This is a genomic window from Novosphingobium huizhouense, assembly GCF_020179475.1.
Lineage (GTDB): Bacteria > Pseudomonadota > Alphaproteobacteria > Sphingomonadales > Sphingomonadaceae > Novosphingobium > Novosphingobium huizhouense.
On the sequence record NZ_JAILXZ010000006.1, the window covers coordinates 1 to 55,267 of the forward strand.

Sequence of the window (55,267 nt, forward strand, 5' to 3'; positions counted from 1 at the left end):
CCCGGACCGGGCGCCGTCGCCCACATGTCCCTTCATCTAAACCAACAATGTCAAAGAACCACTCAACCCCGTCCCATCCCCAGGCCAAAGGACCCGAAAGAGACAAAATCAGGCGGACAACCATCCCCCCCCGCTTTCTTGCGATCGGGGGAACCAGGTGTCCGTCCTATGTGGCGACCAGCTGAACCATCCCTTCGAAGCGTTTCGAAGCAGCGTCCCTGCCGGTGACGCCGCATATATGGAGGGCTTTTGAGTCGGTCAACACAGTTTTTGCAGAAAAATGTCAGTGCCCCCCAAACCCCGGTTTTCGCGGGGGTTTTCCATCGAGGGGACGCCCGGAGGGGCCATGCAGGCCCCTTCCCGCTCCCGCCCTGCCCCCTGCGCCGCCGCGCATTCCTCGGGATTGCCTGTGCCCAACACGCTTTTTTTACGGTAAATGCCTAGCCACGCGGCTGACGGGCAGCCCTTAGGACGAGCGCACGCACCGAATGCCGATACCCACGCCCAAGGTCAGCGTCGCGCTCAGCGTCTATAATGGCGAGCGATTCCTCGACCAGGCGATCGAGAGCGTCCTCGGCCAGACCTTCGGCGACTTCGAGTTCCTGATCCTCGACGACGGTTCGCGCGACGCGACGCGGGCGATCGTCGAATCCTATGCCGCGCGCGATTCGCGCATCCGCGCGATCTTCCAGGACAATCGCGGGCTCGTCGCCAGCCTGAACCGGCTGCTGGGCGAATCGCGCGCGCCGCTGGTCGCGCGGATGGACGCCGACGACGTCTGCCTGCCCGAGCGCTTCGCGCGCCAGACCGCCTTCCTCGACGCCCATCCCGAGGTCGGCGTGCTGGGGACGTGGACCGAGGACATCGACGAATCGGGCGCGCCGCATCGCATCCTTGCGCGCGACCACCCCTGCACGCACGAGGCGTTCCTCGAAGCGGTCGAGCTCGGCCTCCCGCTGATCTGCCATCCCGCGGTGATGTACCGGCGCGACGTGGTGCTTTCGGTGGGCGGCTATCACCGCGCCTTCCGCCATTGCGAGGACCTCGACCTGTGGCTCCGGCTCGCCGCGGTCACCCGCATCGCCAACCTGCCCGAGCGGCTGCTGCGCTATCGCCACTACGAGGAGCAGGTGTCGAGCCGCCACGCGACGGTCCAGCAGGTCGGCGCCGCCGTGGCGCGCATCGCCCACGCAGAGCGTCAGGCGGGCCGGCCCGATCCGACCGCCGGGCTCGACGCACTGCCGCCGCTCGATTCGCTCGATGCGCTGTTCGCGAAGGAGGGAATCGCCAAGGCGGTGCGCGCGCGGGTCGCGCCCGGCCTGATCTATTCGCGCAGCGGCCTCAAGGACGAGGGCTTCGACATCGTGCGGCAATACATCCGCGAAGGCGGCTCGCACCGCGGGATGTGGCGCACCGTGGCGCGGCTGATCCTGTTCGGCGAGCCGGCGCGCGCCGCCGCGCTGGCAAAGACCCTGGCGCTGGGATGACGTCTTGAGCGAGCCTGCCGAGACGCCGCCCGCGCGCGAACCCGCCGCGATGAGCGTGCGCGGGGCCGCGGTCTGGGCGATGGCCGGGCAATACCTTTCGTTCGCGGTCCAGTTCGTCACCTCGGTGCTGATCTCGCGGCTGTTCCTTGGCCCGGGCGAAGTCGGCCTGTTCTCGATCGGCATGGCGGCGGCGCTCGTCGTCGCGGTGCTCCAGGACTTCGGCCTGTCGCGCTACATCTCGGGCCTGCCCGCGCTCGACCGCGACGAGATCGCGCGCTGCAGTTCGGTGGCGCTGCTGTTCGCGCTGGTCATCGCCGCGGCGCTCGCCGGAGCGAGCGTGCCGCTGGCGCGGCTCTACCAGATGCCCGCGCTCGGCCCCCTGCTCCGCGTCATTGCGCTGAGCTATCTGTTCGTGCCGCTTTCGGTCGTGCCGATGGCGCTGATGGCGCGCGCGATGCAGTTCCGCGGGCACTTCGTCGTCAACGTCTCGGGCGCGCTCGCGCAAGGAGCGGTGGCGCTGGGGCTGGCGGCGGGCGGATCGTCGTCGATGGCGCTCGCCTGGGCGACGGTGGCGGCGGCCGCGGTCCGCGGGCTGGTCGCGCAGGGCCTGCGGCCGAGCCTGCCGCGCCGGCTGCGGCTGGACGGCATCGCCCGCGTGCTCGGCTTCGGCGCGCGCTCGAGCCTGCTGTACCTTTCAGGCGCGCTCGGCACGAGGACCCCCGACCTGATCGTGGGCAAGGCGCTGGGCGCCTTCGCGGTCGGGCTGTTCAGCCGCGCGGCCAGCCTTTCCGACCAGTTCCGCATGCTCATTTCCGGGGCGATCGGCAGCGTGTTCTATCCCGCCTTCGCGCGGATTCGCGACCGGGGCGAGCCGCTCGGTCCTGCCTACCTTCGCGTCTGCGCGGGCTATTCGGGCGTGGTCTGGCCGGGAATGGCCGGGCTCGCGCTCGCCGCCGAGCCGCTGGTCCGCGCCCTCTACGGCCCCGCCTGGGCCGCGACCGCGATGCCGCTGACGACGATCGCGCTGACCGAGATCCTGCTCGTCGCCCTGCCGCTGCACATCGACCTGCCGATCCTTGCCGGAAAGCTCAATCCGCTGCTCGCCCGCAACACGGTGGACACGGCGATGTCGATCGCGCTGCTGGCGATCGGCTGCCGGTGGGGGGTCGAGGGCGCGGCGGCCTCGCGCCTTGTCTATGGCGCCGGATGGTATGCGCTCTACTTCGGCTTCATGCGGCGCATCATCGGGTTCGATACCCGGGCCCTGCTCGCGATCTACCTGCGCAGCGCCGCGACCACGCTTGCCGCGCTCGCGCCGCTGATCCTGGCCTATGTCCTGTGGGCGCCGCCCTCCGCGATGCCGTTCGCCGGGCTCGCCGCCTGCGCGCTCGGCGGCGGCGCGACCTGGCTTGCCGCGCTGGCGCTGGTCCGCCACCCCGTGCTCGACGAGATCGTCGGTATCGCGGCGCAGGTCCCGTTGCTCGCCCGCCTGGTGCCGGCGCGCCGCTGACCGGCCGCGATCGGTCCGCCGCAAAGCCATGGCGCCGCGCGCGCGCGCGGCGTATGATCGCCGGCGGAGAAGATGCCATGAGGCCCAGACTGCCCGGAGCGGCGGGGCTGTTGCTGGTGCTGGCGACGATCGCGCCGGCCCGTTCGCAGGCGCAGCCACCGCCGGAGAAGATGCCGGCCGATTCGCCGCCGGCCGAGATCCTGCCGCCCGAGACGATTTCGCTCGGCCGCGACGGCAGCCACCGAATGACCGTACCGGTGCGGATCGGTCCCGCCGGGCCGTACGACTTCCTGGTCGACACCGGGGCCGAGCGCACCGTCCTTGCCCGCGACATCGCGATCCGCCTGGGCCTGGGCGCAAGCGGCACGGCGCGCATGATCGGGGTGGCCGGCGAGCAGGACGTCGACCTGGTCCACGTCGAGGAGATCGGCCTCGGCTCGCGCAGCTTCTACGGCCTGTCCGCGCCCCTGCTCGAAGGCGCGAACATCGGCGCGGACGGCATCGTCGGGCTGGACAGCCTGCAGGGCCAGCGCGTGCTGCTCGACTTCGACCGCAACCGCATGGCGATCGGCGACGCCGGCGACCTGGGCGGTAGCCGCGGCTTCGAGATCGTCGTGACGGCGCGGCGCAAGTCGGGGCAGCTGATCATGACCGACGCCGTGCTCGACGGCGTGCGCACGGCCGTGGTGATCGACACCGGTTCGGACGCCTCGATCGGCAACCGCGCGCTGCAGCAGGCGCTGAGCCGCCGGCACAAGCTTGACCAAGCGCAGCTCTTTTCGGTTACCGGGCAGAGCATCATGGCCGATATCGGCCTTGCGCGACGGCTCGAGCTCGGCAGGCTGGTGATGACCAACACCACGATCATGTTCGCCGATGCGCCGCCGTTCGACCGGCTGGGACTGGCGCGCAAGCCTGCGCTCCTGCTCGGGATGAACCAGTTGCGCCTGTTCCATCGCGTCGCGATCGACTTTGCCGCGCGGCGCATCCTGTTCGACATGCCCGAGGGGACCTTGCTGCCGGGGCTCGGACAAGCGCCGCGAAGCTGACCGCGGTGGCGCGGGGGCTGGCGCCCGCCGGGAAAGCGCCTATCTGGGAAGGCGATGCCTCCTGATGCTCCCCCGGATCCTTCGGCGACCCATGCCGGCTGGCGCACGCTGCAGCGCTTCCTGCCCTACCTCTGGCCCCGCGAAAATCCGGCGCTGCGCTGGCGGATCGTCGTCGCCTGCGCGCTGATCCTGGTCTCGACCGGCACCCAGCTCGCGCTGCCCTACGCGCTCAAGTGGGCGATCGACGCGATGAACGCGACCGGCCCGCGCGCGCTGCAGTTCGTGATGCTGACGGTGCTTGCCTACAGCTTCGGACGCTTTTCCGGCACGGTGTTCGACAACTTGCGCAACATCGTGTTCGAGCGCGTCGGGCAGGATGCGACGCGGCACCTGGCCGAGAACGTGTTCGCCCGGCTGCACCGCCTGTCGCTGCGCTTCCACCTCGCACGCCGCACCGGCGAAGTGACCAAGGTGATCGAGCGCGGCACCAAGAGCATCGACACGATGCTCTACTTCATGCTGTTCAACATCGCGCCGACGGTGCTTCAGCTCGTCGTCGTCGCGGTGATCTTCCAGCTCAACTTCGGCTGGGGCCTCGTCGCCGCCACCACGCTGGCGGTCGTCGCCTATATCTGGGTCACCCGCGCAATCACCGAATGGCGCACGCACTTGCGCGAGAAGATGAACAAGCTCGACGGCCAGGCGCTGTCGCGGGCAGTCGACTCGCTGCTCAACTACGAGACGGTCAAGTACTTCGGCGCCGAGGCGCGCGAGGAAGCGCGCTACGCCGCCGCCACCCGCGCCTATGCCGATGCCGCGGTGAAGAGCGAGAACAGCCTCGGCCTGCTCAACATCGCGCAGGCGCTGGTCGTCAACCTGCTGATGGCGGGCGCGCTCGCCTATACCGTCTGGGGTTGGTCGAAGGGCCAGTACACCGCCGGCCAGCTGGTCTTCGTGCAGACGTACCTGACCCAGCTGTTCCGCCCGCTCGACATGCTCGGCATGGTCTATCGCACGATCCGCCAGGGCCTGATCGACATGGCCGAGATGTTCCGCCTGATCGACACCGAGGTCGAGGTCGCCGATGCGCCGGGCGCACCGGCGCTGGCGGTGCGCCAGCCCTCGGTGACCTTCGACAACGTGGTGTTCGGCTACGACAGCGACCGGACGATCCTGCACGGCCTTTCGTTCGAAGTGCCGGCGGGCAGCCGCGTCGCGATCGTCGGCCCTTCGGGCGCGGGCAAGAGCACGATCGCAAGGCTGCTGTTCCGCTTCTACGATCCGCAAGGCGGGCGCATCCTGATCGACGGACAGGACATCGCGCAGGTGACCCAGGCGAGCGTGCGCGCCGCCATCGGCATCGTGCCGCAGGATTCGGTGCTGTTCAACGACACGATCGGCTACAACATCGCCTATGGCCGCGACGGCGCGGGCGCGGACGATGTCGCCGAAGCGGTGCGCGGCGCCTCGCTTGCCGAATTCATCGCCCGGCTGCCGCAGGGGCTCGACACCGAAGTCGGCGAGCGCGGGCTCAAGCTGTCGGGTGGCGAGAAGCAGCGCGTGGCGATCGCCCGCACGCTGGTGAAGAACCCGCCGATCCTGCTGTTCGACGAGGCAACCAGCGCGCTCGACACGCGCACCGAGCAGGACATCCTGGCGACGATGCGCACGGTCGCCAGCCGTCGCACGACGATCTCGATCGCGCACCGGCTGTCGACGATCGCGGATTCGGACACGATCCTCGTGCTCGACCAGGGGCGCCTTGCCGAACAGGGCAGCCATGCCGAACTGCTGCGCCGGGGCGGCCTCTATGCCGAGATGTGGGCGCGCCAGGCGGCCGAGAGCGAGGACATCAGCGAGGCGGCGGAATAGCGCGGTGCGGCTACTTCACTACCTCGGCTTCGTGCCAGACCACCGCCTGCGCGACTTTCACGCAGTCCATCCCCGCGTCGTAGGTGATCGAGGGCGAGCCGTAGAGCCGCCAGCCTTGCGCCAGCGCCTCGGACACGCGTTCGCAGAAGGCGCGGTCGTCGCGGCCGGTGAGCAGGCGGTAGATCGGCCGGTCCTCCGGGGTCTCGTAGCTCATTGCACCATGTTCCTGTTTGCGATCCCGCACGCTTAGGCGATAATGCCGGCGACCGCCACGGGGGACACGTCGATGCGGGCACTTGCCGGACTTGCCACGCTCGCACTGGCTTTGAGCGCCAGCACCGCCGTGCAGGCCGAGGGGCGGCTCGATGCAGCCGCGCGCGCGCTTGCCGCCCGGGGCTTCACCGGCGAAGTGCTGTCGGGGACGGGCGAACGCCGGGTCATCGGCGTCAAGGTTCCGGAGCGCTGGGTGCTGGGCTCGGTGACCAAGCAGATCGTTGCGGTCGCCGCCGCCAGGCTGGTCGAGGAGGGCAAGGCGAGCTGGGGCGACACGCTCGCCGCGCGCCTTCCCGCCTTTGCCGGCCACCCTTCGGCTTCGGTCACGCTCGCGGAGCTGTTCCGGCACACCTCGGGCCTTGCCTCGCCGCAGGATGGCGTGGCCGACGATGCCGTTCCGCCCTACCTGGCGCGCGGGCGCACGGGCGACGTGCTCGCCCCGTGCCTCGCCGCGCCGACCGGCGAGCGCGGGCGCTTCCGCTACAACAACTGCGACACGATCGTCGCCGGCGCCATGCTCGAAGCCGCGAGCGGCGAGACGCTCTCCGCGCTGCTGGCGCGCACGGTGTTCCGCCCCGCGGGGATGAGGCACACCCGCTTCGCCCGCCCCGAAGAGATCGTCGCGTTCTCCGCCTCCGGCAACCGGATCGAGGTCGCCGGCTACGGCGCTTCGGGGGGACTGCTCGGGACGGCCGACGACATCGTGCGCTTCGACAAGGCGCTGATGGCCGGCAAGCTGGTGGGCGAGGCGCAACGCAAGCTGCTGTGGCAGGGCGAACCCTCGCTCGGCTATGTCGCGCTCGGCGTATGGAGCTTCCCGGCAAGGCTCAAGGGCTGCAACGGCGACGTCGCGCTGGTCGAACGGCGCGGCGATGTCGATGGCACGCAGGCGCGCAACATCATCGCGCCCGCGCTCGGCCGCGCGCTGGTGATGCTGACGCCGAACCCCGAGTTCGACTTCGGCGAGATCTGGCAGGGCAAGGGCGCAAGCTACGATCTCGCCTCGGCCGCTTTCTGCGGGTAGGCCTCAGAGGATGTACTTCGACAGGTCCGCGTTGGCGGCCAGGCCCTCGAGCCGCGCCGCGACATAGGCCTCGTCGACGGTCACCGTCTCGCCCTTGCGGTCCTCGGCGTCGAAGCTGACTTCCTCGAGTAGCTTTTCCATCACCGTCTGCAGCCGCCGCGCGCCGATGTTCTCGACGCTTTCGTTCACCTGCGCCGCGGTACGTGCAACCGCGCGGATCGCTTCCGGGGTGAAGTCGAGCGTCACCTCCTCGGTCGCGATCAGCGCGCGGTACTGCTCGACGAGGTTGGCCCGCGTCTCGGACAGGATGCGCACGAAGTCGTCCTCGGACAGCGCCTGGAGCTCGACGCGGATCGGCAGGCGGCCCTGCAGTTCGGGGAGCATGTCGCTCGGCTTGGCGACGTGGAACGCGCCGCTCGCGATGAACAGCACGTGGTCGGTCTTCATCGGCCCGTACTTGGTCGCGACCGTGGTGCCCTCGATCAGCGGCAGCAGGTCGCGCTGCACGCCTTCGCGGCTGACCGAGCCGCCGCGCACGTCCGAAACCGCGATCTTGTCGATCTCGTCGATGAACACGATGCCGTTGGTCTCGGCGTTCTGCAGCGCGACGCGGGCGACATCGTCCTGGTCCATGCGCTTTTCGGCCTCTTCGTCGACCAGCTTGTCCCAGGCATCGGCAACGCGCATCTTGCGCCGCTTCATCTGCTGCCGGCCGAACGCCTTGCCCATCATGTCGGACAGGTTGATCATGCCGATGTTGCCGCCCATGCCGGGGATCTCCATCGGCATCGACGGCGCATCCTCGACCTCGATCTCGACCTCGACATCGTTCATCGAGCCGTCGGCCAGCCGCGCCTTGAAGCTCTCGCGCGTCGCCTCGCTGGCGCCGTCGCCGACGAGCGCCTTGAGCAGGCGGTCCATCGCCGCCTTGCTCGCCGCCTCGCGCACCGCCTCGCGGCGGCGCTCCTTCTCGAGCCGGATCGCTTCCTCGACGAGGTCGCGCGCGATCTGCTCGACATCGCGGCCGACATAGCCGACCTCGGTGAACTTGGTCGCCTCGACCTTGACGAACGGCGCGTCGGCAAGCCGCGCCAGGCGGCGGCTGATCTCGGTCTTGCCGCAGCCCGTGGGCCCGATCATCAGGATGTTCTTCGGCGAAACCTCGTCGCGCAGGTCGGCGGACAGCCGCTGGCGGCGCCAGCGGTTGCGCAGCGCGACGGCGACCGCCTTCTTCGCGTCGGTCTGGCCGACGATATGCTCGTCGAGCGCGCGGACGATCGCCTTGGGGGTAAGCATGTCGGTCATCGGGATCAGACTTCCTCGACCGTCACGCGGTCGTTGGTGAACACGCAGACTTCGGCGGCGACCTGCATGGCGCGCCGCGCGATCTTTTCCGCATCGTCCTCGTAGTCGGTCAGCGCACGCGCGGCGGCGAGCGCATAGTTGCCGCCCGAGCCGATCGCGGCGATGCCCGCTTCGGGTTCGAGCACGTCGCCGTTGCCGGTGAGCACCAGCATGGTCTCGGCATCGGCGACGATCATCAGCGCCTCGAGGTTGCGCAGGTACTTGTCGGTGCGCCAGTCCTTGGCGAGTTCGACCGCCGCGCGCATCAGCTGGCCGCGGTGCTGCTCGAGCTTGCGCTCGAGCCGCTCGAACAGGGTGAAGGCGTCGGCGGTGGCGCCGGCAAACCCGGCCACGACCTTGCCGTCGCCGATCCGCCGCACCTTGCGGGCGTTGGGCTTCATCACCGTGTTGCCCATCGAGACCTGGCCGTCGCCGGCGATCACCGTGCGGCCGTTCTTCTTCACCCCGATGATGGTGGTGCCGTGCCACTGGATCAGGCCGTGGCTAGCCCTGCTTTCGTCCATGCGCCGCGATATGTGGCGCATGGAGCCGAATTCAAGCCGCGATCAGCTGCCGTTGGGGCCCGAGCCGTTGGGACCGCTGCCGCCGCCGTTGGCGCCGCCGGGCAGAGCGCCGACCGCGCCGATGTTGCCGAACAGGTCTTCGAAGAACCCGCGGTCGCGGCCGAGCGTCGGGGTCTTGTCGCCGTTGGGGTCGATCTGCACGACCTTCTCCATGCCGCCGCGCTGGACGCTGGCGACATTGCCCGCCGGGTCGAAGTCGATCCGGATGATCTTCTCGTCGCGGGTGCGCGGACGCGTGAACGGCGCCTGCTTGGTGTCGACCGAGACGTAGTACCAGCTCTGCTTGCCGAACTGGCTCTTGAACGTCGGCTGGCCGAGCGCGCGTTCGACCGACAGCCGGTTGTCGATTCCCGGCTGGACGGATTCGGTCAGGGCGGGATCGATCAGGTAGCCGCGATGGTCCTTGATGCTCGCACAGCCGGAGGCCAGCACCGCCAGGCCCACGATCGCCACGGTGCGCAACTTGACCTCGGTATTCCGCATTCCTTGCTCCGATCCGTCGATCCGGGCCTGCCCCGGACACTTGCAGCGCCCGGGTGCACACCCGGACAATTGCCTTGCGCCCCGGCGTCCCTATATCGCGGCAAGCCTTAGGGTCCAAACCGCATTACCGCAATGGCAGGCTTTCGCCGCCGGTCGCGTTGCCTGCGCCTGGGGCCGCACGCTTGAATTGGCCCTGAACGGCCGCCCGCCAAAAGAAAGGTCCCCTGTCGATGTCGCTGCTCGCCCGCCTGTTCGGCCAGACGCAGGATGACCGCGCCGTGGCAAGGCCGCTGTGGCACAAGGTCGTCGAGATCGCGCGCGAGAAGGAATGGTATCGCGACTGCGGCATTGCCGACACCGTGGGCGGACGCTTCGACGCGATCACCCTGATCCTGAGCGTCGTGCTGCTGCGGATGGAGCGCGACCCGGAGCTGATCGAGCCCTCGGTGCGCCTGACCGAGCTGTTCGTCGAGGACATGGACGGGCAACTGCGCGAAAGCGGCGTGGGCGACCTGATGGTCGGCAAGCACGTCGGCAAGCTGATGAGCACGCTCGGCGGCCGGCTCGGGGCCTATCGCGACGGGCTGGCCGCCGGCGAGGCCGCGCTCGGGGAGGCGATCGCCCGCAACGTCACGCTGGTCGACGGCGCGGACCCGCTGCGCGTCGCCCGGCGCGTCCGGGCCTTTGCCGCCGGACTGTCGCTGATTCCCGCCCATCGCGTGCTCGCCGCGGAGATCGGCAAGTGAGCGCGCCTGCCAGCGAGTTCAGCCGGGTGATCGACCTGCGCCAGATCAGCGACGCGCCGATCGTGCTCGAACCGACCGGGGACGAACGCCGCCGCCTTGCCGGGCGGTTCGCGATCAGCGCGGTCGACCGGCTTCGCGCCGAAGTCACGCTCGTCCGCGACGGCGAGAAGGTGCTCGCGTCCGGCCGCCTCGTTGCCGACATCGTCCAGCCTTGCGCGATCTCCGGCGAGGACTTCGCCGTCCATGTCGACGAGCCGATCGCGTTGCGCTTCGTGCCGCCGGGCCGCCACGCTCCCGACGAGGAGCTCGAGATCACCGCCGACGAATGCGACGAGATCGAGTTCGAGGGCCTGACCATCGACCTCGGCGAAGCGGTCGCGCAGAGCCTTGCTCTGGCGATCGATCCCTTTGCCGAGGGACCCGAAGCCGAGCGTGCGCGTATCGAGCACAATCTGGCGGGCGATCCCTCGAGCGGGCCGTTCGCCGCCCTCGCCGCGCTCAGGAAGAAGGATTGACGCCATGGACGCCCCGGTAGCCGCTCCCGCCCGCGCCGGGGCGCGCGACCTTACCCAAGGTCCGATCCTGCAGACGCTGATCGCGTTCTCCGCGCCGACGCTGCTGTCGAACGTGCTGCAATCGCTGAACGGGTCGGTCAACGCGATCTGGGTGGGACGCCTGCTCGGCGGCGACGCCCTTGCCGCCACGGCCAATGCCAACGTCGTGATGTTCCTCGTCTTTGCCGGCGTGTTCGGGTTCGGCATGGCCGCGACGATCAAGGTCGGGCAGGCGTTCGGCGCGGGCAATGTCGATTCCGCGCGGCGCACGTTCGGCAGCGCGGTGGGGCTGTGCGTCGGCCTTTCGGCTATCGTCGCCGGCGCGGGGTGGATCTTCGCGCCGGCGCTGCTGCGCGCCATGGCCACCCCGCCCGAAGTGTTCCAGTATGCGCTCGACTACCTGCGGGTGATCTTCGTCTCGATGCCGGCCTCGATGATCACGCTGATGATCGGCATGGGCCTGCGCGGCGCGGGCGATGCGCAGACGTCGTTGCGCTTCATGATCCTCTCGGTCGTGCTCGACGTCGGCCTCAACCCGCTGCTCATCGGCGGCATCGGCCCGTTTCCCCGTCTCGGCATCGCCGGCTCGGCGGCGGCGACGACCGTTTCGGCGCTCGTCTCGATGCTCGCGCTGCTGGTCTATGTCTATGCCCGCAACCTCCCGCTGCGGCTGAAGGGCGCGGAGCTCGGCTACCTGGTGCCGCGCGCCGACGAGCTGCGCTATATCGTCGGCAAGGGCCTGCCGATGGGCGCGCAGATGCTGATCGTCTCGCTGGCCGGCATCGTCATGGTCGGGCTCGTCAACCGCGAGGGCGCCACGTTCAGCGCGGCCTATGGCGCCTCGCTGCAGCTGTGGAACTACCTGCAGATGCCGGCGCTTGCGATCTCGGCCGCGGTTTCGGCGATGGCCGCGCAGGCCATCGGCGCCGGGCTCGCCCAGCGCCTCGGTCAGATCACGCGCGCCGGAATCGGGCTGAACCTTGCGATCACCGGCGCGATGACGGTGCTGGTGCTGCTGTTCGACCGCCCCGTGCTCGGCCTGTTCCTCGGCGCGAGCAGCCCGGCGGTCGAGCTTGCGCGGCACATCCAGTACCTCGCGATCTGGACCTACATCCTGTTCGGCGTGACGATCGTGCTGTTCGGCACGATGCGCGCGGGCGGCGCGGTGCTCGCCCCGCTCGTGATCCTCTCGATCAGCATGTACCCGGTACGGCTGGGCTTCTACGCATTGACCCGCGACCTCCTGGGGTCGAACGCGCTGTGGCTTTCGTTCACCGTCGGCTCGACCGTGTCGATGGTCCTCGCGATCCTCGCCTACCGCCGCTCGAGCTGGCGCGCCCGGGCGCGCGCCGTCGCGCCCGAGCAATGCGCCGAGGAAACCCACGCGGACGGCGATTGCGCCGGGCGAATGGCGCCCGCCCTCTGAGGCGCGCCTAGCGCGACTGCGCGCGCCAGCGCTGGACGGTGCGCTCGACCGCGGCCTCCTCGCCGCCGCTCCTCGACCACAGGTGCGAGAACGAGGGATCGTCCGAGGCCGGGCGCAAGGCCGCATCGAGCTCGTCGAAGGTGACGCGCAGCGGGATCGTGACGCCTTCGCCGCAGATGATGCATTCGCGGTTCTTGAGCGCCGGGATCGAATCGAGGAAGCCGCGCGCGCCTTCGGGCATCGCGGCGCGCACGAAGGCCTGGTCGCGATCGTTGTTGAGGCGCATCGCGATGATCGTACCGCACTGCGAGAGCACCCCTTCGGCAAGATCGGAGGGGCGCTGGGTGATGAGGCCGAGGCTGACCCCGTACTTGCGCCCTTCCTTGGCGATGCGCGACAGGATGCGGCCGACCGACGAGCCATCGGCGTTCTTCTCGCTCGGCACGTAGCGGTGTGCTTCCTCGCAGACCAGCAGCACCGGGCGGGTCTCCTCGTCGCGCGACCAGATGGCGTAGTCGAACACCAGCCGGCTGAGCACGGCGACCACCGTCGAGACGATGTCGCTCGGGACGCCCGAGACGTCGATGATCGAGATCGGGCGGCCGTCGGCCGGCATGCGGAACACGCGCGAGATGAACTCGGCCATGGTGTCGCCGACCAGCATGCCCGAGAACATGAACTGGTAGCGCGGGTCGTTCTTGATCTCGTCGAGCTTGGACCTGATCCGCATGTAGGGCACCGAGTTGGTGCCCTTTTCGAGCTTGCCCATCTCGTTCGACAGGATCTGCGCGAGGTCGGAAAGCAGGTACGGGATCGGGCTGTCGACGGTGATCTTGCCGATATGTTCGGCGAGGCGATTGCGCTGGCGCGCGGCGAGCAGGCATTTGCCGAGGATGTCGGCGTCGATCTGCCGGTCCGCGCCGCTGGTGGTGAGGAATATCTCGCAATGTTCCTCGAAGTTCATCAGCCAGTAGGGCATCTGCAGGTTGGACACGTCGAGCAGCTGGCCGATGCCGCGGAAGGCCTGGCCGTATTCGCCGTGCGGATCGATCATCACCACGTGGCCTTGCGGCGCGGACTCGCAGATGCGGTGCAGGATCAGCGCCGCGCTCGTCGACTTTCCGGTCCCGGTCGAGCCGAGCAACGCGAAGTGCTTGCCGAGGAAGGCGTCGATGTAGAGCCCAGCGCGGATGTCGCGGCTGGGGAAGACGGTGCCGATCGCGACGTTGGCGCGCCCGTCGCTGGCGTAGATCTGGCGCAAGTCGCCGCTGGTCGCGGGATAGACCAGCGAACCGGGAATGGGATAGCGCGTCACGCCGCGGCGGAAGGCGAAGATGCGGCCGGTCAGCCGCTCTTCCTCGCCCTCGCCGAGGAAGTCGACGCGCGCGATGATGCAGTGGTCCAGCCCGTTCTCGTGGCGCTGCGTGCGCACGCTCGCCAGCAGCCAGGAGTTGCCGACGCGGATCTTGATCTGGCTGCCGACCTGCCCCGACAGCGAGACCGACGGGTCGGCGTCGCCCATGCATTCCTCGAGCCGCCTGAGATCGAGCGCGATCTGGCTGCCGGAGCCCGCGACGTCGATCACCGAGCCGATCGGCAGGCGGGCATTGTCGTCGGCACGGGCCGGCTCGGCGACCAGGCCCTGCATGCTCATGTCGGTCATCTGCTACCTGCCCCTTCCTGCGCACGCGGCGGCAATCTGTCGATCGTCGCTAGGCCAGGCACGGTTAACAAGCGGCTAAGTGGTCGCCTGAAGGGTCGGTCAGACGAGCGCGAACAGCCTTCCCGCCAGCCAGCCCATGCCGACCGACAGCAGCACGGCGAAAAGCCCGTAGATCAGGCCGTTGTTCTCGGCATTGAGCGCGACGAAGCGTTCGAAGCCTTCCTTCCTGACTTCGACGCGGGTGATCGCGGACGCGACCACCCTGCCGTTGCGGATCGCGAAGGTTTCGGCGGTATAGGTTCCGGTCTGGACGCTCGAGGGCAGCGCGATGCGCGCCTGGTAGAGCACGTCGCCGCTGGTGTGCACGGCGAAGTCGCTTTGCTGGTAAAGGCCCTGGCGCTGCATCAGGTCGACGAGCCCGGCCGAGAACCGGCGCTGCTCGGCCGGATCGATCACTCCGATGGGGGAGAGCTGCAGCCACTTGAGGCCCAGTTCGTAGATCGCGGCGGTCTTGTCGTCGATGATGCGGTCGATCGGCCGGGTCGAGGCGACCGCGAAGAAGGTCGGGGCCGAGCGGAACTCGGTGCTGTCGGCATTGATCCAGATGCCCGCCACCTTCTGCTTCTCGCGCAGGACGATCGACCGCGCGGGCCCTTCGAGCACGATGACGATGTCGGTGCCCTGCATCGCGCGGGTCCCCTCGGGCGAGAGGATCGCGCCGAACAGCAGCAGGTCGGCCCCGGTGAAGCCCTGCCGCACCTGGATCTCGTGCTGCGAGATTTCGGGCACGAGCACCGGTTCGCGCGCGCCGCCGAGCAGCAGCAGGCTCGCCGCCAGGAACAGCGCCCGCGCGATCACAAGGGCACCACGGTGTAGATCTCGTCGGGCCGATAGCCGAGCCCGAGGGCCATGCGCACCGCCACGCCGAACACGATCACGGCAAGGATCAGGCGCAACTGCTCGGGCTTCGCCTTCTGCGCGAACTGCGCGCCGATCTGCGCCCCCGAGACCGAGCCCAGCAGCAGCAGCGACGCAAGCACGATGTCGACCGCGCGCGTGGTCAGGGCGTGCATCATTGTCGTCGCCATGGTCACGAACAGGATCTGGAACAGCGAGGTGCCGACCACCACGCTCGCGCCCATGCCGAGGATGTAGAGCATCGCCGGCACCAGGATGAAGCCGCCGCCGATCCCCATCAGCATCGTCAGCACGCCGGTCGCCATGCCCAGCAGCAGCGGCGCGAGCGGCGAGATGTAGAGGCCCGAGCGATAGAACCGCCAGCGCAGCGGCAGGCTCGCGACGAGGGGGTGATGCCGCCGCTTCCGCGCCGGAAGCGGGGTCCCGCGCCGCTGGGCGCGCAACGCGGTGACGCTTTCGTGAGCCATCAGCCCGCCGATCCCGCCCAGCAGCAGGACATAGAGCACGTTGATCACCGTATCGATCTGGCCGAGCGACTGCAGGAGCCGGAACAGCAGCGCGCCGATGCCGGTGCCGAGAATGCCGCCGGCGACGAGCACGCCGCCCATCTGGTAGTCGATCCCGCCGCGCCGGGCATGGGCGAACGCCCCCGACACGCTCGCGCCGGTCACCTGGCTCGCGGCGGAGGCGGCGGCCACCGTCGGCGGGACGCCGTAGAAGATCAGCAGCGGGGTGGTGAGAAATCCGCCGCCCACCCCGAACATCCCCGACAGCAGACCGGTCAGCGCGCCGAGCCCGACGATGACGAGGCCATTGACCGCGAGGTTGGCGATGGGAAGGTAGACGTCCATCTCGCGACCTTCGCTAGCGCAGCCGCGCCCGCATGGAAATGTCGCAGCCCGCTCTTTTTGCCCGGGATCGGTCAGAAGCCGGTCGACAGGGTCAGCGCCGGCCCCGAACCCGGCGCGGCATCGCCCGCGACCCGCACGCGCCAATCGGCTGCGACCTGCACCGGCCTTCCCGCGATCGCGGTCCGCAGCGCCGCCCGCGGCCCCACGTCCAGCCGGGTCGCGCCCTTCTGCCCGCCCGCCCAGGCGCCGCCGCCGAGCCGCAGCTCGACCCCTGCGAGCGGCAGCGGGATGCGTCGCTCGACGGTTGCCTGCGCATCGAAGAACGGCGTGGCCCCCGCCCCGCCGACCCAGCCAGCTTGCGCATAGACGTTGCCCTCGATCCCGAACGGAAGCCTCGCCGGCGGCACTTCGCTGACCGCCGCGAGCGCCGGACGAAGGGCCATGCCCTGCCCGTCGCGCTGCAGGCGCGCCTCGCCGAGAAGCGCCAGCGGGATCCGCGGCAACGGGCGCAGGCCGAGCCCGGCAGCGAGCTGCGCCTCGTCGTGTCCGGTCGCACCGGCGATCCGCACGTAGGCGAAGGCGGGCGCACGCGGGCCGGCGCCGAAGGTCCTGCGCACGACCAGCCCGTACTGGCTCGCCCCGTAGGACGGCACGAGCCCGGCAAGCGTACCGGACGGCCCGCCGTTGCGCACGAGCAGCCAGGCATCGGCCGACCAGCGACGTCCTCCATGCGCGGGCCCATGGTCCGCCCCGCGGTTCGCCCCGTGGTCCACGCCGCGGGCCGGCGCGCCGGCAAGCGAGGGGAACGCGGACGGGGGCTGTGGACCGACCACCGGTCGCGGCGCGGGCCGGGCCTCGTCGCGGGGGGCAGGAACGTCGCCGGAAAGCCAGGGATCGCGGCGCGCGACGAGTCGCCGCGCGCCGCGATCGGGCGCCGTGCCCGACGCCGAAGCTCGGCGCCGTGCAGCGGGGCGCTCGGTCGAGGCCGCGCGGGCGAGCGCGATCCCGGCATGGGTCCTGCCCGATAGGAGCGGCGACGGCAAAAGCGCGTCCGGTCGCGACCGTTGCAGGTCCGTGGCCAGCAGGATGGCTCTCGCCCCGATCCACAGGCACAGCACCGCGATGAGAGAGAAGAGTGGCTGACCACGGCGGCGCGAAGGGCTCAGTGCGACCGACGCGGTCACCGCACCGCAGCCGGCACCATGGATGGATGCGCGAAGTGCACCGTATGGTCCCACCGGACCAGGCCGCTGCGAAGCGCGGCGAGGTAAGCGCCGAGCGCACGCCGGCCGGCCATGATCGCGACGATGTTGGCGAGCGGCATCCGCGCGATCGCGAGCAAGCCTTCGGCCGCGCCGTATTCGCGCGTGGTGAAGGCCGCGCGCATCGCCACGCGCCAGGCGAGGGCCACGAAGTTGAAGATCAGCAGCGCGCGAATGACCGGGTCCGGCGGGGGCGGAGCAGAGAGGCCCGACCAGACGCCCACCGCCGTGAGCGGCGTCAGCACGATCAGGAGATAGCCGACGGCAAGCACCAGCGCGGTGAGCGGCCCGCGCCGGTCGCGCAGCCGCATCCACAGTTCGAGCGGCCGCGCGCTCCAGCCGAGCCGCTCCCAGCCCTGGTAGGCGATGCCGTGAAGCCAGCGGGTCTTCTGCCGTACCGCGCTCGACAGGCTGCCGGGGAAGAACTCGCGGGTGGCGACGAGGCCCCCGCGGGCATCGCGCAGGCGCAGGAACCGCGCGCGGCGGCCGATTTCCCCGACGAGCAGGCCGAATTCGTAGTCTTCCGTCAGGCACTCCGCCGCGAACGGCTCCCGACCGCCGCGCCGCGCCGCGATTGCGTCGATCGCCTCGCGCCGGAAGGCGCAGCCCACCCCGGCCGCCGGCAACCCGACGCCGAGCCAGTCGCGCACCACCATCCCCTTGCCGTGGCTTTCGGCGAACTCGTCGCAATAGTGCCCGGCGATCCAGCGCGAGGCCGCCTGGGGCTCGGGACGGACCGGAAGCTGGACGAAATCGGCCGTGTCGAGCGCGCGGTCAAGCGCGACCAGCGCGTCGCGGTGAACCATGTCCTCGGCATCGTGGAGAATGACCGCGCGCACGCGGCACTTGCTCCGCACCTCGTCGTCGCGCATCGCGGCGTAGAGCCGGTTGAGGCAATCGGCCTTGGTGGTGGGCCCATCGACATCGTGAACCACGATGCGCAGCCGCGGATCGTTGCCCGCTGCGGTCATCGCCGCCAGAGTCGCGGCGTCGTTGCGATAGCAGCCGGCATAGATCAGCAGATCGCGCTGCGGCCAGACCGACAGGCAGTGCGACAGCATCGCCCCGACCACGCCGGCCTCCTGCCAGGCGGGAACCAGCACCGCGGACACGCCGCGCAAGGGCGCATTGCTGCGGGTCTCGACCCGCCCCGTCCGCACGCGGCCGGTGATCCGCAACCACAGCCACAGGAGGTCGACGCCCCATTCGTCGAGGGCGCCGATCGCGAACCAGACGGCGGCGAAGAGCAGCAGTTCGTGTTGTATCCGGCCCAGCCAGTCGAGGGCCATGGTCACTGGCATCATGTCCTGTGCCCCAGCCGTTTGACGAGGTTCACTTGAGGCTGCAAGTAAGGACCGCGATGCCCTAACGGCAAAGCAGACTGAACAGGGTTTTGGCTCGAATATGGCAGGAAGCAGACGTCGTCACGGGCCGCTCGCCGCGCTCCTCGCGAGCGAGGCGGCGCCGGGCGTGGTGTTGATGGCCTGTGCCGCGCTGGCGCTCGCGATCGCCAACTCGGCCTTCGCGACCGCCTGGCACGATGTCCTGCACCATGCGCTGCCGTGGACGCCGATCGCCAAGCTCGACACCGTCCACCTGTGGATCAACGACGGGTTGATGGCGGTGTTCTTCTTCGTCGTCGGGCTGGAGATCAAGCGCGAGGTCGTGTCCGGCGCGCTGTCCGACCCCCGGCGGCGGCGGCTGCCGATCATCGCCGCGCTGGCAGGCATGGCGATGCCCGCGATCGTCTACCTCGCGGCAACGCGCAACCACCCGGAACTGCATGCCGGCTGGGCCATCCCCGCCGCGACCGACATCGCCTTCGCCATGGGCGTGCTCGCGCTGATCGGGCCGCGCGTGCCGCCGTCGGTGCGGCTGTTCCTGCTGACCGTGGCGATCGTCGACGATCTCGGCGCGGTGGCGGTGATCGCGCTGTTCTACACCGCAAAGATCGATCTGGCCTGGGCGGGCGCGGCCGGCGCGATCCTGCTGGTGATGGTGGCGCTGAACCGCGGCGGGGTGCGCCGCACGGTCCCCTACCTGCTGCTTGCCGGGCTGTTGTGGTACGCGGTGCTGCATTCGGGCATCCATGCGACGATCGCCGGCGTGCTGGCGGCGCTGACCGTACCGATGGCGCTCAACGACGCGCACGACAGCCCGCTGCTGCGGCTCGAGCACGCGCTGGTTGCGCCCAACGGCTTCATCGTGGTGCCGCTGTTCGGCCTTGCCAACGCCGGCGTCGCGATCGCCGGCCAAGGGGGCGGCAGCCCGCTCGATCCGCTGCCGTTGGGAATCGCGGCGGGCCTGTTCCTGGGCAAGCAGATCGGCGTTCTGGGCGCGGTGCTGCTCAGCGAACGACTGGGCATCGCGGCGCGGCCGGCAGGAACGCGGATGCTGCACTTGTGGGGCATGGCGGCGCTCTGCGGGATCGGCTTCACGATGAGCCTGTTCATCGCCGGGCTCGCCTTCCCCGGCCATCCTGAGATTGCCGAGGAAGCGAAGATCGGCATTCTCGCAGGCTCGGTGCTGTCCGCCCTGCTGGGCGCGCTCCTGCTCAGGCTCGCCCCGGCCCGCGCTGATTGAGGGCGCCGATCACCGCCATCCGGCTTTTGCGTGAAACCTTTCGGCGACGATGGCGTATAATCGCCCGACTGACCGAGCCTGAACCACGCAAAGGGGATTAGCATGCCGGGTGACAACGCCAAGAAGGCCCTGATCGACAGCCTCAACGGGCTGCTGGCCGACTACTTCGCACTGTACCTCAAGACCAAGAACTACCACTGGCACGTCGCCGGCCCGCAGTTCCGCGACCTCCACCTGCTGTTCGACGAGCAGGCGGCCGAGCTTTTCGCGCTGACCGACGTCATCGGCGAGCGCGTGCGCAAGAACGGCGGCGCCACGCTGACCTCGATCGGGGCCGTCGCCGCCAAGTCGGTGATCGAGGACGACGACCGGACCTCGGTGGACGCCATCGCCATGGTCAAGGCGCTGCGTGACGACAATGCCAAGCTGGTCGAGCGCATCCGCGCCGCCAAGCAGGCGGCGGGCGAGGCCGGCGACAACGCCACCGAAGGCATGGCCGACGACTGGACCGACCAGGCCGAAAAGCGCGTCTGGTTCCTCACCGAAATCGCGAGCTGATCCTAGAAGCGACCGCCCGTCCCGAGCACCAGGTCGCTGGTGCCGGGGCGGGCGACGAATCCCGCGGCGGCGAGCGCCGGCCGCATGTCGCCGGCGATCCCGCTCAAGACCATGGTCGCGGTCCACCGGCCGTCGGCCGCAAGGCGCAGGTCGAGCCGCTCCATTCCGCCGGGCCCGCGCAGCGGCAGCAGGACGAAGCGCCCGTCGCAGCGCGGCTCGCCCGACAGCGCCAGCGTGATACCGTCGCCGGCCGGGAGCCGGGTCGCAACCGCGCCCGCGGCCTGCCGGCACCGTCCGTCCTCGAACTGCACCGACACGCCGCTGAACGTCACCTCGTGCAGCGGCAGGGCGCCCAGCCCGCCCGGGATCGCGAGCGTTCCCTCGAGCATCGATGCCCCGGCAGGGCCGAGCCGGCCACGCAAGGCGGGCCCGAGCGCGTCGGCGCGTCCGGCGACCGCGACTTCAGGACGTCCCGACAGCAGCGTCCACGGGACCAGGCGCACGTCGACCGTGCCGAGCGCGAGCGGGCCGAGCGAGGCCTCGCGCAGGGTGCCCGCCCAGATCGTGCCCTCCGCCTCGCGCGCTGCGATCGCGGGAAAGGCCGCCGCCGCCAGCCGCAGGGGCGCCGTGGCGACGAGCGACAACGCCAGCAGGGCGGCGATGCCGATCACCGCAGCGCGCGGCGCGCGCCGGTCGCGCAGGACGAGCAGGCGGCCGATCATCGCGCGCGCACGACCATGTCGAGCGACAGCGCGCCATCGGGAGCGGGACTGGCGCGCAGGCTCTCGATCACCAGCCCCTCGCCGTCGAGCCGCTCCAGCCAGGCGAACGCAGCGCCCGCCCGCGCCCCGCCGATCACCGCATGGACCAGCGCCGGGCCGCGCGGCTCGATCGCGGTCACGACGAAGCCCGCTGCCTGGGCCGATGCCGACAGGGCCTGGTCGAGCGGGCCGCCCGCGCGCCGCAGCGCAGGCGTGCGACGAGGTGCGGCATCGAGCGCGCGGACCACCGCCTCGATGGCTGCAGTGCGCCGGACGACCTCGGTGTGGCGCCGCGCCGCGGCGTCGAAGGCCGCGCCGAGCGGAAGCACGACGCCGTAGACCAGCACGACCGCCGCGGTGATCGCCGCGGCCAGATCGACCAGGAAGCGCTCGCGCGCGGTCAGCGCGCGCCGCCAGCGGGCAAGGCGTCCGATCATGGCGCCGTCACCGTGATCGCGGCAACGGTGGCGCCGGTCGGATCGGGGGCGAGGCCGGGCGGGACCGTCACCTTCCAGCCATCGCGTTGCAGCGCCACCAGCACCGCGTTGATCTGGTCCGGCCCCGGCGCCGACGCGGTTACTGCAAGCGTGCCCTGTCCGTCGAACGCCAGATCCCGCAGGCGCACGCCGGGCGCCGCGCGCATCGCACCGAGCAGGGCGGCAAGGGGCGCGGAGACGCTGCGCGGGCCGCGCCCTTCGCGCGCGGCTGCCGCGGCCAGCGCCTGTTCGGCCTGCGCGAGATCGGCGACCGACGCGAAGTGGCGCTGCACGTGCTCGACCGCACGCCGTTCGCGCGCATCGGAATCGAGCGTCCAGCGAAGGATCAGCACGCTCATCGCCAGGAGCCCGAGCAGGGCTGCGCTGGCGGCAAGGCGCGCCAGCGGGCGCCAGTCGGCCACGGTCAGGAACGATACGCGCGCAGGGGCATAGCGCCCCTGCCGCAGATCGAGCGGCGGGACGCGATGCACGGCGAGCAGCGCCGTTTCGCACTCGGCCGGATCGAGCGCGCGAGCTTCGGCGGCGAGCGCCTCGACCAGCTCCGGCTCGGCCGCGAACGCCGCCTCGGCGGTGCGCGCGAGCGCCTGCCCGCCGAGCGTTGCGACGACCGCCCCGGCGTGCGGACGCGGCAGCACGAGCGCGGCCGGCACCACCGCCCGGACCGCAAGCCCCGAGGCGGCGGCCGCGGCGGTCCACTCGTCCATCTGCGCAAGGCCGACGCTCGCGGTCAGCAGGCGCTCCTGCCGCGCCGCGACCGCGACGTGACGGTCGCCTCCGAGTTCGCTTCTCGCCGCGCCGAACCGCGCGGCAGCGAGCGCCTGCGCCACCGGCAGGTCGGGCAGCGGACCATCGGTGACCGGCGATGCCGCTGCGGGGACGAGGAGCACGCCGTCGCTCCCGGGAGGCCACGGCGCGTCCTGCCCGCCGGACCAGTCGCGGCCCTCGCCCACGGCATCGTCCTCGACCGGCCACCAGTGCCACGGCGCACCGGGGCGCTCGGGCAGCAGGGCAATCACGCCGGAAGATGCGCGCGGGGAAATCGTTCAGTCCTTCTTCGCCATGACGTCGGCATCGAGCCCCTCGCCGCCCGGCTGGCCGTCGGCCCCCAGCGAATAGACCTCGAACGGATGGCCGTCGTCGCCCGGGACCCTGTACTGGTAGGGGTGCCCCCAGGGATCGTCGGGCAGATCCTTGACGTAGCCGCCGGTGCGATAGGCCTGGGGGTCGGCAAGTCCCGCCGGCGGCTTGCGCAGCGCGGCGAGCCCTTCGGCCTGCGAGGGATAGGCCCCGAGGTCGAGCCGATACATCTCGAGCGACTGGTCGAGCGTGGCGATGTCGGCGCGGGCGGCGACGACCTTGGCCTTGTCCCCCACCGGAATGACGTTGTAGGCGACCACCGCCGCGAGCAGCGCCATGATGAACAGGACGACCATCAGTTCGACCAGGCTGAAGCCGTTCGAACGCGGCGCTGGAAAATCGCGGGGTTTGTGGCGGTCGCTGTCCATCGTCATAGTCCGGTGAGGTTCTGGAGCTGCAGGATCGGCAGCAGGATCGCAAGGATGATCATGGCCACGACCACGCCCATGACGACGATGATCGCAGGTTCGAGCAGCGCCATGGCGGTGGCGGTGAAGGCTTCGAATTCGCGCTCGAGATAGTCGGCCGCGCGCTCTAGCATCGCCGCCAGTTGCCCGGCGGCCTCGCCGCTCGCCGCGAGATAGACCAGCAGCGGCGGAAAGGTCCCGGCCTCGCGCAGGGCGACCGAAAGCGCGCGCCCGGCCCGCACCTTTTCCGCGATCGCGCCGAGCGCCTCGCGCTGCACGGTGTTCGATGCGGTGCGCGTCGCCAGGCGCAGCCCCTCGACCAGCGGCAGGCGCGCCTCGATCATCGTCGCCAGCGTGCGCGCAAGGCTGGCTGCGTGGACGTCGCGGACCAGCCGCCCGACGAGGGGCAGGCGCAGCACCAGCGCATCGACGCTCCGGCGGAACGCAGGATCGCGCAGCGCCCGGACGAAGCCGGCGAGCGCCAGCACCAGCGCCAGCAGGATCGCCCACCACCATGCGGCGAGGACCTGCGAAAGCGCGATGACCGCGCGCGTCAGCAGCGGCAGCTGGCGGCTGGCGTTTTCGAACTGTTCGACCACTCGCGGCACCACCGAGATCATCAGGCCGGCAACCACCGCGATCGCGACCAGCGAGAGGACGATCGGATAGGCGAGCGCCGCCATGATCTTCGCGCGCACCGCGGCCTGGCGCTCGTGGAGGTCGGCGAGGCGCATGGCAATGGCCGGAAGACTGCCCGAGCTTTCGCCGGCGGCCACCATTGCGCGGTAGACCGGCGGGAAACTGCGCTCCTCCCGCCGCATCGCCTCGGCCAGCGGCAAGCCTTCGACGACGCCCGCATGGACGTTGGCGAGAATGGCGCGCGTGCGCTCCTTCTCGGACTGGCGCGCGATCGTGCGCAGCGATTCCTCGAGCGGCGCGACCAGCATCAGCGACGCGAATTGCCGGGTGAACAGGGCGAGCTGCTTGGCCGAGAGCTTCGCCGCGAACCAGCCCCGCCCGATGCGCAAGTCCCCGACCGCGGCGGGCGCCGCCGCAGGATCGGGGCGCAGCGACAGCACATGCCAGCGGCGCTGCCCCAGCTGCGCTGCCGCGCCCGCCTCGTCGCCCGCGTCGAGCGCGCCGCGCCGCTCGCGCCCCTGCGGATCGACGGCGAGATAGGCAAAGCGCGCCATCAGCCTTCCTGGCGAAGGATGCGAGCCGCTTCGGAGGCGCTGGTCAGGCCATCCTTGACCAGTCGCCGCGCCGACTTGGCGAGCCGTGGCGCCTGCGCGAAGGCATGGCGCGCGAGCGCCTGTTCGCTGGCGCCTTCGAGGATCATCCGCCGCACTTCGTCGTCGACCCGCAAGGCTTCGAACACGCCGATGCGCCCGGCATAGCCAGTGTGGTCGCACGATGGACAGCCGACCGCGTCGCGGACCATCCGCCCGGGCTTGATCGCGAGCAAGTCCGCCAGCGGCTGGTCGATCGGACGCTCGAGGCTGCAATGCGGGCAAAGCCTGCGCACGAGGCGCTGCGCGACCACAGCGCGCAAGGTAGAGGCGAGGAGGAACGATTCCACCCCCATGTCGTGCAAGCGCGTGACCGCGCCCACCGCATCGTTGGTGTGCACCGTGGAAAGCACGAGGTGCCCGGTCAGCGCCGCCTGCACCGCGATGTCGGCGGTCTCGCGGTCGCGGATCTCGCCGACCATCACGACGTCCGGGTCCTGTCGGAGGATCGCGCGCAGGCCGGCGGCAAAGCTCAGCCCGACCTTGGCGTTGACCTGGGTCTGCCCGACCCCGTCGACCGCGTATTCGACCGGGTCCTCGATCGTGAGGATGTTGCGCGCCCCGTCGTTGAGGAGCCGCAGCGCGGCATAGAGCGTGGTGGTCTTGCCCGAGCCGGTCGGCCCGGTGACGAGGATGACCCCGTTGGGTTCGGCCAGCGCGCGCGCGACGATCGCCCGGCTGTCTCCATCGAGCCCGAGATCGCCGAGGTCGAGCCCGGCGTTCTCCTTGTCGAGCAGGCGCAGCACGACGCGCTCGCCGGCGCGACTGGGCAAGGTCGAGACGCGCACGTCGACCAGCCGCCCGGCCAGCGACAACGACATCCGCCCGTCCTGCGGCAGGCGCCGCTCCGCGATGTCGAGGCGCGCCATGACCTTGATCCGGCTTACCAGAACCGGCGCCACGTGGGGCGGCATGCGCAGCTTTTCCGCGAGCACGCCGTCGCTGCGCATGCGCACGACGAGCGCCTGCTCATAGGGCTCGAGATGGATGTCGGAGACGCCCTGCCGCAAGGCCTCGGCGATCAGGCCGTTGATCAGGCGGATCGCCGGGGCATCGTCGGCGCTGTCGAGCAGGTCCTCGGCGCTGGGCAGGCCAAAATCGGCGCCCTCGCTGCCGAGCGCGAGGTCGCCGGCCACTGCCGCCGCAGCGCCGTCGACGGCGTAGACCTCGCCGAGCAGCTTCTCGAAGGCCGCCACCGGAACCTGCCGCAAGGCGAGCGGCCGCGCGAACACGCGGCGCAGTTCGAGCAGCGGCAGGGCATCGGCCCCTTCGCGCCGCACCACATGCACCGTCTCGGCGGTGACCGCCTCGACCAGCAATCCGCGATCGCGGGCAAAGGCATAGGGCACCGCCGGGGGCGCCGCTGCACCAGCCCCCAACCCCGCCCCCGCTCCCGACACGTCGGCGCCGAGCGCAAGGGACAGGCCCGGGGCGATCTCGTCGTCGGCGGGAAGGTCCATTGCCGCGCCCATCGCCTCAGGGGGTCGTCGACCGGGGGGCGATGATCGCGTCGCCGGGGCCGGTCGGCGGCACGACCGGCAGGGTCGCCCCGAGGTAGTCGGTGATCAGCGCGTCGATGCTCGGCTCGCGCTTGGGGTCGAACGCGCCCTGCGCCTGGCGGATCACGCCATAGCGCCGCCCGGTCAGCGCGGCCCGGTCCGCGCCGTTGCGCATGATCGTCGGGCGGATGAAGACCATCAGGTTGGTCTTGACGTGGCTCTTGCCCCGCGACTTGAAAAATTCGCCGAGCAGCGGGACATCGCCCAGCACCGGCACCTTCTCGATGGTGCGCCGCTCGTTGTCGTCGAGCAGCCCGCCGAGCACGACGATCTCGCGGTCGCCGACGGTCACCGTCGTCTTGATCTCGCGCTTGTTGATGATCAGCTCGCTGTTCTGCGACGAGACCGGCCCCGCGATCGACGACACCTGCTGGCGCAGGTCGAGCCGGACCTGGTCGCCGGCATTGATCTGCGGCGTGACGTCGAGCTCGATGCCGACGTTCTGGCGCTGGATCGTGCGGAAGGTGTTGTTGTAGTTCGCCGACGACAGCGCCTCGCCCGTCGCTACCGGGATCTCCTTGCCGAACAGGATCGAGGCCGGGACGTTGTTGTTGGTGGTGATGTGCGGCGTCGACAGGATGTTCGAATTGGTATCGGCCTGCACCGCGTTGATCAGCGCGCCGAAGAACCTGTCCTTGCCGAGGTCGGTGGCGAACCCGCCGAACCCGCCCTGGGCGCCGAGGATCGCGCTGGCCGCGTTCTGGCGCAGGAGGTCTGCGGTCGGCGAATTGGTGCTGGTGGTGACGGTGCTGCCGTTGATCACCGTCGTCGTCTGGTCGAGCCGGTCGGCATAGAGCCCGCCGGCGATGTCGATGATGTTGGGCGACACATTCGAGAAATTGGTGACGGCAAAGGGAATGTCCTTGCCGCCGATCAGCATCTGGACGCCCAGCTTGCGCGCGACGTCGTTGCTGATCTCGACGATGATCGCCTCGACCAGCACCTGCTCCTGCGGCACGTCGAGCTGGCGCACCAGCTCGGTCAGACGGCGCTGCTCGTCCACCGGCGCGGCGATGATCACCGCATTGGCGCCGGGATAGCGGGTGATCGTGGCGGTGCCGCGCCCGCCCTCGAGCTTGATCGGACCCGAGCCGAGCGCACCGCTGGTACCGCCGGTCGGGTTGACGCCCTGCGCGCCCGCGGCCTGCCCGCCGGCCGGCGTCGTCGACCCTTGCGCTCCGCCCGTCGAGGTCGCCGAGCCGCCGACCCCGCCGAGCGAGACCGGGGCCTGCGACCCCGATGCCACCTCGCTGCCGCCGGTGCCGCCGACCAGCCGCTCGAGCACCGGAACCAGCACCGCCGCATCGGCATAGTCGAGCCACAGCACCTTGATCTCGCCGCCGTGCGCGGCGCGCGCATCGAGTTGGCGCGCCATCGCCTCGAGCCGGCCGAGCGTCGCCGGATCGCCGCGCAGCAGCAGGGCGTTCGAGCTGTCCACCGCGACCACGCCGGCCAAGCTGCGCGCGCCATCGCCGCCGGCCGGGATCAGCTGGCTCAACGCCGTGGCGATCTCGCGCGCGCCGGCATGCTCGAGCATCACCGTGCGCGTTGCGGACTGGTCGCGATCGATCGAGCGCACCAGCGCGCGGATGCGGGCGAGGTTGTCGGCGTAATCGACCACCACCAGCGAATTGCCCGCCTTGTTCGCGGTGATCGAGCCGTCCTTGCTGACCAACGGCCGCAGCGTCTCGACCGCCTGCGCGGCGTCGATCGTCGAAAGGCGCACGATCTCGGTCACCATCTGGTTGCGGGCGGCGCCGCGGCTGCCGATCCGCATCGGCTGGCTGGCGGCGCCTTCGACCGGCTGGATGCGGAAGGCGCCGTTGCCGGTCGGCACCGCCACCAGGCCGTTGGCGCGCAGCGTCGAGAGGAACACTTCGAAATATTCCGAGCGCGACAGCGCGCGGTCGCTGACCACGCTGACCTTGCCCTGCACCCGGGCATCGACGATGAACGTGCGGCCCGTCACTTCGGCGGCGTCGGCGATGAACGCCCGGATGTCGGCCTCGCGGACATTGAGGGTGTATTGGGCATGGACCAGCGTCGGGACGACGAGGGCGGCTGCGGAAAGCGCCGTAAGCAGATGTCTCAGGGTCATTGTCCGAGGGTGATCGCAAGAGGAAGCTGGCGCCCGTCGCGCTCGACGGTCACGGTCACCGTCGCGCCGGGCTGCAGCGCGCCGGCGATCAGCGCGGCGTCGCCCGCGCCCTTCACCGGCTGGCCGTTCACCGCCGTGACGAGGTCGCCCGGGCGGAAGCCCGCGGCGCGGAAGGTCTCGCCATCGCCCTGGGGAATGACCTCGAGGCCGACCACGCGCCCCGCGCTCGCGCGCGGCCCGAACCCGATCCCGCTGCGCACGGTCTGCACGGTGATCGGCCGGGGGAGGTCTTCGGCGCGGCGCATCCTGTCCGCCCGGACCGGGTTCTGCGCGACCAGCGCGGCAGCGGCAGGCGCGGCGCGCGACTGGTCGAGATAGAGCGTTTCGCGCAGGCCGTTGCGGGCGAGCACGACGTGATCGAACGCGACGCCGGCCAGGGTGACGCCGGGCTGCACGCTCTCGCCCACGCGGATCACCTGCTGCACCCCGTCCGCGCCCGCCAGGATCGCGCTGCCCGAGCCGCCCGGCGCCGTCCGCGTGGCGAACAGGGTCAGCGCAAGGCTGGTGACCGCCGCCTGCCCCGGCTCACCGGCGGCCGGTCCGCCGCGGGTGAACGGATCGACCGACGCGTAGAGCACCGCGCGCTCGGCAGGCGGGACAAGCCGCGCCGTCGCCGGGCGCCAGTCGCCGAGCGGAGACAGCGGCGTCACCACCACCCAGAACAGCACGGCTGCGAGAAGCGCGTTGAGCGCCACGAGAAACCACCACAGGAGGTCCCGCACCGAGGGACTCCGGGGAAACGTCCACGTCCGCCACCCGATCACCGGACCGATGCGTATCGCCTGCGCCAAGATCGACGGTTCCCCCGTTTGCGGGCGGCGTTGCCCGCCGCCCGGCCCACCTCTTCAGCCATAACCTCATGCGATGGAATTACAAATGCTGGCGTGGAGGCCGGTGAACTTTACGCCTGGCCGAGATCGTCGGGCCCGGCGCACTCGCCGAGCCGCGCCTCGAGCAGCGCCTGCGCCGCCGCGGGGCTCGCGCTCGCCGCGACCTGCTGCGCGAGTGCGGCGACCGCGCCGTCCACCCCGCCGCTGCGCCCGTGATCGCTCGTGGCATCGCCCGCGACATCGGACGCGATCCTGCCGATCCGGCTGCGCCAGGCACGCGCGCGCGCCTCGAACATTGCCGCGCTCGTCCGGTCCGCGTCGGTGGCGTCGGGCGCGGACGTCAGCATCGCGGCCAGCACCGCGTTGGTGGCGGCGCAGCGCAGCGCGCGGCCGTCGTCGGAGGGGGCGGGAGCGCGGTCGGCCGCGAGCGTCGCGACGAGCATCAGGGCAAGGATCGACATCGCCCCGACCTGCCCGCTCGCGCGCCGCAGGTCGAGCGCGTTAACCAGCCGAAAACCATCCTGTTCCGCAGCGGGACAGGCTTGCCAAGTCCAGCACGGGCGATCAGGCTTTGCCGATGCTGTCCTTTCTGCCCGCGCCCGCTCACCGCTGGCTGCTCCGCACGCTGCAGCCCTGGCGCCTGCGCCTGTGGGGGCTGCTGCGGCTGCGGGTGCGCGGCACCAGCGTGCTGGTGTTCGACGATCGCCAGCGGGTCCTGCTGGTGCGGCACAGCTATCACCGGCCCGACGAGTGGATGCTGCCGGGCGGCGGGATGGGACGCGAGCGCGACCCGGTCAGGGTGGCGCAGCGCGAACTGCGCGAGGAAACCGGCTGCCTGCTCGAGAACGCTACCTGGTACGGCTCGCACCCGGTCGTCACGGCGCAAGGCTGGACAAACCTGACCGAGCTCGTCGCCGGGACCACCCGCGATGCGCCGCGGTGCGACGGACGCGAGCTGAACGAAGCACGCTTCTTTGCGCTCGATGCCCTCCCGGCGCGGACCTGCGAGGGTCCGCTGCACTACATCGCCATGTGGCGGGACTGGATCGAGGCTCAGAACGGAAGCTCGGGCTGAGCGCCACGCCCGGCCCCGTCGTGCGTCGTCGTGGCCGGGCGGGCGTCGGGCGCTTCGCCGGCGGCGCCCTCGAGCGCGGACAGCGCGAGCCCCATCAGCCGGATCGGTTGCGGCAGCGGCAGGACCGAATCGAGGATCGCCCGCGCGATCTGCGCGAATTCGGCCTTGTCCGCCACCGGACGGGGGAGCGAGCGGGCGCGCGTCATCGGCTGAAAGTCGATGAACTTGACCTTGAGCGTGATCGTCCGCCCGCGCGCGCCGCTTCGCGCGATGCGCTCCCACACGATGTCGATGATCGATTCGAGCGTTTCGCGCAGCACCGGGCCGGAGGACAGGTCGCGGTCGAAGGTGCGTTCGCCGCCGACCGACTTGCGCGGCCGGTCCGCGCGCACCGTGCGAAGGTCGATTCCGCGCGCGGCCCGAAAGAGATAGTCGGCGAAGCTGCCGAAGTGACCGCGCAAGGTGGCAAGGTCGAGCGCGCGCAGGTCGGCGCCGGTACGGATGCCGAGCTGCTCCATCTTTTCCGCGCCGCGCGGGCCGATGCCGTGGAAGCGCTTGACCGGCAACCCCGCGACGAAGGCCGCGCCTTCTCCCGGACGGATCACGCACAGTCCGTCGGGCTTGTTCTGGTCGCTCGCCAGCTTGGCGAGGAACTTGTTGTACGACACCCCCGCGCTCGCCGTCAGCCCGGTGTCGGCCCGGATCCGGCTCCGGATCAGTTCGGCGATGCGCGTCGCCGACCCGATCCCCCGCAGGTCTTCGGTGACGTCGAGATAGGCCTCGTCGAGCGACAGCGGCTCGACATGCGGCGTATAATCGAGGAAGATCGCGCGGATCTGCTGGCTGACGGCGCGGTAGACGTCGAACCGGGGCTTGCAGAAGACGAGGTCGGGACAGAGCTTGAGCGCGCGGACCGAAGGCATCGCCGAGCGCACGCCGAAGCGCCGCGCCTCGTAGCTCGCCGCGGCAACGACGCCGCGCCCCGACGACCCGCCTACCGCGACCGGCCGGCCGCGCAGCGACGGATCGTCGCGCTGTTCGACGCTTGCGTAGAAGGCGTCCATGTCGACGTGGATGATCTTGCGCAGGCCGTCCTGCCCGCGATCCCCCTGCGAGTCGCTGTCGTCGCCATGCTGATCCTCGGCCATGCGATCCATGCTAGCGCATGTCGCAATGCAGCATAAAGGCTTGGCAGCGTCGCCGGGCCGCGCCTAAGGCGTCGCGCATGACCGCGCAGAATCATTCCGGAGCCGGCCAGCGCAGCGCCGTCGGCTATCGCGAATTCGTCGCGATGATGGCGATGATGATGGCGCTGCAGGCTCTCGCCATCGACACGATGCTGCCCTCGCTCGGGCAGATCGCGGCGGACCTAGGCGTCAGCGACCCCAATCGCCGGCAACTCGTGGTCGGCAGCTACCTGCTCGCGACGGGGATCGGCTCGCTGGTCCCGGGATCGCTCGCCGACCGTTTCGGCCGACGGCCGGTCGCGCTTGCCTGCCTCGCGCTGTTCATCGTGCTCGCCGCGGCCTGCGCGCTGGTGACCGATTTCACCGTGCTGCTGGTGCTGCGCGCGCTCCACGGCTTTGCCTGCGCGGGACTTACCGTCGTGCCCAGCGCGATCATCCGCGACCGCCACGGCGGCGACCGCATGGCGCGGATGCTCTCGACCGTGTCGATGGTGTTCATGATCGTTCCGATCCTCGCCCCGATGCTGGGCCAGACGGTGCTGCTGGTCGCGGGGTGGCGGTGGATCTTCGCCACGCTCGCGCTGCTCGGCACGGTCATGGGGGTCTGGGTGTGGCTGCGCCTCGACGAAACGCTGCACCCAGAGTTCCGGCAGGCGATCCGCCCTGCGACGATTCTCGTCAACATGGGCCGCGCCGCCACGACCCGGGCCTCGATCGGCTACGTGCTGGGCTCGAGCCTCGTGCTCGCCGGCATGTTCGGATACGTCAATTCGGTCCAGCAGCTCGTCGGCGAACACTTCGGCGCGGGCGAGCTCATGCCTTTCTGCTTCGGCATCACCGGGCTTGCCCTGTCGCTGGCGAACTTCTTCAACGCGCGCATCGTCGAGCGCTTCGGCGCGCGCCGGGTCTCGCACACCGCGCTGCTCGCGTTCATCGCGACCGCGAGCCTGCAGGTCTGGCTCGCCTTCCAGCCGGGCGAAACGCTGTGGCAGTTCCTTCCGGTCATGGCGCTCAACGTCTGCCTGATGGGCTTCATCGGCGCGAATTTCAGCTCGATCGCGCTCCAGCCTTTCGCCGAGACGGCGGGCGCGGCGAGCTCGGTGCAGGCCTTCCTGCGCATGGCGATCGCCTCGCTGGCGGGGATGGTCATCGGCCAGGCCTACGACGGCAGCGCCGCGCCGCTGGCGCTGTCCCTGCTGGTCGGCGGCGCGGCGTCGCTCGCGCTGGTGTTGTGGAGCGAGCACGGCCGCCTGTTCCGCCGCGTCCTGCCACCGGGCTCCTCGCGCGAGACGGTCATCGACTTCCACTGACCGCGGCGGTCAGGCGACCGCCTTGCAGCGCATCGTCAGCGCCTCGCCGATCGCGGCCGGATAGCCGAAGTGGTAGCCCTGCATCAGCCGGATGCCGAGCGCATGCGCTGCGGCGACCTGCTCTTCGGTCTCGACGCCCTCGAGCGTGCAGTCGATCCCGAGTTGCCGCGACAACGCGACAATCATGCCGACGATCGCGCAGGCTCCCGCGTCGGCCGGAAGCGCGGCGGTGAGCGCGCGATCGAGCTTGACCATGTCGAGCGGAAGTTCGCGCAGCTGCGACAGACTCGACCAGCCCGCGCCGAAATCATCGAGCGCGATCCGGAAACCGTGTTCGCGGAAGGCGCGCAGTTGCAGGGCCGCACGCCGCGGATCGGCGAGGATCGCCTGCTCGGTCACCTCGAGCGTGACCGACTGCGGCGAAGCGCCGGCATCGCGCACGACCGCAGCGATCGCGGCCGCCGCGCCATCGCGGACGACATCGCGGGGTGAAAGATTGATCGCGATGCCCACGCCCGTCTGCGCCGGGCGGCATTCGGCGAGCGCCCGCGCCAGGACGAGGCGAGTGAGCTCGCCGGTGCGGCGCGTGGCGTCGGCGATGGCCAAGAAGCTTGCCGGGCTCTGCCAGGTCACGCCATCGGGCGACCAGCGCGCCAGCGCCTCGACCGCGACGATCCGCCCGCCCGCCAGATCGTGGATGGGCTGGTAGAGCACCCGCAACCGGTCATCGAGCTCGCAGTCGTTGAAGCGGCGGGTCACCTCGATCCGCTGTTGCAGCGCGATCTCGTCGTCGGGGCCGAACAGCACCACCGATCCGTCGCCGCGATCCTTGGCCTTGTAGAGCGCGGCATCCGCACGCTCGAGCGCGCCGCTGATGCCCTCGGCGCAGAGCCGGTGCAGCCCGATCGACGCGCTGAGGCGCAGGCTGGCGCCGTTGTGCGGGATCTCGGTGCGGATCGCGCCGACCAGACGTCCTGCCGCTTCGGCGACCGCGGGTCCTTCGAGACCCGGATCGAACAGCACCGCAAATTCGTCGCCCCCCAGCCGCCCGTGGGCAAGGACGTGGGGGAGTTCGCCGATCCGGCGCGAAATCGCCTTGAGCGCCTCGTCGCCCGCAGCATGGCCGTAGGTGTCGTTGACGTGCTTGAAGCCGTCGAGGTCGATCAGGGCGAGCCACGGCTTTGCCGCGCCATTCGTCGCCTGCGCCATCTCGAAGTCGAGCCGATCGAGGATCGCACGCCGGTTCAGCCCGCCGGTCAGGGGATCGATCGTGGCCAGGATCCGCGCTTCGCTGGCAAGCTGCGCGGCCTGCCGCTCGCGCCGCATCAGTTGCTGGCGCGAGCGTTCGAGCTTCACGAAATCGCGGTGGTGCCCTTGCGTCACGAACAGGAGGATCACCGTCGCCACGATCTGCACCAGCGACACGTAGACCGCGTTCGGGTGCCCCGCGAGCAGGAAGAACAGGCTGCTGGGCAGGACGAGCGCGATGGCGATGCGCAGCGCGGCTTGCGGCGCGTGGGTCAGGCCGAGGATGCCCGAAATCATCGTTACCGCGATCATGTAATGGATCAGGCTGCGCCCGTCGCCGTTGCCGTAGGGGTAGAGGGCAAGGCCCCAGCCGACGAACAGCAGGCCGGCAAGGCCGCCGATCCCGCCCATCCGCGCAAGATCGAGCCTCAATCGGTCGAGCGAGCGTTGCGCGACGCGATGTGGCAACCAGTAGAGCGCCCGCCACAGACCGAACAGCGACAGTCCCGGCCCGACCAGAAGCAACCCGGTCGGCGCATCGCCGCGGAAGCGGTAAGTGAGCAACCCGAGATTCACCACGACGACGAGGTAGAGCAAGGGCAGGCGCCGCGAGAGCGAGAGCGCATAGGCGCGGGTGAACGCTTCGCCATGGTGCTGGCGGAACGCATATCGCAGACGCACGAAGAAGCGCCGCCAATCCGTGCCTGGCGATGCGATGACCGACCCCCGGTCCCCCGAACCGTCGTGATCCACCTCGTCCATCCTGCCCGAATAGGGGCACCGAGGTTAACACTGAGTCAAGTGCCGTATTCTTTTAATCAAGATAAATAAGGTCATTCCTTGGCAAGGGCATCGACCAGCGCCTTGACCTTTTTCTGTCGCCATTGCGGCAACGGTGCGACCAGCCAGTAACCGCGGCGACTGGATTCGGGCGCTTCGTGCGCCACCACCCGGCCCGAATCGATCGCCGCCTGCGCGAGCAGCAAAGGAACGCGCGCCCTGCCGAGGCCGGCAGCCGCAGCGCTGATCGCCGTGCCGGCATCGCCGACGGAGAACTGGACCTCACGCGATTCGCCATCGGGAGCTGGATGGCCGGGCCAGCCGATCCACGGCGCGTCGGGCGCGGCGCCCGGCGCGCCGACCACCACGGTATCGGCCACGCCCAGCGCGATTCCCTCGAGGCTTCCCGGGCCTTCGGCCCAGCGTACTGCGAGATCGAGGTTGGCTTCGGTAAAGTCGACCTCCGCATCGCCGCCGACGAGGTAGAACCGCAGCTGCGGATGCTCGAGACGAAACGCCGCCAGCCTGGGCGACAGCCACGCGGCGAAGAAATCGCGCGGGCATGCGATCGTGTAGACGTGGCTCGACTGGCCCGCCTGCATCGCCTGCACGCCCTCCTCGAAGCGAAGGAAGCCCTCGCGGATCGCATCGAGGCCGGCACTCGCCTCGTCGGTCAGCTCCAGCCCTTTCGACGTACGGCGGAACAGCACCACGCCTAGCAGGTCCTCGAGCGCGCGGATCTGCTGCCCGACCGCCGCCGGGGTCACGGCGAGCTCGTCGGCGGCGCGGGTGAACGAAAGGTGGCGCGCCGCTGCATCGAGTACGCGAAGACCGTTGAGAGGCAGATGGGTCCGCTTCATGTCGTCTCCCTTCCGCCCCTGCGCCTGCTTGTCAATGCGCGAGGCCCGGGCACGTGCCGATGCCCGCGCGAGCGCGGACGACGCGGCCGGTCACCCGGCAATCAGCTGGCGGTGGCCGGGGCCGCGAGCGGGAAGAACGGGATCGCGACCTCGAACAGCGAGCCGTCGGGACGCTGCATCGTATAGTGCCCCTGCATGCTGCCCTGCGGCGTGCCGAGGGGACAGCCCGATACGTAGTCGTGCGACTGCCCGGGGCGAAGCACGGGCTGCTCGCCCACCACGCCTTCGCCGTCGACGAAGTTGACCAGGCCGCGCCCGTCGGTGATCCGCCAGTGGCGGGTAAGCAGCTGGATCGGCTGGTCGCCCTCGTTCTCGATGCGGATGTGGTAGACCCAGAACCACTTTCCGGCATCGACGCGCGACTGCTCCGGCAAGAAGTTGACCGCGACGCGCACGACGACCCCTTCGGTTGCAGCGGCGTGCTGGAATAGCTGTTTCATGTGCGCCAAACTACCTTACAACGACGTGCGTTCCCAAGCCATAAATTGTCGCGCTTGCCACCGTTCCCGATGGAACGCACAGGAGCGCGATGAACCTTCGCATGCCCGCGATCCTGTGCTCTGCACGCAGCCACGGCGAGCATGGCGCCGTGGTTCGGCTGTTGACCGCGTCGCACGGCCTCGTCGCCGCGTACGTGCCCGGCGCGAAGGGGCGGCAGCTGCGGCCTTTGCTCATCCCGGGCAACGTGCTCGATGCCGAAGTGCGCGGCCGCGCCACTGGCCAGTTGCCGAGCGCGCGGCTTGAACTGGTCGAGAGCCGGGGGCCCTGGCTCGGCGAGCCGCTGGTCAATGCCGGCATCGGCTGGGCGACCGCGCTGACCGCATCTGCCCTCCCCGAAGGATATCCTTATCCCGCGCTGCACGCGGCGCTCGGCGCCCTGCTCGACGCGATCTGCCACGCACCTTCGGCGCGCGGCTGGGCGCGGGCGCTGGCGGCTTACGAAGCGCTGCTGTTGCGCGAAGTGGGCTACGGCCTCGCCGGGATGCCGCCGGCCGAGGAAGCCTGGCCCGAGCTGCTCGGTCGGCTCGATCGGCAGGGCAGGGCGATCGGGAACCGCCTCCTTGCCGATCGCCCCGGCGATGTTATGGCGCTGCGCGCGATTCTGCTCGACCGGCTGAAGCGCATCGAAGGATCATGAGGGTGTTTGCATGAAGGTTGCAGTTCTGCCGGGCGATGGAATCGGCCCCGAAGTCACCCGCGAAGCGGTCCGGGTGATCGCGGCGCTGGGACTCGACATCGCGCTCGAGGAAGCACCGGTCGGCGGCGCTGCCTACAAGACCCACGGCCACCCCCTCCCGGCCGAAACGCTCGCGATCGCGCGGGCGAGCGACGGCGTGCTGTTCGGCGCGGTGGGCGATCCCGACTGCGACGCGCTCGAACGCCACCTGCGCCCCGAGCAGGCAATCCTCGGCCTGCGCAAGGAGCTGACCCTGTTCGCCAACTTGCGTCCGGCCAAGGTGTTCCAGGGCCTCGAGGACCACTCGGCGCTGCGCCCCGAGGTCGCCTCGGCCATCGACCTGCTGATCGTGCGCGAGCTCAACGGCGACGTCTATTTCGGCGAAAAGGGCTTCCGCACCGCCGCCAATGGCGACCGCGAAGGCTACGACATCATGTCCTACAGCGAAAGCGAGGTGCGCCGCATCGCCCACGTCGCCTTCCGCGCCGCGCAGGGCCGGGGCAAGCGCCTGTGCTCGGTCGACAAGGCGAACGTGCTCGAGACCAGCCAGCTGTGGCGCGACGTGGTGATCGAAGTGGCCAAGGACTACCCCGACGTCGCGCTCAGCCACATGTACGTCGACAACGCCGCGATGCAGCTGGTGCGCAATCCGGGCCAGTTCGACGTCGTCGTCACCGGCAACCTGTTCGGCGACATCCTGTCCGACCAGGCGAGCATGTGCGTCGGCTCGATCGGGATGCTCGCTTCGGCCTCGCTCGGCGAGCGCACCACCGCGCACGGTACCTTCGGGCTCTACGAACCGATCCACGGATCGGCCCCCGACATCGCCGGGCAGGGCCTCGCCAATCCGATGGCGACGATCCTGTCGGCCGCGATGCTGCTGCGCCACTCGCTCGGCCTCGCCGCTGCGGCCGACCGCGTGGAGGCAGCCGTCGGCAAGGCGCTGGCAGACGGCATCCTCGGTCGCGACCTTGGCGGGACAGCGGGCACCACAGAAATTGGTGACGCGGTGCTCGAACGGCTGTAAGCGCGCGCGTCATGCTGCAACTCGCCGTCATTCTGCCCACCTACAACGAGCGCAAGAACATCGCGCTGATGGTCCAGCGCCTCGATGCCGCGCTTGCCGGGATCGCGTGGGAGGCCATCTTCGTCGACGACCACAGCCCCGACGGCACTGCCGACGAGGCGCGTCGGATCTCGCTCACCGACCCGCGCATCCGCGTGATCGAGCGCATCGGACGGCGCGGCCTCGCCTCCGCGGCGATCGAGGGCATGTGCGCCACCGCCGCGCCGGTCGTCGCGGTGATGGACGCCGACGGCCAGCACGATCCCCAGCTCCTTCCCGAGATGCTCGCTGCGGTCACCGGCGGGGAATGGGACGTCGCCTATGCCAGCCGCTTTGCCGAGGGCGCGAGCACCGAGGCGTGGGGCCGGCCCGATCGAGTCAAGGCTTCCGGCCTCGCCAATCGCCTCGCTCGCCGCGTTACCGGGGTGCAGCTGTCCGATCCGATGAGCGGGTTCTTCATGCTGCGCGCCGAGACCTTGCGCGCCGATGCGCACCGCCTGTCGGGCGTCGGCTTCAAGATCCTTCTCGACATCCTCGCCACGGTCGATGCACCGCTCAGGGTCAAGGAGTTCCCGCTGAACTTCGCTGCGCGGATGGAGGGCGAATCCAAGCTCGACCGCACGGTCGTGTTCGAATTCCTGATCGGCCTCTACGACAAGTGGCTCGGCCGGATCATCCCGACGCGCTTCGCGCTGTTCGGCACCGTGGGCGCGCTCGGCGTGTTCGTGCAGATGGGCATGCTCTACCTGCTGCTGCGGGTGCTGCTGGGCGAACGCTTCGTCTATGGCCACTGGTCGGGCGAGACGACCTTCAACATCGCCAACACCGTCGCCGCGGTCGTGGCGATGAGCTTCAACTTCGTGCTCAACAACGAGCTGACCTATTCCGACAAGCGCCTGCGCGGCTTCGTTCCGATCCTGCGCGGCTGGGCCAAGTTCGCGATGACCTGCTCGCTCGGCCTGCTGACCAACATCGGTTCGGCCGCGGCGTTGAAGGCGATGGGCTTCCACGATTTCATCGCCGTGATCATCGGCATCGTGCTCGGCTCGGTGTGGAATTTCGCGCTGTCGAGCAAGTTCGTCTGGGGCAAGTACGGCTGAGCGGCAGCGGCAACGGCAGCGGCGGCGCGCCGCTGCTCAGCGCCAGCTCTTGAGCCAGGTATAATCGATGTACGAGTTGGGCCGGGGCAGCGCACCGGCCGCGAGGATCGGGTAGAACCCGACGAACAGCGTCAGCGCGACCCCGGTGGCGAGATAGACCGGCCAGCGGCGGTGCGCCTCCCACCACTCTGCGAGCACGACCGCCAGCGCCGCCACCAGGAACACGCTGGCGAGCGCGTAGTGGTAGTAGAACTGCACCGGCTTGCCGTTGAACGCCCAGAACACCAGCGCAAGCACGTAGAGCGCGACGATTCCCAGTCGCAGGCGATCCCCGCGCACACCGTCCCAGGCGCAGAACACCAGCGCCGGAAGCCCGGCCAGCATGGTGAACGGATTGCCCAGCATCAGCACCCCGCGCTGGGCTCCGTCGACGTTCTCGTAGAGGAACCAGATCGGCCGGATGTTGAACACCCACTGCCACCAGCGGCTCATGTAGGTGTGCGGCTTCACCACGCTGTCCTGCAGTTGCAGCATGTAGCCCTGCCACGGGATCAGGCCCTGCAGCGTCATCGGCTGCACCTTGTAGAAGAACGCGGGCGCGAAGGTCGCGAGGTAGACGACCACCGGCCACAGGCCGAGCCAGACCGCGGCCTCGATCAGCGATATCCCCGGAACGGGGCCGGCCCGGCGCGCGACCAGGACACCGGCCCGCGCGCGCGGGGGCAGGGTGCGCCAGCGCACCCAGGCGAACAGCAGCCCCGGCGCCACCAGCAGCGGCGCGCCGTTCCACTTGGCCCCGAGCGAGAGGCCGAGGAACAACCCGCACAGCACGAGGTGGCCCCGCCCGCCCTTCCTCCACGCCAACGCCCACTGCCAGAACGCGAGCGCCATCATCGCCAGCATCGTCATGTCGAGCATCGCGATCCGGCTGAGGATGAACCAGACGAAGTCGGTCGCCAACAGCACCGCGAACAGGATCGCGGCGCTGCGCGCCCCTGATGCCCACCACAGCGCGCGGCTCGCCGCGAACAGGCCGATCGCGCCCAGGACCGCGTTGGGGAACCGCCAGCCGAACGCGGTGTCGCCGAACGCGCGGATGCCGAGCGAAATCATCTCCTTGGCAAGGAGCGGGTGCTCGGGATTGAAGCGCCGGGTGAGGTCGATCAGGCGGCGCGCGGCGGGCAGGTAGTGGATCTCGTCGAACATCGGCTTGGACGGAATCGCAAGCCGGTGGAGCGCAACGAGGAGGAACGCTGCGGCGATGCCCAGCAGCCAGAGCAGGGGATCGCGCTGCGGCGCGGTGCGGGGCATGACCTTCATGTTGCCGCCGCAGATAGGCGATGTCCGCCCCCGCGTGCAATCCCGCGCGCTTGCACGCGCTCCAAGCCGAAACTAAGGCGAAAGCCATGAAGCGCACCACCGGCCAGGACCGTTCGATCACCGCCCAATGGCGTCCCGCAACCCAGGCGGTCCGCGCCGGCACCTGGCGCTCGGACAAGGGCGAGACGAGCGAGGCCTTGTTCCTCACCTCGGGCTTTTCCTACGACGATGCGGGCACCGTTGCCGCGCGCTTCGCCGGCGAAGACGACGGCATGACCTATTCGCGCGTCCAGAACCCGACCGTGCAGATGCTCGAGGAGCGCATCGCGGTGCTCGAGGGCGCCGAGGCGTGCCGCGCGCAGGCGAGCGGCATGGCCGCGATGACCACCGCGCTGCTGTGCCAGCTCTCGGCGGGAGACCACATCGTCGCGGCCAAGGCGGCGTTCGGTTCGTGCCGCTGGCTGGTCGACAACCTGCTGCCGCGCTTCGGCATCGCCGGAACCACGATCGACGCTGCCGACAACGCCGCCTGGGAAGCGGCGATCCGGCCCGAGACCAAGGTGTTCTTCTTCGAAAGCCCGGCCAACCCGACGATGGGCCTGGTCGATCTCGAATTCGTCTGCGGGCTTGCCCGCAGGCACGGCATCGTCACCGTCGTGGACAACGCCTTCGCCACCAGCGCGCTGCAGCGGCCTCTCGACTTCGGCGCCGACGTCGTCGCCTACTCGGCCACCAAGATGATGGACGGTCAGGGCCGCGTGCTGGCCGGCGCGGTCTGCGGCTCGCGCGATTTCATCGAAGGCGTGCTTCACCCGTTCCAGCGCAACACCGGCCCGAATTGCGCGCCGTTCAACGCCTGGGTCGTGCTCAAGGGACTTGAGACCCTGGACTTGCGCATCCGCCGCCAGAGCGAGAACGCGCTCGAAGTCGCGCGCTTCCTCGAAGGCCGCGTGCCGCGCGTGCTCTATCCCTTCCTCGAAAGCCACCCGCAGTTCGCGCTGGCGCAGAAGCAGATGCAGGCGGGCGGCGGCATCCTCTCGCTCGAGCTCGACGGCGGCCGGGCGCAGGCGCACGCCTTGCTCGACGCGCTCCGGCTCGTGGACATTTCGAACAACATCGGCGACTCGCGCTCGCTGATGTGCCACCCCGCCTCGACCACGCACCACGGGGTGGGGCCCGAGACACGCGCGGACATGGGCGTCACCGAAGGCATGCTCCGGCTCAACGTCGGGCTGGAGGACCCCTCCGACATCATCGCCGACCTCGACCAGGCGCTGACCCGAGCCGGACTCTAAGTTATTGAAAATGATAAATAATTTAAGTTATTGCATCACCTCGTGCGGTGCGTAGATTGGGCACGGACGGGGCTGCGACGGAGCGTGCATTGCTGGCCGAAGCCCATTTATCGGCGATAGTCCAGTCGTCGGACGATGCGATCATCAGCAAGACCCTGGATGGAACGGTCGTCAGCTGGAATCCCGCGGCGACCCGGATCTTCGGATGGACCGAAGGCGAAATGGTCGGCCAGTCGATCCGCACCATCATTCCCGCCGACCGGCAGGACGAGGAGGACGACATCCTCGCCCGGATCGGGCGGGGCGAACGGGTCCGCTCGTTCGAAACGGTCCGCCAGAGGAAGGACGGCGGCCTGCTCCACGTCTCGCTGACCGTTTCGCCGATCCTCGATCCGGGCGGCCGGATCATCGGCGCGAGCAAGATCGCGCGCGACGTCACCGACCGGCATGCGGCGCAGGCCGCGCACGACGAGAGCGAGCTCAAGTTCCGCATGCTGGCGGACAACATTTCGCAGCTCGCGTGGATCGCCTCGCCCGATGGCGCGCTCACCTGGTACAACCAGCGGTGGTACGACTACACCGGCACCGCCTTCGAGCAGATGCAGGGCTGGGGCTGGGCCGCCGTGCATCACCCAGAACATCTCGACCGGGTGCGCGACCATTTCAGCGCCTGCATCGCGGCCGGCACCGAGTGGGAAGACACCTTCCCGCTGCGCGGCGCCGACGGCCGGTTCCGCTGGTTCCTGTCGCGGGCCAAGCCGATCCGCGACGAAGGCGGCGCGATCGTCAACTGGTTCGGCACGAACACCGACGTCACCGAACTGCTCGAGAAGGAAGAGCAGATCCGCTCGCTGATGATGGAGGTCAACCACCGCTCGAAGAACATGCTTTCGGTGGTTCAGGCGCTGGTGCGCCGGTCGGGTGGAAACGATGCAGCCTTCCTCGAGCGGTTCGAGAACCGCCTCGCCTCGCTCTCGGCCAATCAGGACCTGCTGGTTCGCCGCGGCTGGGCGGCGATTCCGATCGGCGAACTGGTCGAGGCGCAGCTGGCGACGGTGGGGCGCCAAGCCCGCAGTCATGTCCACGCCCGCGGCCCTGCTTTCGACCTGTCGCCCCGCAGCGCCGAAATCATCGGGATGGCGCTGCACGAGCTCGCGACCAACGCGCTCAAATACGGTGCGCTGTCGCGCCCGGAGGGCCAGGTCAGCCTTGCCTGGCAGAGCCTGCCCGGAGACCGTCTTGTGATCGAATGGCGCGAGGCAGGCGGTCCCCGCCTCAACGGTCCGCCGCAAGCGCCCGGCTTCGGCACGACCCTGATCCACCACATTCCCGCGCGCAGTCTCAAGGCCGATGTCGTGCTCGCCTACGAGCCCGCCGGGCTCGTCTGGCGCCTCGAATGCGATGGCGCGATTGCGCGCTCGCTGGCCAACTGACCCGGCTCAGCCGGCCGACGACACATCCTGCGCCAGCGCTTCGCGGTCGCGCTTGACCAGCGCGTTCTCGGCGCGCCCCATGGTCCAGTTCTTGCCGAGCCGGACCTTGCTGTTGGGCGCACACCAGATCTCGCCGGTGCTGTCGATCGCGGTCACCCAGATCAGGTTGTGCTCCTGGCCGTAGTCGATCATCCCGATCGCATAGCCATCGCCTTTGCCGAGCACGTGCAGCGGGATCGTGGGATTGAGTTGGGTAAACACGGGGCAGCGCTCTCCTTCGAACGCAATCCCAACTGGCCGGCGAAGACGCGTGTTCCCTGCCCGCAAGGGCGGAGGGTCAGCCGACCGCGGTATCGTCCGCCGCAGCGGCGATGTCGCCCGCGGCCGATCCGCCCTCGAGCTTGGCGAGCCGCGCCTTCAGCGCCTCGACTTCCTCGCGCGCGGTCGCGGCCATTTCCTTCACCGCGTCGAACTCCTCGCGGCTGATGAAGTCGAGCCCGCCCATCGCTTCGCGCAGCTTCTCCCGCGCCGTCGCGCCCGCTTCGCGGCTCATCCCGGCGAAAGTGCCGGCGGCGCCGTTCAGCAGCTTCACGAAGTCGGCGATCAGCGGGTTTTCGCTCTGCATGTCCTGACCTTCTGCACCGGCCGCGCCACACTGCGCGAGCCTCGTGCGGCCTAAATGGTCGCGCCCGTCGCCATGCGCAAGGCCGTCACAGCTCGACCCGCACCGCCGCGCCCGACGAGCGCACCTGCTCGGCGCCGGGATTGAGCGCCACGAACTGCCAGTTGAGGTAGGCGGCGAAGCAGATCCACGCGAGGTAGGGGACAAGCAACAAGCCCGCCGCCCGCCGGATCCGCGCGAACGCCACCAGCGTCGCCAGCACGGCCACGATCATCGCGGCGATGATCGCCAGCGCCAGCGTAAGCCGGTGCAGGGCGAAGAACACCGGGCTCCACGACAGGTTGAGCAGCAATTGCACCACGAACAGCGCGATCGCCACGCCCCGACCGCGCGCGCCCCAGGCCGAGACGATCAGCGCCAGTGCGAACCCCATCGCCACGTAGAGCACGCTCCAGACGATGCCGAAGGTTGCGGGCGGCGGATAGAGCGCGGGCTTCCTCAGCGTCGCGAACCAGGCGTTGGCCGGTCCGCTTCCGGCCGCAATTCCCGAAAGCATCCCCAGACCCAGGACGAGCGGAACGATGAACAGCGACCAGCGCAGCAGGCTGGCGCGCAACTGCGCAGGAGAAGCGAGATATCTCATGGTACCCGAGCAGCGACCCCCATCGATTCGTGCTTGTGCTCCCGGCGATATTGGCGGGCGCTTGTCATTCCTGCAATTCCCCCGACGAACCGGGCCAAGTCAATCGCGCGTTGCCGACACGAGAAATTCGACGTTGCCTTCGGGCCCGGTGATCGGACTTTCGACGATCCCGTCGACCCGCCAGCCTTCGCCCTCGAGCCAGGCGCGCACTTCGCCGCAGACCCGCTCGTGCAACAGGGGATCGCGCACCACCCCGCCCTTGCCCACTTCGGCGCGGCCGACCTCGAACTGCGGCTTGATCAGCGCCACCAGCCGGGTCGGTCGCGTCGCCAGCGCGAGCGGCACCTCGAGCACCTTGCGCAAGGCGATGAAGCTCGCATCGCAAACCACCCAGGCCGCCGCACGGTCGATGTGGGCCGGGGTGAGGATGCGCGCGCTGGTCTGTTCGAGCACGGTGACGCGCGGATCCTGCCGCAACTTCCACGCCAGCTGGTTGGTCCCCGAATCCACGGCAAAGACGTGGGCGGCGCCCTTCTGCAGCAGGACATCGGTGAAGCCGCCGGTCGAGCTGCCGATGTCCATCGCCACCACGCCTGCGGGATCCAGCCCGAAATGGTCGATGGCATGGGCTAGCTTGATCCCTCCGCGCGAAACCCACGGGTGGTCGCGCCCGCGCACCTCGAGCGGCGCGTCGAGCGCCAGCGGCTGGCCGGCCTTGGCGATCTTGGTCTCGCCCGAAAAGACCACGCCGGCAAGGATCAGCGCCTGCGCGCGGCTGCGGCTTTCGACAAGCCCGCGGTCGACCAGCATCTGGTCGACGCGCAGCTTCGCCCCGGCGGGGCTTCTTGGGGGACGGGTTGAGGTCACTTCGCGTCTCTTCCATAAGCCGGGCATGAAGATCAACCGCACCGGCCTGCCACTCCTGCTTTCCGCCGCGCTTGCCGGCTGCGTCGCGGCGCCGGCCCCGCCGCCGCCCCCGCCACCTGCACCGCGGTCAACGCCGGCGGCGCCCCCTTCCCTGCCGGCCCCGGCGCCGCGCGACTGGCGCGATGCAGCACAGACCCCGGGCGAATGGCGCTATGGCCAGACGCCGGGCGGCAGCCAGGCGCGCTTCGTCTCGACCGCCGGCGACGCGATCGTCACCCTGCGGTGCGACCGCGCCGCCGGAACCGTGACGCTCTACCGCAACGGAGCTGCGAGCGCACCGCTCCCCGCGACGATCACCACCACCAGCGAGAGCCGCGTGGTCACCGCCGCCCCGGTCGCTGCCGCCACCCCGGCGATGGTCGCCCTCGCCTTTGCGCGGAACGACCGCCTGCTCGACGCGATGGCCTTCAGTCGCGGCAGGTTTTCCATAGACATCAATGGCTTGCCGGTTCTCTACCTGCCAGCCTGGGCCGAGCTCGGCCGGGTTGTCGAAGATTGCCGGAGGGTGTGAGCGCGCGCCGCTGCAATCGGGCGCGAAGCCGCCATCCTGACGACAAAAAAATTTCGCACAAGACTTGTTGTTGACCGCGCGATGAATCACATTGCCAGCAAGGCCGACGCGACGCCGCGGCGCTTCGGTCCAGCCACGAGAGTGGCGACTTTGGCTCAACAGCGCGAAAGGAGGTGATCCGATGTCTCATGGTTCAGCAGAGAGGTCGGTACAGTCCCGCGCGAGGCATTATCGCTGAGTTTCGATTAAGCGATAAAGGCTTCGTGGGCGGCACTTCCGGCCGCTGACCATGCGAAGGGCCGCTCCGGATTGACCGGCGCGGCCCTTCACATTTATTACATTCTGCTTGCTTCTTGCGCAATAATCGTTCACGGAGCGCGCTCCATTACGATTCCAGCAAGGACATCCGAGCGATGGCGACCGACGCCGCAACCAGCCAGACCTTCACGCGCCATCCGCATCCCGCCCCGCTGGCGGTCGATGCCCGGAACGCCGTGCTGGCCGATCCCGGTTTCGGTCGCGCCTTCACCGATCACATGGTCGAGATCGACTATACCGAAGGCCGCGGCTGGCACGATGCGCGCATCGTCCCCTACGGCCCGATCCCGCTCGATCCCGCCGCTGCGGTGCTGCACTACGCCCAGGAAATTTTCGAAGGGCTGAAGGCCTATCGCCTCGCCGACGGCGGCATCGCGCTGTTCCGCCCCGAAGCCAACGCCGCGCGCTTCAACGCCTCGGCGCGCCGCCTCGCCATGCCCGAGCTGCCCGAGGACCTGTTCGTCGAGGCCGTCCGCCAGCAGGTGCTGGTCGACCAGGACTGGTTCCCGACGGTCGAGGGCGGCTCGCTCTACCTGCGCCCGTTCATGTTCGCCTCCGAAGCGTTCCTCGGCGTGCGTCCGTCGAAGCAGTACAAGTTCCTCGTGATCGCAAGCCCTGCGGGCAACTACTTCAAGTCGGGCGCGCCGGCCGTTTCGATCTGGGTCTCGGACTTCACCCGCGCTGCGCAGGGCGGCACCGGCGCGGCCAAGTGCGGCGGCAACTATGCGGCAAGCCTCGTGCCCACCGCCGAGGCGTTCGAGCGCGGCCACGACCAGGTCCTGTTCCTCGACGCCGCCGAGCACAAGTGGGTCGAGGAACTGGGCGGCATGAACCTGTTCTTCGTGTTCGACGACGGCTCCGTGCTTACGCCCGAGCTGACCGGCACGATCCTGCCCGGCATCACCCGTGCGAGCCTGCTCGAGCTCGCCGCGGAGGAAGGGCTGACCGTGCGCGAGGGCCGCTACAGCCTCGACCAATGGAAGGCCGATGCCGCTTCGGGCAAGCTGCTCGAGACCTTCGCCTGCGGCACGGCCGCGGTGGTCACTCCGGTCGGCCGGGTCGCCGACCGCGCGGGCGAGTTCACCATCGGCACCGGCGGGCCCGGCCAGCTGACGCAGAAGCTGCGCCAGCGGCTGGTGGCGATCCAGCGCGGCGAGGCTGCCGATGCCCACGGCTGGGTCAGGCGCATCGCCTGAGGATCGCGCAGGATTCGAACAACGACGACGACAAGGGTGGAGGGGCGCATGAGCATTTCGTTCAAAGGTCGGGTAGCGATCGTCACGGGCGCCGGGGGAGGCCTCGGCCGCGACTACGCGCTTGAACTGGCGCGGCGCGGGGCGCGGGTCGTGGTCAACGACCTGGGCGGCACGCGCGACGGCACCGGCCATTCCGACGCCGCGCTCAAGGTTGTGGCCGAGATCGAGGCGATGGGGGGCGAGGCCATGGCCGATGGCGGCTCGGTCACCGAATACGAGCAGATGGTCGAGATGGTGGCGCGCGCGAAGGAGAAGTGGGGCGCCGTCCACATCCTGATCAACAACGCCGGGATTCTTCGCGACAAGAGCTTCTCCAAGATGGAGCCCGCCGATTTCGAGACGGTGGTGAAGGTCCACCTCACCGGCTCGGCCTTCGCCACCAAGGCGGTGTGGGACACGATGCGCGAGCAGGCCTATGGCCGCATCCTGATGACCTCGTCCTCGACCGGGCTGTTCGGCAACTTCGGCCAGACCAACTACGGCGGCGCCAAGCTCGGCGTCGCGGGCATGACCAAGACGCTCTACCTCGAAGGCGCGAAGTACAACATCCGCGTCAACACGCTGGCCCCTGTCGCCGCAACGCGGCTGACCGAGGACATCTTCCCCGAAGCCGCGTTCGCCGCCTTCTCGCCGGAAAAGGTGGTTCCTGCAGCGCTCTACCTCGTTTCGGACGATGCGCCGAGCAACGCCATCGTCGGCGCGGGCGGCGGCGCGTTCCACTGTTCTTGGGTGACGATGAACCCGCCCGTCGTGCTGTCCGAGGAGGAGCAGACGCTCGAAGGCTTCGCCGCCGCGTGGGGCCGCATCTCCGACCGCAGCGGCGATTTCGTGCCGCAATCGGGCGGCGAGCAGTCGGCAGTCATCCTCAACGCGCTCGCGGCAACGCTGAAGGGCTGACGGCGCCAGGCCGATCGCGGGCGATCTCCCCGGAGCGAGTTGCGCTTGCCCTTCGGGCGGGCGCGACTAATCTGCGGCGTGCAGGCGCAAGGAGAGCGGCGTCCATGAACGATCCTGCGGCACTGCCGCAACAGCTCCGGCTGGAGAAGCTGGCGGGACGACTGCAATGGCTGCTGCCGTTGTTCGGTGGGTCGCTGGCGCTCGTGGTCCTGTGCGATCGGCTCGGCCTCGCCGACCCGCGCACCGCCTCGCGCCCGGTCCTCGCCACCAGCCTCGCCATTGCGCTGGTCCAGCTCGCCGCGGCGCTGCTCTGCGTGATCATCTCGGCGATGTGGCTGCACCGGGCGAGCGCCAACCTCGCCGCGCGCGGCGTCGCGATGCGGCATTCGCCGGGCGGCGCCTGGGGGTGGTACTTCCTGCCCATCGCCAACCTGTTCAAGCCGCTCGGCGCGATGAAGGAGATCTGGAGCGAAAGCTTCGGCCGCGACGAAAGCTTCGCCGGGCCGACCGATCCGCTGCTGGTGCGCTGGTGGACATCGTGGATCATCGGCAACGTGGCGCTGTCGATGTCGGCGCGCATCGATGCGCTGGGCAGCGCCAGCATCGCCACCGTGCTCGACGGGGTCGGCGTCATCGCGCTGTTCGCAGCCGGCCTGTTCTTCGCCCGCATCGTCGCGGCGGTCACCCGCGCGCAGGGCGGGCTCTCGGTGGCGGCTACTTTCGCCTGAGTCCGCGGGGCTTGTCGCATTGCCCGCGCGTCGCGGCGGCAAGCTGCATGACCTTGAGCCTTCGCGCCATGTCCTCGGGCGAAATGGCCCGCGCCATCCCGGTCGCCGGATCGATCAGCATCGGCGTGGCGCAGTCGCGCGGCGGCGGCGGATCGCCGGGCCTGGCCGGCAGCGTCACCAGCATCTGCGCCGTATCGTCGCGGTAGAGCACGCGCAGGACTTCCTCTCCCTTGGCCGCACTCGCGCGAGAGGTGGCCGGCGCATCCGAGCAGGCGCACAGCAAAGCCGTCCCGACGATGGCCGCGACCACCGTGCGCGCCTTCGCGGTGCTGGTCAGTCCTCGACCACTTTCAGCAGCTTGCGTTCCAGCGGCGAGAGCACGCCCGCCAGGTCGTGACCGCGCTTGAGAAATTGCCCGGCCTCGCCATAGAGCGCCCACATCCCCTGCTTCTGGCGCAAGGCCGGGCGCTTCTCGATCCGCGCGCTCGCCCGCTCGGCGCTGCGCCGATAGGCGGAAAGGCTCGCCGCATCGCGATCGAAGTTGAGCGCGTAGTCCTTCCAAAGGCCCGCCGCCACCATGCGCCCATAGAGATCGAGAATGCGCATCAGCTCGATCCGGTCGAAGCCGACCTGCTGGACCGGGCGCGCGAGCGGAAGCGGCACCACGTTGGCGGCGGCGCCCGCCGGATCGGGAGCCTGTGCGCTCAGCTGCGGGTCCTCCGCCGCGAGGCCGTGCCGGTCGGCTCGGGCTCGGGCGCTTCACGCGCCAGCAGCGCGGCGACCTGCGCCTTGAGCAGCGCGACCTCGCCCTCGAGCTCCTCGACCCGGCTGCCGCCGCCGAGCGGCTCGCACGGCTCCTTGCACGGCGTGCCGTAGGGAATGAAGTCCTTGAGCCAGGTCTCGACCGGCACCAGCGTCGAGCGCGCCTTGAGCCCGATCATCGTCGCGCCTTCGGGGACGTCGTCGGTGACCACCGCATTGGCCCCGACGCGGGCGCGCGCGCCGACGGTGATCGGCCCCAGCACTTGCGCGCCCGAACCCAGGATCACGTTGTCGCACAGCGTGGGGTGGCGCTTGCCCGGCACGCCGTTGGCGGGGTTGGTGCCGCCGAGCGTGACGCACTGGTAGATCGTCACGTTGTCGCCGATCTCGGCGGTTTCGCCGATCACGGTGAAGCCGTGGTCGATGAACAGGTGGCGGCCGATCTTCGCGCCGGGATGGATGTCGATCCCGGTGAGGAAGCGCGAGATGTGGTTGACCAGCCGCGCCAGGAAATAGAGCTCGGCCTCGAACAGCCAGTGCGCCACGCGGTGCAGGCCGACGGCCCAGAGGCCGGGGTACAACAGGATTTCCCAGCGCGAACGCGGCGCCGGATCGCGGGCGCGGATCGAATCCAGATAGGCGATCAGTCTGTCGAACATGGCGCCGCAATCCTTCCCTGTTTTGTTCCGCAAGGCAAGCGCAGCGCGGGCCTGCCCTTTACCTGTCCCCTCAGAGCAGGCGCGGCTGGAATTCGCCCCCACCGGCACCGTGCACGCGCTCGGCCAGGGCGTCGCGCACCAGCGATATGGTGACGGGCGCCTTGCGCTCAAGGGACAGCCGGTCGATTGTTTCGACCAAGGCCTCCGTCGCGGCATGGCTGCGCTCGATCCGCGGGAGCAGCCAGGCGAGCACACCTTCGCCGAGCACCAGCCCGCGCCGCAGGGCGTGGTCCTCGATCAGCCCGCGCAGCAGCGCGTCGTCGGGCGTGGCGATCGCGATCGGCAGGGCAGCCCCGATGCGCGAGGCGAGATCGGGCAGCGCGATGCGCCATTGCCCGGGCGCCCGGCCGCTGACCAGCAGCAGCGCGCGACCTTCGCCCTGCGCCCGATTCCAGCGGTGGAACAGCACGTTCTCGTCGAGCTGGTCGGCATCGTCGACCGCATCGCCCATCCCGCTTGCCTCGAACCAGCGGGCGAGCAGGCTCTTGCCCGAACGCGGCGGCCCGATCAGCAGCGCGGTGCGGAACGGCCAGTCCGCGCAGGCCTGCAACGCGGCCAGCACCGGCTCGAGCGAGGGGCCGGTGACGATCCTCGCCGCGCCCGCGGCGCTCGACAGGGGAAGCGCGATCTGGCTCATGGCTGTGGAAACACGGTACCCAGGCAGACCTGCGAGGGGCTACTTGCGGATGACGATGGCGCCCGCACCCTGCGTCACCTTCCACCCTTGCGCGCGGAGCGCCCCGGCCAGCGCCTCGAGCTCGCCGGCATAGGTCGTGCGCATCACCGACATGCCGCCGATGGCGAGCGAGGTGACCGTCGCGCCCTGCACGCCGGGCACGCTGCGGACCGCCGACAGGCCGGCATCGAGCGCCGCGGCATCGGGCGTGACGAACTGGACGGTGTAGGTCTGCGCCTGTGGCGCCGCCGTCGGCGCGGCGACGGGTGCCTGCTCGCTGCTTGCGACCGGCGCGCCGGCGACCGGACCGGACCTGGCGAGGACCTCGTCTACCAGCCTCGGATCGATCTCGGGCTGGACCAGCAGCGTCGGATCGGGCGCCAGCTTTCCGGCCGCGAGCGCGGCGGCGTAGAGGCCGTCGATCCGCTTGACCGCCTCGGCGAGCATCGCCGGCAGCTTGTCCTCGTTGGCCGCCGTCATCTCGAAGCTGCCGAGGAAGCGGTTGTCGGGACCGTAGCGCGCGGAGAAGCGGCCATGGACCGGACCGCCGGGAAATTCGCGCTGCAGCCGCGCGATCGGAATGACCACGTCGGCGGCGCCGAATTCGTCGAGGATCATCCGCCACCAGTTGCGGCTGCGGCGGGTGACCTGCCCTTCGGTGAGCAGCAGCGAATCGGCGCCCGCGCCGGTCGGACGGACATAGTCGATCACGCTTTCGCCGGTGCGGAACTCGGCCCAGGCCTTCTGCCATGGCGTGCGCGTCTCGAACACCGAGCCGACCCCGCCCTGGTAGAGCAGCGGGATCACCAGCATCGGCGCCGAGCGGGCGACCTGGCCCTGCATGCCGAGGTAGCCGCCGGTCCGCGCCCGGTCGAAGATCACGCCGAGCGTCGCGATGTAGCGGTGCGGGCCGATCTGCTCGTTCTCGACCACGATCGCCGAGACCATGCCGTCGAGCGTCCCGGCGTCGAGCGCGGGCGCGCTGCCGCCACCGAGTCCGTTCTTGGCCCAGAGCTGCTCCCACGCCTTGCGCTGCGCCTCGCGCCAGCCGGCGGCGCGCGCCGCTTCGGCGCTCTCGCCGGTGGCGTTGACCTCGACCCCCGAGATCTCGAAGTCGCCGGTGCTGGCGATCGGCGGGATGCCGCGATCGCCCTCGATCTGCGCGTAGAGACCGGCGCCGGCGAGCGCGAGCGCAGCGGCGCCGCCAGCCACGAGCAACGCCCTTCCGGGGCGGAACGCGCGATTGGACAGACTGAAAACGGCCAAGGGAACTCCGCGACACGCAACCGGGCCGACCGTGCGCATCCGCGCGGCCCGCAATGGGATGGGCGCTTTTGCCCAAGCGCGAGTGGAAATCCAAGCGGAAAGGCGCTAGGCGCACCGCCATGGCATCCGACGACCCCAAGCAGCAGTCCTACTCCTACGAACAGGCGGGCGTGAACATCGCCGCCGGCAACGCGCTGGTGAAGGCGATCGGCCCGCTCGCCAAGGCGACCGCGCGCCCCGGGGCCGATGCCGAACTGGGCGGCTTCGGCGGCTTCTTCGACCTGAAGGCGGCCGGCTACAAGGATCCGCTGCTGGTCGCCGGCAACGACGGCGTCGGCACCAAGGTCAAGCTCGCGATCGACCACGACCGGCACGATGCGATCGGCATCGACCTCGTTGCGATGTGCGTCAACGACCTGATCGTGCAGGGCGCCGAACCCCTGTTCTTCCTCGACTACTTTGCCACCGGCCGGCTCGATAACGGCGTCGCCGAGCGCGTCGTCGCGGGGATCGCCGAAGGCTGCAAGCTGGCCGGCTGCGCGCTGATCGGCGGCGAGACGGCGGAAATGCCCGGGATGTATGCCGATGGCGACTACGACCTCGCCGGCTTCTGCGTCGGCGCGGTCGAGCGCGGCGAGCAGCTGACCGGCGACCGCGTGGCGCAGGGCGACGTGCTGCTCGGCCTTGCCTCCTCGGGCGTCCACTCGAACGGCTATTCGCTGGTGCGCCGCCTCGCCGCGGACAAGGGCTGGAAGCTCGACCGGCCGGCGCTGTTCGACAACGAACGGCTGCTGATCGAGCACCTGATCGAGCCGACCCGGATCTACGTGAAGAGCCTGCTGCCGTTCATTCGCGCGGGGCGCATCCATGCGCTCGCCCACATCACCGGCGGCGGCCTGCTTGAAAACGTGCCGCGCGTGCTGCCGGCCGGGCTCCATGCACGGATCGACGCCGATGCCTGGGAGCAGCCACGACTGATGGCCTTCCTCCAGGCGCAGGGCCATATCGAGCCCGGCGAAATGGCGCGGACCTTCAACTGCGGCATCGGCATGGTGCTGGCAGTCGCGCCCGACGAAGCCGACGCGCTCGCCCGCGATCTCGGCCATGCGGGCGAGACGGTGTTCCGCATCGGCGAGATCGTCGCGGGGCAGAAGGGCTGCACCGTCTTCGGCAGCGCCGAGACCTGGTCGGCGCGCGAGGCCTGGGAAGCGGTGCATGTGGGGTGACAGAAATCCCCCCTGTTTTTCCGAAGGACAAACGGGGGGGTGGCAGTCGCCGAAGGCGGCTGACGGGGGGGGCGCTCCCCTCCACCACCCGCTGCGCGGGCGGTCCCCCTCCCCCTTTGCGGCTTCGCCGAAAACGGGGAGGATCTGAATGCCTGACAAGGCTAAAGTCGCCGTCCTCATCTCGGGCAGCGGCACCAACATGGCGGCGCTGCTCTATGCCAGCCGCCTGCCCGATTGCCCCTACGAGATCGTGCTCGTCGCATCGAACCGGCCCGAAGCCGAGGGGCTGCGGCTGGCCGAAGCCGAAGGCATCGCCACCTTCGCGCTGCCGCACAAGGGGCTGAGCCGCGAGGAGCACGACGCCGCGATGGAAGCGGCCGTGCTCGCCCACGGCGCGCGCTTCATCGCGCTCGCCGGTTACATGCGCATCCTGTCCGATGGCTTCGTCGCGCGCTGGCAGGAGCGGATGCTCAACATCCATCCCTCGCTGCTGCCGAAGTATCCGGGGCTCCACACCCATGCCCGCGCGATCGAGGCGGGGGACAGCCACGGCGGCTGCACGGTGCACCTCGTCACCGCCGACCTCGACGAAGGGCCGGTGCTGGGGCAGGTCGCGGTCGCCATCCGCCCGGGCGAAACGGCGGAGAGCCTGGCGGCGCGCGTACTGTTCGCCGAGCATCAGCTCTATGCGCGCTGCCTCGCCGAGCTGGTGCAGCGCGAAACCTCGCCGGTCTGGCTGACCGAGCAGGTCCGCAGCCGCGCGATGGCGCTGCCCGCGGCGGAAGAGACGGTCAGCCACGGCATGGCCTGTTTCGGCGTGACCAAGGGCAAGAAGTTCGCGTGGGTCTCGAGCGACCACCACGGCGACGGGCGCGTGGCGCTGCTGGTCAAGATCAGCGGCGCCGACGAACAGGAGCAGCTGATCGAGAGCGATCCGGTGCGCTTCTTTCGCCCCGCCTACTTCGGCGCCGACTGGATCGCGATACGGCTCGATCTCGGCGACGTCGACTGGGACGACATCGCCGAATGGCTGCGGCGCAGCTGGAGCGCAATCGCACCGCGCCGGCTTGCCGCGATGATGGACTTCTGATCGCTCACACCTGGTCCGCGCTCACCACCGGTCGGCTTTCACGGCTGCCGCGATAACGCACCTCGGGATCGTTCGGGTCGCCGGCGATCACCACGTGATCGTCATGAACCTCGAGCAGAGTGCCGACGAAGGGCATCCCGTCGAACGTGCCACCACCGATGCGGTAGCTGACCACGTCGCCCACCTTGAAGGTTGCGGAATCGAAGTTGAACTCGAAGGGGCATTCGCCCGCACCCATTCCGATCATCGCGTCGTTCTCCCTGGCGGGTGATGGTAGCGGGCCGGGAGCGGGGGTGGAAGCATCATCTCGCGCCGACAATCAGTTCGATCAGCTGGTTAATCTCACTCCTTAGATAGTCAAAAAAGACACTTTCGATCACTTAATAATCCGTAGATTAAAATCGTACAAAACTTAGGGTTTCTTTAGTCCGACATCGCCCACCTGATGCCGTCGTTGCGCAGCCTGCGCTGCCTCCAGATGGTTAACAGGGTCGGATACGATGGTGCGGCTTCAAGGTTGGATCGGACGCTTCAGGGCCGCTATCGCGGCATCGGGCCGGCGCATCCGGCACGACATTGCCGGTTCGATGCTGCCGCTTTCGGTCGTGTCGATCTTCGTGCTCGCCGCTATGGCCGGCGGCGCCGTCGATGCCAGCGGCCTCTACAAGGCGCGCAACCGCCTGCAATATGCCTGCGATGCGGGCACGCTCGCCGGACGCCGCGCGATCACCACCAACGGCTACGATGACGTCGCGCAGGACAAGGCGCGAAGCTACTTCCTCGCCAACTACGACTTCACCCGCAACCAGACCCTGACCCCGACGTTCACGAGCTCGTCGCCGGACAACGGGAACTCGATTGTCGGCACGGCCTCCGTGACCGTGCCGATG

General features: G+C 69.9%; 57 protein-coding genes (1 of these 57 cut by a window edge). 24 read left to right on the top strand and 33 right to left on the bottom strand.

Features of this window, described 5'->3' with window-relative positions:
• The first annotated feature begins 488 nt into the window (after positions 1–488).
• The 4 genes from K3A85_RS16770 (at position 489) to K3A85_RS16785 (ending at position 5,918) form a co-directional block, all read left to right on the top strand.
• Complete coding sequence (locus tag K3A85_RS16770) at positions 489–1,487, top strand: glycosyltransferase (RefSeq protein WP_225207659.1); 999 nt, start codon at positions 489–491, stop codon at positions 1,485–1,487.
• A 4-nt stretch (positions 1,488–1,491) separates the two neighbouring features.
• On the top strand, positions 1,492–2,997 hold the full coding sequence (locus K3A85_RS16775) for an oligosaccharide flippase family protein (protein ID WP_225207660.1): 1,506 nt from the start codon (positions 1,492–1,494) through the stop codon (positions 2,995–2,997).
• A 77-nt stretch (positions 2,998–3,074) separates the two neighbouring features.
• Positions 3,075–4,046 carry a retroviral-like aspartic protease family protein gene (locus tag K3A85_RS16780; protein ID WP_225207661.1) on the top strand — a complete coding sequence of 324 codons (972 nt, stop codon included), beginning with the start codon at positions 3,075–3,077 and terminating at the stop codon, positions 4,044–4,046.
• Between the two features lie 54 nt (positions 4,047–4,100).
• Positions 4,101–5,918 carry an ABCB family ABC transporter ATP-binding protein/permease gene (locus tag K3A85_RS16785; protein WP_225207662.1) on the top strand — a complete coding sequence of 606 codons (1,818 nt, stop codon included), beginning with the start codon at positions 4,101–4,103 and terminating at the stop codon, positions 5,916–5,918.
• 10 nt (positions 5,919–5,928) lie between these two features.
• Here the strand turns inward: K3A85_RS16785 and K3A85_RS16790 are convergent, their stop codons facing one another.
• A complete protein-coding gene (locus tag K3A85_RS16790; protein WP_225207663.1) occupies positions 5,929–6,132 on the bottom strand; it encodes a DUF1737 domain-containing protein in 204 nt (67 codons plus the stop codon).
• A gap of 72 nt (positions 6,133–6,204) precedes the next feature.
• On the opposite strand from K3A85_RS16790, the gene K3A85_RS16795 reads away from it, so the two are divergent.
• On the top strand, positions 6,205–7,215 hold the full coding sequence (locus K3A85_RS16795) for a serine hydrolase domain-containing protein (protein WP_225207664.1): 1,011 nt from the start codon (positions 6,205–6,207) through the stop codon (positions 7,213–7,215).
• A 3-nt stretch (positions 7,216–7,218) separates the two neighbouring features.
• Here K3A85_RS16795 and hslU read toward each other — a convergent pair whose 3' ends face one another.
• Genes hslU through K3A85_RS16810 form a run of 3 tightly spaced genes read right to left on the bottom strand, consistent with a single transcriptional unit; the run spans position 7,219 to position 9,626 of the window.
• The gene (hslU, locus tag K3A85_RS16800) at positions 7,219–8,520 is read right to left on the bottom strand and encodes an ATP-dependent protease ATPase subunit HslU (RefSeq protein WP_225207665.1); all 1,302 of its coding nucleotides are present in this window, start codon (positions 8,518–8,520) and stop codon (positions 7,219–7,221) included.
• A 5-nt stretch (positions 8,521–8,525) separates the two neighbouring features.
• On the bottom strand, positions 8,526–9,083 hold the full coding sequence (gene hslV / locus K3A85_RS16805; protein ID WP_318248099.1) for an ATP-dependent protease subunit HslV: 558 nt from the start codon (positions 9,081–9,083) through the stop codon (positions 8,526–8,528).
• Between the two features lie 42 nt (positions 9,084–9,125).
• Positions 9,126–9,626 carry an outer membrane protein assembly factor BamE gene (locus tag K3A85_RS16810; RefSeq protein WP_225207666.1) on the bottom strand — a complete coding sequence of 167 codons (501 nt, stop codon included), beginning with the start codon at positions 9,624–9,626 and terminating at the stop codon, positions 9,126–9,128.
• A gap of 230 nt (positions 9,627–9,856) precedes the next feature.
• Between K3A85_RS16810 and K3A85_RS16815 the strand changes: the two genes are divergently transcribed.
• The 3 genes from K3A85_RS16815 to K3A85_RS16825 are packed head-to-tail and all read left to right on the top strand — an operon-like array spanning position 9,857 to position 12,352.
• Positions 9,857–10,372: a ubiquinol-cytochrome C chaperone family protein gene (locus tag K3A85_RS16815; protein WP_225207667.1), complete on the top strand. Its 516-nt coding sequence runs from the start codon at positions 9,857–9,859 to the stop codon at positions 10,370–10,372.
• Entirely contained in the window at positions 10,369–10,887 is a 519-nt protein-coding gene (locus tag K3A85_RS16820; RefSeq protein ID WP_225207668.1) for a YceD family protein, read from the top strand. The genes K3A85_RS16815 and K3A85_RS16820 overlap by 4 nt, the downstream gene beginning before the upstream one ends.
• A 4-nt stretch (positions 10,888–10,891) precedes the next feature.
• Complete coding sequence (locus K3A85_RS16825; protein ID WP_225207669.1) at positions 10,892–12,352, top strand: MATE family efflux transporter; 1,461 nt, start codon at positions 10,892–10,894, stop codon at positions 12,350–12,352.
• 7 nt (positions 12,353–12,359) lie between these two features.
• Here the strand turns inward: K3A85_RS16825 and K3A85_RS16830 are convergent, their stop codons facing one another.
• The 5 genes from K3A85_RS16830 to K3A85_RS16850 form a co-directional block, all read right to left on the bottom strand.
• Positions 12,360–14,006: an ATP-binding protein gene (locus tag K3A85_RS16830; RefSeq protein WP_225207761.1), complete on the bottom strand. Its 1,647-nt coding sequence runs from the start codon at positions 14,004–14,006 to the stop codon at positions 12,360–12,362.
• Positions 14,007–14,114: 108 nt separating this feature from the next.
• Positions 14,115–14,870 (bottom strand): TIGR02186 family protein, encoded by a 756-nt coding sequence (locus tag K3A85_RS16835; protein WP_404822973.1) that lies wholly within the window; start codon positions 14,868–14,870, stop codon positions 14,115–14,117.
• Positions 14,870–15,784 carry a sulfite exporter TauE/SafE family protein gene (locus K3A85_RS16840; RefSeq protein ID WP_225207671.1) on the bottom strand — a complete coding sequence of 305 codons (915 nt, stop codon included), beginning with the start codon at positions 15,782–15,784 and terminating at the stop codon, positions 14,870–14,872. The genes K3A85_RS16835 and K3A85_RS16840 overlap by 1 nt, the downstream gene beginning before the upstream one ends.
• Positions 15,785–15,855: 71 nt before the next feature.
• The gene (locus K3A85_RS16845; protein ID WP_225207672.1) at positions 15,856–16,827 is read right to left on the bottom strand and encodes a hypothetical protein; all 972 of its coding nucleotides are present in this window, start codon (positions 16,825–16,827) and stop codon (positions 15,856–15,858) included.
• Between the two features lie 137 nt (positions 16,828–16,964).
• Positions 16,965–18,347 (bottom strand): glycosyl transferase family protein, encoded by a 1,383-nt coding sequence (locus K3A85_RS16850; RefSeq protein WP_318248100.1) that lies wholly within the window; start codon positions 18,345–18,347, stop codon positions 16,965–16,967.
• Positions 18,348–18,450: 103 nt separating this feature from the next.
• On the opposite strand from K3A85_RS16850, the gene nhaA reads away from it, so the two are divergent.
• Positions 18,451–19,629 (top strand): Na+/H+ antiporter NhaA, encoded by a 1,179-nt coding sequence (gene nhaA / locus K3A85_RS16855; protein ID WP_225207673.1) that lies wholly within the window; start codon positions 18,451–18,453, stop codon positions 19,627–19,629.
• A gap of 102 nt (positions 19,630–19,731) precedes the next feature.
• Positions 19,732–20,187 (top strand): Dps family protein, encoded by a 456-nt coding sequence (locus K3A85_RS16860; RefSeq protein WP_225207674.1) that lies wholly within the window; start codon positions 19,732–19,734, stop codon positions 20,185–20,187.
• A gap of 2 nt (positions 20,188–20,189) precedes the next feature.
• Here K3A85_RS16860 and gspN read toward each other — a convergent pair whose 3' ends face one another.
• From gspN to K3A85_RS16905, 9 genes are all read right to left on the bottom strand, one after another.
• Positions 20,190–20,909, bottom strand: coding sequence for a type II secretion system protein N (gspN, locus tag K3A85_RS16865; RefSeq protein ID WP_225207675.1), 720 nt, complete (start codon positions 20,907–20,909; stop codon positions 20,190–20,192).
• Entirely contained in the window at positions 20,906–21,385 is a 480-nt protein-coding gene (gene gspM, locus K3A85_RS16870; protein ID WP_225207676.1) for a type II secretion system protein GspM, read from the bottom strand. The genes gspN and gspM overlap by 4 nt, the downstream gene beginning before the upstream one ends.
• A complete protein-coding gene (gene gspL, locus K3A85_RS16875) occupies positions 21,382–22,461 on the bottom strand; it encodes a type II secretion system protein GspL (protein WP_225207677.1) in 1,080 nt (359 codons plus the stop codon). Before gspL ends, gspM begins: the two co-directional genes overlap by 4 nt.
• Positions 22,462–22,488: 27 nt before the next feature.
• Positions 22,489–22,950, bottom strand: coding sequence for a type II secretion system major pseudopilin GspG (gene gspG, locus K3A85_RS16880; RefSeq protein WP_225207678.1), 462 nt, complete (start codon positions 22,948–22,950; stop codon positions 22,489–22,491).
• A gap of 2 nt (positions 22,951–22,952) precedes the next feature.
• Positions 22,953–24,182, bottom strand: a complete 1,230-nt coding sequence (gene gspF, locus K3A85_RS16885; RefSeq protein WP_225207679.1) for a type II secretion system inner membrane protein GspF — start codon at positions 24,180–24,182, stop codon at positions 22,953–22,955.
• Positions 24,182–25,738, bottom strand: a complete 1,557-nt coding sequence (locus K3A85_RS16890; RefSeq protein ID WP_225207680.1) for a GspE/PulE family protein — start codon at positions 25,736–25,738, stop codon at positions 24,182–24,184. Before K3A85_RS16890 ends, gspF begins: the two co-directional genes overlap by 1 nt.
• A 16-nt stretch (positions 25,739–25,754) precedes the next feature.
• Positions 25,755–27,935 carry a type II secretion system secretin GspD gene (gene gspD / locus K3A85_RS16895; RefSeq protein ID WP_225207681.1) on the bottom strand — a complete coding sequence of 727 codons (2,181 nt, stop codon included), beginning with the start codon at positions 27,933–27,935 and terminating at the stop codon, positions 25,755–25,757.
• The gene (locus K3A85_RS16900; protein WP_225207682.1) at positions 27,932–28,717 is read right to left on the bottom strand and encodes a type II secretion system protein N; all 786 of its coding nucleotides are present in this window, start codon (positions 28,715–28,717) and stop codon (positions 27,932–27,934) included. The genes gspD and K3A85_RS16900 overlap by 4 nt, the downstream gene beginning before the upstream one ends.
• Before the next feature lie 179 nt (positions 28,718–28,896).
• On the bottom strand, positions 28,897–29,286 hold the full coding sequence (locus tag K3A85_RS16905) for a hypothetical protein (protein ID WP_225207683.1): 390 nt from the start codon (positions 29,284–29,286) through the stop codon (positions 28,897–28,899).
• 116 nt (positions 29,287–29,402) lie between these two features.
• Here K3A85_RS16905 and K3A85_RS16910 point away from each other — a divergent pair, with 116 nt between their 5' ends.
• The gene (locus K3A85_RS16910; protein WP_225207684.1) at positions 29,403–29,900 is read left to right on the top strand and encodes an NUDIX domain-containing protein; all 498 of its coding nucleotides are present in this window, start codon (positions 29,403–29,405) and stop codon (positions 29,898–29,900) included.
• Here K3A85_RS16910 and dinB read toward each other — a convergent pair.
• Positions 29,879–31,048, bottom strand: coding sequence for a DNA polymerase IV (dinB, locus tag K3A85_RS16915; RefSeq protein WP_225207763.1), 1,170 nt, complete (start codon positions 31,046–31,048; stop codon positions 29,879–29,881). The genes K3A85_RS16910 and dinB overlap by 22 nt on opposite strands.
• Before the next feature lie 77 nt (positions 31,049–31,125).
• On the opposite strand from dinB, the gene K3A85_RS16920 reads away from it, so the two are divergent.
• Entirely contained in the window at positions 31,126–32,397 is a 1,272-nt protein-coding gene (locus K3A85_RS16920) for a multidrug effflux MFS transporter (protein WP_225207685.1), read from the top strand.
• A gap of 9 nt (positions 32,398–32,406) precedes the next feature.
• On the opposite strand, the gene K3A85_RS16925 is transcribed toward K3A85_RS16920, so the two are convergent.
• From K3A85_RS16925 to apaG, 3 genes are all read right to left on the bottom strand, one after another.
• Complete coding sequence (locus K3A85_RS16925) at positions 32,407–34,326, bottom strand: putative bifunctional diguanylate cyclase/phosphodiesterase (RefSeq protein ID WP_225207686.1); 1,920 nt, start codon at positions 34,324–34,326, stop codon at positions 32,407–32,409.
• Between the two features lie 152 nt (positions 34,327–34,478).
• Positions 34,479–35,285, bottom strand: coding sequence for a LysR family transcriptional regulator (locus K3A85_RS16930; RefSeq protein WP_225207687.1), 807 nt, complete (start codon positions 35,283–35,285; stop codon positions 34,479–34,481).
• A gap of 101 nt (positions 35,286–35,386) precedes the next feature.
• Positions 35,387–35,785, bottom strand: coding sequence for a Co2+/Mg2+ efflux protein ApaG (gene apaG, locus K3A85_RS16935; RefSeq protein ID WP_225207688.1), 399 nt, complete (start codon positions 35,783–35,785; stop codon positions 35,387–35,389).
• 89 nt (positions 35,786–35,874) lie between these two features.
• Between apaG and recO the strand changes: the two genes are divergently transcribed.
• The 3 genes from recO to K3A85_RS16950 are packed head-to-tail and all read left to right on the top strand — an operon-like array spanning position 35,875 to position 38,688.
• Positions 35,875–36,483: a DNA repair protein RecO gene (recO, locus tag K3A85_RS16940; RefSeq protein WP_225207689.1), complete on the top strand. Its 609-nt coding sequence runs from the start codon at positions 35,875–35,877 to the stop codon at positions 36,481–36,483.
• A 10-nt stretch (positions 36,484–36,493) separates the two neighbouring features.
• Positions 36,494–37,549 carry a 3-isopropylmalate dehydrogenase gene (leuB, locus tag K3A85_RS16945; RefSeq protein ID WP_225207690.1) on the top strand — a complete coding sequence of 352 codons (1,056 nt, stop codon included), beginning with the start codon at positions 36,494–36,496 and terminating at the stop codon, positions 37,547–37,549.
• Between the two features lie 11 nt (positions 37,550–37,560).
• Positions 37,561–38,688 carry a glycosyltransferase gene (locus tag K3A85_RS16950; RefSeq protein ID WP_225207691.1) on the top strand — a complete coding sequence of 376 codons (1,128 nt, stop codon included), beginning with the start codon at positions 37,561–37,563 and terminating at the stop codon, positions 38,686–38,688.
• A gap of 36 nt (positions 38,689–38,724) precedes the next feature.
• Here K3A85_RS16950 and K3A85_RS16955 read toward each other — a convergent pair whose 3' ends face one another.
• Entirely contained in the window at positions 38,725–40,008 is a 1,284-nt protein-coding gene (locus tag K3A85_RS16955) for a phospholipid carrier-dependent glycosyltransferase (RefSeq protein ID WP_225207692.1), read from the bottom strand.
• Positions 40,009–40,094: 86 nt separating this feature from the next.
• Here K3A85_RS16955 and K3A85_RS16960 point away from each other — a divergent pair, with 86 nt between their 5' ends.
• Entirely contained in the window at positions 40,095–41,303 is a 1,209-nt protein-coding gene (locus K3A85_RS16960) for a trans-sulfuration enzyme family protein (protein WP_225207693.1), read from the top strand.
• An 89-nt stretch (positions 41,304–41,392) separates the two neighbouring features.
• Positions 41,393–42,736 carry a PAS domain S-box protein gene (locus K3A85_RS16965; RefSeq protein ID WP_225207694.1) on the top strand — a complete coding sequence of 448 codons (1,344 nt, stop codon included), beginning with the start codon at positions 41,393–41,395 and terminating at the stop codon, positions 42,734–42,736.
• A 6-nt stretch (positions 42,737–42,742) separates the two neighbouring features.
• On the opposite strand, the gene K3A85_RS16970 is transcribed toward K3A85_RS16965, so the two are convergent.
• The 4 genes from K3A85_RS16970 to K3A85_RS16985 form a co-directional block, all read right to left on the bottom strand.
• The gene (locus K3A85_RS16970) at positions 42,743–42,997 is read right to left on the bottom strand and encodes a hypothetical protein (RefSeq protein ID WP_225207695.1); all 255 of its coding nucleotides are present in this window, start codon (positions 42,995–42,997) and stop codon (positions 42,743–42,745) included.
• A 76-nt stretch (positions 42,998–43,073) separates the two neighbouring features.
• Positions 43,074–43,361, bottom strand: a complete 288-nt coding sequence (locus K3A85_RS16975; protein WP_225207696.1) for an accessory factor UbiK family protein — start codon at positions 43,359–43,361, stop codon at positions 43,074–43,076.
• A gap of 85 nt (positions 43,362–43,446) precedes the next feature.
• Entirely contained in the window at positions 43,447–44,001 is a 555-nt protein-coding gene (locus K3A85_RS16980; RefSeq protein WP_225207697.1) for a TspO/MBR family protein, read from the bottom strand.
• Positions 44,002–44,100: 99 nt separating this feature from the next.
• Positions 44,101–44,811 (bottom strand): TlyA family RNA methyltransferase, encoded by a 711-nt coding sequence (locus K3A85_RS16985; protein WP_225207764.1) that lies wholly within the window; start codon positions 44,809–44,811, stop codon positions 44,101–44,103.
• 82 nt (positions 44,812–44,893) lie between these two features.
• Here K3A85_RS16985 and K3A85_RS16990 point away from each other — a divergent pair, with 82 nt between their 5' ends.
• The 4 genes from K3A85_RS16990 (at position 44,894) to K3A85_RS17005 (ending at position 48,638) form a co-directional block, all read left to right on the top strand.
• The gene (locus K3A85_RS16990; RefSeq protein ID WP_225207698.1) at positions 44,894–45,439 is read left to right on the top strand and encodes a hypothetical protein; all 546 of its coding nucleotides are present in this window, start codon (positions 44,894–44,896) and stop codon (positions 45,437–45,439) included.
• 413 nt (positions 45,440–45,852) lie between these two features.
• Positions 45,853–46,953 carry a branched-chain amino acid aminotransferase gene (locus tag K3A85_RS16995; protein WP_225207699.1) on the top strand — a complete coding sequence of 367 codons (1,101 nt, stop codon included), beginning with the start codon at positions 45,853–45,855 and terminating at the stop codon, positions 46,951–46,953.
• Positions 46,954–47,001: 48 nt separating this feature from the next.
• Positions 47,002–47,910 carry an SDR family NAD(P)-dependent oxidoreductase gene (locus K3A85_RS17000; RefSeq protein WP_225207700.1) on the top strand — a complete coding sequence of 303 codons (909 nt, stop codon included), beginning with the start codon at positions 47,002–47,004 and terminating at the stop codon, positions 47,908–47,910.
• Between the two features lie 104 nt (positions 47,911–48,014).
• Complete coding sequence (locus tag K3A85_RS17005) at positions 48,015–48,638, top strand: DUF4328 domain-containing protein (protein WP_225207701.1); 624 nt, start codon at positions 48,015–48,017, stop codon at positions 48,636–48,638.
• Here K3A85_RS17005 and K3A85_RS17010 read toward each other — a convergent pair.
• The 5 genes from K3A85_RS17010 to K3A85_RS17030 all read right to left on the bottom strand — a co-directional run bounded on the left by K3A85_RS17010 (position 48,625) and on the right by K3A85_RS17030 (position 52,007).
• On the bottom strand, positions 48,625–48,948 hold the full coding sequence (locus K3A85_RS17010; protein WP_225207702.1) for a hypothetical protein: 324 nt from the start codon (positions 48,946–48,948) through the stop codon (positions 48,625–48,627). The genes K3A85_RS17005 and K3A85_RS17010 overlap by 14 nt on opposite strands.
• Before the next feature lie 23 nt (positions 48,949–48,971).
• Complete coding sequence (locus K3A85_RS17015; RefSeq protein ID WP_225207703.1) at positions 48,972–49,304, bottom strand: DUF2794 domain-containing protein; 333 nt, start codon at positions 49,302–49,304, stop codon at positions 48,972–48,974.
• 38 nt (positions 49,305–49,342) lie between these two features.
• Entirely contained in the window at positions 49,343–50,059 is a 717-nt protein-coding gene (epsC, locus tag K3A85_RS17020) for a serine O-acetyltransferase EpsC (RefSeq protein ID WP_225207704.1), read from the bottom strand.
• Between the two features lie 70 nt (positions 50,060–50,129).
• On the bottom strand, positions 50,130–50,756 hold the full coding sequence (locus K3A85_RS17025; RefSeq protein WP_225207705.1) for an HdaA/DnaA family protein: 627 nt from the start codon (positions 50,754–50,756) through the stop codon (positions 50,130–50,132).
• A gap of 39 nt (positions 50,757–50,795) precedes the next feature.
• Complete coding sequence (locus K3A85_RS17030) at positions 50,796–52,007, bottom strand: heavy-metal-associated domain-containing protein (protein ID WP_225207706.1); 1,212 nt, start codon at positions 52,005–52,007, stop codon at positions 50,796–50,798.
• 173 nt (positions 52,008–52,180) lie between these two features.
• Here K3A85_RS17030 and purM point away from each other — a divergent pair, with 173 nt between their 5' ends.
• Together purM and purN are read left to right on the top strand one after the other, a co-directional pair.
• Positions 52,181–53,287 (top strand): phosphoribosylformylglycinamidine cyclo-ligase, encoded by a 1,107-nt coding sequence (gene purM / locus K3A85_RS17035; protein ID WP_225207707.1) that lies wholly within the window; start codon positions 52,181–52,183, stop codon positions 53,285–53,287.
• A 148-nt stretch (positions 53,288–53,435) separates the two neighbouring features.
• Positions 53,436–54,377: a phosphoribosylglycinamide formyltransferase gene (purN, locus tag K3A85_RS17040; protein WP_225207708.1), complete on the top strand. Its 942-nt coding sequence runs from the start codon at positions 53,436–53,438 to the stop codon at positions 54,375–54,377.
• 4 nt (positions 54,378–54,381) lie between these two features.
• On the opposite strand, the gene K3A85_RS17045 is transcribed toward purN, so the two are convergent.
• Complete coding sequence (locus K3A85_RS17045; RefSeq protein WP_225207709.1) at positions 54,382–54,624, bottom strand: hypothetical protein; 243 nt, start codon at positions 54,622–54,624, stop codon at positions 54,382–54,384.
• 340 nt (positions 54,625–54,964) lie between these two features.
• Between K3A85_RS17045 and K3A85_RS17050 the strand changes: the two genes are divergently transcribed.
• Positions 54,965–55,267 carry the 5' end (the start) of a Tad domain-containing protein gene (locus tag K3A85_RS17050; RefSeq protein ID WP_225207710.1) on the top strand. Its footprint extends 1,509 nt past the window's final position, so the window shows 303 of its 1,812 coding nt (coding positions 1–303); its start codon is at positions 54,965–54,967; its stop codon lies off the right edge, out of view.

Bases quoted from the DNA above. Each gene is read 5' to 3' on its own strand.
- K3A85_RS16825 (WP_225207669.1), top strand. From the start codon at position 10,892: ATGGACGCCCCGGTAGCCGCTCCCGCCCGCGCCGGGGCGCGCGACCTT.
- K3A85_RS16780 (WP_225207661.1), top strand. From the start codon at position 3,075: ATGAGGCCCAGACTGCCCGGAGCGGCGGGGCTGTTGCTGGTGCTGGCG.
- epsC (WP_225207704.1), bottom strand. From the start codon at position 50,059: ATGTTCGACAGACTGATCGCCTATCTGGATTCGATCCGCGCCCGCGAT.
- hslV (WP_318248099.1), bottom strand. From the start codon at position 9,083: ATGGACGAAAGCAGGGCTAGCCACGGCCTGATCCAGTGGCACGGCACC.
- K3A85_RS16830 (WP_225207761.1), bottom strand. From the start codon at position 14,006: ATGAGCATGCAGGGCCTGGTCGCCGAGCCGGCCCGTGCCGACGACAAT.
- purN (WP_225207708.1), top strand. From the start codon at position 53,436: ATGCCTGACAAGGCTAAAGTCGCCGTCCTCATCTCGGGCAGCGGCACC.
- K3A85_RS17025 (WP_225207705.1), bottom strand. From the start codon at position 50,756: ATGAGCCAGATCGCGCTTCCCCTGTCGAGCGCCGCGGGCGCGGCGAGG.
- K3A85_RS16785 (WP_225207662.1), top strand. From the start codon at position 4,101: ATGCCTCCTGATGCTCCCCCGGATCCTTCGGCGACCCATGCCGGCTGG.
- K3A85_RS16910 (WP_225207684.1), top strand. From the start codon at position 29,403: ATGCTGTCCTTTCTGCCCGCGCCCGCTCACCGCTGGCTGCTCCGCACG.
- hslU (WP_225207665.1), bottom strand. From the start codon at position 8,520: ATGACCGACATGCTTACCCCCAAGGCGATCGTCCGCGCGCTCGACGAG.
- nhaA (WP_225207673.1), top strand. From the start codon at position 18,451: ATGGCAGGAAGCAGACGTCGTCACGGGCCGCTCGCCGCGCTCCTCGCG.
- gspF (WP_225207679.1), bottom strand. From the start codon at position 24,182: ATGGCGCGCTTTGCCTATCTCGCCGTCGATCCGCAGGGGCGCGAGCGG.
- K3A85_RS16810 (WP_225207666.1), bottom strand. From the start codon at position 9,626: ATGCGGAATACCGAGGTCAAGTTGCGCACCGTGGCGATCGTGGGCCTG.
- K3A85_RS16795 (WP_225207664.1), top strand. From the start codon at position 6,205: ATGCGGGCACTTGCCGGACTTGCCACGCTCGCACTGGCTTTGAGCGCC.
- K3A85_RS16960 (WP_225207693.1), top strand. From the start codon at position 40,095: ATGAAGCGCACCACCGGCCAGGACCGTTCGATCACCGCCCAATGGCGT.
- K3A85_RS16995 (WP_225207699.1), top strand. From the start codon at position 45,853: ATGGCGACCGACGCCGCAACCAGCCAGACCTTCACGCGCCATCCGCAT.
- gspD (WP_225207681.1), bottom strand. From the start codon at position 27,935: ATGACCCTGAGACATCTGCTTACGGCGCTTTCCGCAGCCGCCCTCGTC.
- K3A85_RS17045 (WP_225207709.1), bottom strand. From the start codon at position 54,624: ATGATCGGAATGGGTGCGGGCGAATGCCCCTTCGAGTTCAACTTCGAT.
- K3A85_RS16860 (WP_225207674.1), top strand. From the start codon at position 19,732: ATGCCGGGTGACAACGCCAAGAAGGCCCTGATCGACAGCCTCAACGGG.
- K3A85_RS16955 (WP_225207692.1), bottom strand. From the start codon at position 40,008: ATGAAGGTCATGCCCCGCACCGCGCCGCAGCGCGATCCCCTGCTCTGG.
- K3A85_RS16920 (WP_225207685.1), top strand. From the start codon at position 31,126: ATGACCGCGCAGAATCATTCCGGAGCCGGCCAGCGCAGCGCCGTCGGC.
- K3A85_RS16905 (WP_225207683.1), bottom strand. From the start codon at position 29,286: ATGTCGATCCTTGCCCTGATGCTCGTCGCGACGCTCGCGGCCGACCGC.
- gspG (WP_225207678.1), bottom strand. From the start codon at position 22,950: ATGGACAGCGACCGCCACAAACCCCGCGATTTTCCAGCGCCGCGTTCG.
- K3A85_RS16980 (WP_225207697.1), bottom strand. From the start codon at position 44,001: ATGAGATATCTCGCTTCTCCTGCGCAGTTGCGCGCCAGCCTGCTGCGC.
- K3A85_RS16930 (WP_225207687.1), bottom strand. From the start codon at position 35,285: ATGAAGCGGACCCATCTGCCTCTCAACGGTCTTCGCGTACTCGATGCA.
- K3A85_RS16985 (WP_225207764.1), bottom strand. From the start codon at position 44,811: ATGCTGGTCGACCGCGGGCTTGTCGAAAGCCGCAGCCGCGCGCAGGCG.
- K3A85_RS16975 (WP_225207696.1), bottom strand. From the start codon at position 43,361: ATGCAGAGCGAAAACCCGCTGATCGCCGACTTCGTGAAGCTGCTGAAC.
- dinB (WP_225207763.1), bottom strand. From the start codon at position 31,048: ATGGCCGAGGATCAGCATGGCGACGACAGCGACTCGCAGGGGGATCGC.
- K3A85_RS17005 (WP_225207701.1), top strand. From the start codon at position 48,015: ATGAACGATCCTGCGGCACTGCCGCAACAGCTCCGGCTGGAGAAGCTG.
- K3A85_RS16890 (WP_225207680.1), bottom strand. From the start codon at position 25,738: ATGGACCTTCCCGCCGACGACGAGATCGCCCCGGGCCTGTCCCTTGCG.
- K3A85_RS16770 (WP_225207659.1), top strand. From the start codon at position 489: ATGCCGATACCCACGCCCAAGGTCAGCGTCGCGCTCAGCGTCTATAAT.
- gspN (WP_225207675.1), bottom strand. From the start codon at position 20,909: ATGATCGGCCGCCTGCTCGTCCTGCGCGACCGGCGCGCGCCGCGCGCT.
- recO (WP_225207689.1), top strand. From the start codon at position 35,875: ATGAACCTTCGCATGCCCGCGATCCTGTGCTCTGCACGCAGCCACGGC.
- K3A85_RS16815 (WP_225207667.1), top strand. From the start codon at position 9,857: ATGTCGCTGCTCGCCCGCCTGTTCGGCCAGACGCAGGATGACCGCGCC.
- K3A85_RS16840 (WP_225207671.1), bottom strand. From the start codon at position 15,784: ATGGACGTCTACCTTCCCATCGCCAACCTCGCGGTCAATGGCCTCGTC.
- K3A85_RS16990 (WP_225207698.1), top strand. From the start codon at position 44,894: ATGAAGATCAACCGCACCGGCCTGCCACTCCTGCTTTCCGCCGCGCTT.
- K3A85_RS16790 (WP_225207663.1), bottom strand. From the start codon at position 6,132: ATGAGCTACGAGACCCCGGAGGACCGGCCGATCTACCGCCTGCTCACC.
- apaG (WP_225207688.1), bottom strand. From the start codon at position 35,785: ATGAAACAGCTATTCCAGCACGCCGCTGCAACCGAAGGGGTCGTCGTG.
- K3A85_RS16850 (WP_318248100.1), bottom strand. From the start codon at position 18,347: ATGCCAGTGACCATGGCCCTCGACTGGCTGGGCCGGATACAACACGAA.
- leuB (WP_225207690.1), top strand. From the start codon at position 36,494: ATGAAGGTTGCAGTTCTGCCGGGCGATGGAATCGGCCCCGAAGTCACC.
- K3A85_RS17000 (WP_225207700.1), top strand. From the start codon at position 47,002: ATGAGCATTTCGTTCAAAGGTCGGGTAGCGATCGTCACGGGCGCCGGG.
- K3A85_RS16950 (WP_225207691.1), top strand. From the start codon at position 37,561: ATGCTGCAACTCGCCGTCATTCTGCCCACCTACAACGAGCGCAAGAAC.
- purM (WP_225207707.1), top strand. From the start codon at position 52,181: ATGGCATCCGACGACCCCAAGCAGCAGTCCTACTCCTACGAACAGGCG.
- gspM (WP_225207676.1), bottom strand. From the start codon at position 21,385: ATGATCGGACGCCTTGCCCGCTGGCGGCGCGCGCTGACCGCGCGCGAG.